The sequence below is a fragment of the Flavobacterium sp. PL12 genome (genome assembly GCF_039123485.1).
Lineage (GTDB): Bacteria > Bacteroidota > Bacteroidia > Flavobacteriales > Flavobacteriaceae > Flavobacterium > Flavobacterium weaverense.
On record NZ_JBANDI010000003.1, the window covers coordinates 1 to 57,671 of the forward strand.

General features: G+C 33.9%; 34 protein-coding genes (1 of these 34 running past the window's edge). 17 read left to right on the forward strand and 17 right to left on the reverse strand.

Going from position 1 to position 57,671, the window contains the following annotated elements; translation table 11 throughout:
* Window positions 1-229 precede the first annotated feature (229 nt).
* On the reverse strand, window positions 230-1,165 hold the full coding sequence (locus tag RCH19_RS02100; protein ID WP_343021819.1) for a transposase: 936 nt from the start codon (window positions 1,163-1,165) through the stop codon (window positions 230-232).
* Between the two features lie 37 nt (window positions 1,166-1,202).
* The gene (locus RCH19_RS02105) at window positions 1,203-1,556 is read right to left on the reverse strand and encodes a transposase family protein (RefSeq protein WP_072992690.1); all 354 of its coding nucleotides are present in this window, start codon (window positions 1,554-1,556) and stop codon (window positions 1,203-1,205) included.
* Between the two features lie 486 nt (window positions 1,557-2,042).
* Between RCH19_RS02105 and RCH19_RS02110 the strand changes: the two genes are divergently transcribed.
* From RCH19_RS02110 to RCH19_RS02135, 6 genes are all read left to right on the forward strand, one after another.
* Entirely contained in the window at window positions 2,043-3,149 is a 1,107-nt protein-coding gene (locus tag RCH19_RS02110; protein ID WP_343021820.1) for a transporter substrate-binding domain-containing protein, read from the forward strand.
* A gap of 310 nt (window positions 3,150-3,459) precedes the next feature.
* Window positions 3,460-3,975 carry a DUF4402 domain-containing protein gene (locus RCH19_RS02115; protein ID WP_343021821.1) on the forward strand — a complete coding sequence of 172 codons (516 nt, stop codon included), beginning with the start codon at window positions 3,460-3,462 and terminating at the stop codon, window positions 3,973-3,975.
* Window positions 3,976-4,070: 95 nt separating this feature from the next.
* Window positions 4,071-4,922, forward strand: coding sequence for a molecular chaperone (locus RCH19_RS02120; protein ID WP_343021822.1), 852 nt, complete (start codon window positions 4,071-4,073; stop codon window positions 4,920-4,922).
* Window positions 4,923-4,975: 53 nt separating this feature from the next.
* Window positions 4,976-5,506, forward strand: a complete 531-nt coding sequence (locus RCH19_RS02125) for a DUF4402 domain-containing protein (protein ID WP_343021823.1) — start codon at window positions 4,976-4,978, stop codon at window positions 5,504-5,506.
* On the forward strand, window positions 5,506-8,823 hold the full coding sequence (locus tag RCH19_RS02130; RefSeq protein ID WP_343021824.1) for a carboxypeptidase-like regulatory domain-containing protein: 3,318 nt from the start codon (window positions 5,506-5,508) through the stop codon (window positions 8,821-8,823). The genes RCH19_RS02125 and RCH19_RS02130 overlap by 1 nt, the downstream gene beginning before the upstream one ends.
* 65 nt (window positions 8,824-8,888) lie before the next feature.
* Window positions 8,889-27,482, forward strand: a complete 18,594-nt coding sequence (locus tag RCH19_RS02135; RefSeq protein ID WP_343021825.1) for a LamG-like jellyroll fold domain-containing protein — start codon at window positions 8,889-8,891, stop codon at window positions 27,480-27,482.
* 271 nt (window positions 27,483-27,753) lie between these two features.
* Here the strand turns inward: RCH19_RS02135 and RCH19_RS02140 are convergent, their stop codons facing one another.
* The 9 genes from RCH19_RS02140 to RCH19_RS02180 all read right to left on the reverse strand — a co-directional run bounded on the left by RCH19_RS02140 (window position 27,754) and on the right by RCH19_RS02180 (window position 40,867).
* A complete protein-coding gene (locus tag RCH19_RS02140) occupies window positions 27,754-29,289 on the reverse strand; it encodes a hypothetical protein (RefSeq protein WP_343021826.1) in 1,536 nt (511 codons plus the stop codon).
* 5 nt (window positions 29,290-29,294) lie between these two features.
* The gene (locus RCH19_RS02145) at window positions 29,295-30,851 is read right to left on the reverse strand and encodes an amidohydrolase family protein (protein ID WP_343021827.1); all 1,557 of its coding nucleotides are present in this window, start codon (window positions 30,849-30,851) and stop codon (window positions 29,295-29,297) included.
* A 440-nt stretch (window positions 30,852-31,291) separates the two neighbouring features.
* Window positions 31,292-32,650, reverse strand: coding sequence for a serine hydrolase domain-containing protein (locus tag RCH19_RS02150; protein ID WP_343021828.1), 1,359 nt, complete (start codon window positions 32,648-32,650; stop codon window positions 31,292-31,294).
* Window positions 32,643-33,683 (reverse strand): dipeptide epimerase, encoded by a 1,041-nt coding sequence (locus tag RCH19_RS02155; RefSeq protein WP_343021829.1) that lies wholly within the window; start codon window positions 33,681-33,683, stop codon window positions 32,643-32,645. The genes RCH19_RS02150 and RCH19_RS02155 overlap by 8 nt, the downstream gene beginning before the upstream one ends.
* Complete coding sequence (locus RCH19_RS02160; protein WP_343021830.1) at window positions 33,684-35,096, reverse strand: RagB/SusD family nutrient uptake outer membrane protein; 1,413 nt, start codon at window positions 35,094-35,096, stop codon at window positions 33,684-33,686. It abuts the gene before it with no gap.
* A 12-nt stretch (window positions 35,097-35,108) separates the two neighbouring features.
* Window positions 35,109-38,483, reverse strand: coding sequence for a TonB-dependent receptor (locus tag RCH19_RS02165; protein WP_343021831.1), 3,375 nt, complete (start codon window positions 38,481-38,483; stop codon window positions 35,109-35,111).
* A 97-nt stretch (window positions 38,484-38,580) separates the two neighbouring features.
* Complete coding sequence (locus RCH19_RS02170; protein WP_343021832.1) at window positions 38,581-39,558, reverse strand: FecR domain-containing protein; 978 nt, start codon at window positions 39,556-39,558, stop codon at window positions 38,581-38,583.
* Window positions 39,559-39,624: 66 nt separating this feature from the next.
* Complete coding sequence (locus RCH19_RS02175) at window positions 39,625-40,203, reverse strand: RNA polymerase sigma-70 factor (RefSeq protein WP_343021833.1); 579 nt, start codon at window positions 40,201-40,203, stop codon at window positions 39,625-39,627.
* A gap of 163 nt (window positions 40,204-40,366) precedes the next feature.
* Complete coding sequence (locus tag RCH19_RS02180; RefSeq protein ID WP_343021834.1) at window positions 40,367-40,867, reverse strand: DUF456 domain-containing protein; 501 nt, start codon at window positions 40,865-40,867, stop codon at window positions 40,367-40,369.
* A gap of 19 nt (window positions 40,868-40,886) precedes the next feature.
* Between RCH19_RS02180 and RCH19_RS02185 the strand changes: the two genes are divergently transcribed.
* Window positions 40,887-41,300 carry a hypothetical protein gene (locus tag RCH19_RS02185; protein WP_343021835.1) on the forward strand — a complete coding sequence of 138 codons (414 nt, stop codon included), beginning with the start codon at window positions 40,887-40,889 and terminating at the stop codon, window positions 41,298-41,300.
* Window positions 41,301-41,343: 43 nt separating this feature from the next.
* Window positions 41,344-41,823 (forward strand): hypothetical protein, encoded by a 480-nt coding sequence (locus RCH19_RS02190; protein ID WP_343021836.1) that lies wholly within the window; start codon window positions 41,344-41,346, stop codon window positions 41,821-41,823.
* A 195-nt stretch (window positions 41,824-42,018) separates the two neighbouring features.
* On the opposite strand, the gene RCH19_RS02195 is transcribed toward RCH19_RS02190, so the two are convergent.
* The gene (locus RCH19_RS02195; protein WP_343021837.1) at window positions 42,019-43,119 is read right to left on the reverse strand and encodes a glycosyltransferase; all 1,101 of its coding nucleotides are present in this window, start codon (window positions 43,117-43,119) and stop codon (window positions 42,019-42,021) included.
* The gene (locus RCH19_RS02200) at window positions 43,116-44,096 is read right to left on the reverse strand and encodes a hypothetical protein (protein WP_343021838.1); all 981 of its coding nucleotides are present in this window, start codon (window positions 44,094-44,096) and stop codon (window positions 43,116-43,118) included. The genes RCH19_RS02195 and RCH19_RS02200 overlap by 4 nt, the downstream gene beginning before the upstream one ends.
* Before the next feature lie 164 nt (window positions 44,097-44,260).
* Between RCH19_RS02200 and ruvC the strand changes: the two genes are divergently transcribed.
* The 8 genes from ruvC (at window position 44,261) to RCH19_RS02240 (ending at window position 51,140) form a co-directional block, all read left to right on the forward strand.
* Window positions 44,261-44,815: a crossover junction endodeoxyribonuclease RuvC gene (gene ruvC, locus RCH19_RS02205; RefSeq protein ID WP_121923845.1), complete on the forward strand. Its 555-nt coding sequence runs from the start codon at window positions 44,261-44,263 to the stop codon at window positions 44,813-44,815.
* A 79-nt stretch (window positions 44,816-44,894) separates the two neighbouring features.
* A complete protein-coding gene (gene hemW / locus RCH19_RS02210) occupies window positions 44,895-46,022 on the forward strand; it encodes a radical SAM family heme chaperone HemW (RefSeq protein WP_343021839.1) in 1,128 nt (375 codons plus the stop codon).
* A 34-nt stretch (window positions 46,023-46,056) separates the two neighbouring features.
* Window positions 46,057-46,341, forward strand: coding sequence for a GIY-YIG nuclease family protein (locus RCH19_RS02215; protein WP_343021840.1), 285 nt, complete (start codon window positions 46,057-46,059; stop codon window positions 46,339-46,341).
* Window positions 46,342-46,381: 40 nt separating this feature from the next.
* On the forward strand, window positions 46,382-47,146 hold the full coding sequence (locus RCH19_RS02220; protein WP_343021841.1) for a cyclase family protein: 765 nt from the start codon (window positions 46,382-46,384) through the stop codon (window positions 47,144-47,146).
* On the forward strand, window positions 47,143-47,550 hold the full coding sequence (locus RCH19_RS02225; protein ID WP_343021842.1) for a GNAT family N-acetyltransferase: 408 nt from the start codon (window positions 47,143-47,145) through the stop codon (window positions 47,548-47,550). The genes RCH19_RS02220 and RCH19_RS02225 overlap by 4 nt, the downstream gene beginning before the upstream one ends.
* Window positions 47,547-47,912 carry an MmcQ/YjbR family DNA-binding protein gene (locus tag RCH19_RS02230; RefSeq protein ID WP_343021843.1) on the forward strand — a complete coding sequence of 122 codons (366 nt, stop codon included), beginning with the start codon at window positions 47,547-47,549 and terminating at the stop codon, window positions 47,910-47,912. Before RCH19_RS02225 ends, RCH19_RS02230 begins: the two co-directional genes overlap by 4 nt.
* 71 nt (window positions 47,913-47,983) lie before the next feature.
* Window positions 47,984-48,715, forward strand: coding sequence for a PH domain-containing protein (locus RCH19_RS02235; protein ID WP_343021844.1), 732 nt, complete (start codon window positions 47,984-47,986; stop codon window positions 48,713-48,715).
* Between the two features lie 124 nt (window positions 48,716-48,839).
* Window positions 48,840-51,140: an aminotransferase class III-fold pyridoxal phosphate-dependent enzyme gene (locus tag RCH19_RS02240; protein ID WP_343021845.1), complete on the forward strand. Its 2,301-nt coding sequence runs from the start codon at window positions 48,840-48,842 to the stop codon at window positions 51,138-51,140.
* Window positions 51,141-51,193: 53 nt separating this feature from the next.
* On the opposite strand, the gene RCH19_RS02245 is transcribed toward RCH19_RS02240, so the two are convergent.
* The 3 genes from RCH19_RS02245 to RCH19_RS02255 form a co-directional block, all read right to left on the reverse strand.
* Window positions 51,194-52,294, reverse strand: a complete 1,101-nt coding sequence (locus tag RCH19_RS02245) for a DUF4407 domain-containing protein (RefSeq protein WP_343021846.1) — start codon at window positions 52,292-52,294, stop codon at window positions 51,194-51,196.
* A gap of 223 nt (window positions 52,295-52,517) precedes the next feature.
* On the reverse strand, window positions 52,518-54,119 hold the full coding sequence (pckA, locus tag RCH19_RS02250) for a phosphoenolpyruvate carboxykinase (ATP) (RefSeq protein ID WP_343021847.1): 1,602 nt from the start codon (window positions 54,117-54,119) through the stop codon (window positions 52,518-52,520).
* Window positions 54,120-54,199: 80 nt separating this feature from the next.
* Entirely contained in the window at window positions 54,200-54,586 is a 387-nt protein-coding gene (locus RCH19_RS02255; protein WP_343021848.1) for a DUF423 domain-containing protein, read from the reverse strand.
* Window positions 54,587-54,787: 201 nt separating this feature from the next.
* Between RCH19_RS02255 and RCH19_RS02260 the strand changes: the two genes are divergently transcribed.
* On the forward strand, window positions 54,788-56,158 hold the full coding sequence (locus RCH19_RS02260; RefSeq protein ID WP_343021849.1) for a saccharopine dehydrogenase C-terminal domain-containing protein: 1,371 nt from the start codon (window positions 54,788-54,790) through the stop codon (window positions 56,156-56,158).
* 60 nt (window positions 56,159-56,218) lie between these two features.
* On the opposite strand, the gene RCH19_RS02265 is transcribed toward RCH19_RS02260, so the two are convergent.
* Window positions 56,219-57,671 carry the 3' portion of a M56 family metallopeptidase gene (locus tag RCH19_RS02265; RefSeq protein WP_343021850.1) on the reverse strand. Its footprint extends 77 nt past the window's final position, so the window shows 1,453 of its 1,530 coding nt (coding positions 78-1,530); its start codon lies beyond the right edge, outside the window; it ends in the stop codon at window positions 56,219-56,221.

Sequence of the window (57,671 nt, forward strand, 5' to 3'; positions counted from 1 at the left end):
CCTTCCCGAACAGAGTAGTTAAGCCCGCCTGCGCAGATGGTACTGCAGTTATGTGGGAGAGTATGTCGTCGCCTTTCTTTAAAAACCCTATTCATGTATTTGGATAGGGTTTTTTGTTTTATAAAAAGCTGGGAGTTTATATTGTACCAATCCTTTTCATTATATTTAATTAAAACGGATCAAGAACAAAGCCTGGGGAGGAATTGGGATCAAGAACAAACCTTGGGGATTAAGCAAATAACTTAGTTAATCTAAATAGGAAGAATTCAACTTTTCTGACTCCTCTAAATTGATTTCTGAAGGCTTTTATTTTTGCATTAAAGGATTCCGCTGAAGCATTTGTACTTCTTTTATCAAAATAGTTTAAGATAGAATCATAGTTTATTTTTACAGTATTCATAATGGTGTTAAAACTTTTAATCCCAAAGTTCTCTACATCATTATACCAATGCGCTAATTTTGTAATAGCAACAGTTTTATCTGTATTGTTGTTGTAAATGTTTCGCAATTTTTGACTTAAATAATAAACAGTTTTAATTTCCGGATATTCTTCAAATAAGATTGTGGCTCTTTCTTTTTGGCTATCGCTCCATTTATTAGGACTTTTATACAATAGAAATCTACTTCTTGTTAGTAATTGCTTGGCAGTATCTCCATTTGAAAATTCTCTAGAAATAAATGGCGTTTTATTAAGTTTAGATTTAGTTACAGCTGAATTTTCTTGATCTAAAGCATCCCATTTTAATCTGATTCTGACTTCTTGTACAGCTTCTAATGCTAGTTTTTGAACATGGAATCTATCGGTTACTTGTTTTGCTTTTGGAAAGGATTTTTTAGCAATTAACTTCATACTATTGGCCATATCCAGGGTGATTTCTGTAACTTGATTGCGTTTTTTAAAATCTATTTTTTGTAAATGGATTATAACAACCTCTGCTTTAGTTCCCGCAATAATAGCAACAATAGATCCTTTCTTCCCTTTACCTGCCTTGTTGGTGACTACCGTATAAAGTTCTCCCATTGATAGGTTTACTTCGTCTATGGATAAATGGCTTCCAATGTTTTCGGGAAAAATTAGCCACTCATTAGCGTGTTCACGTTGCTCCCACGTATAAAAGTTACTAAGATTTTTTTTGTATTGTCGTTGTAGTTTTTTACCATTCACACCAAAGAATGATCCGATAGTATGACAGTCGTTTGCTTTAGTATCTATTAATTTCTTTTAAAAAATCCGCAAACTCATGAGTCATGCGGGTACCTTGTGCTACTATATTCCAATCACGCTGGATGATTTCTTGAGATTGTTTATCTGTCCAGCGTCGTCTTTTAATGTGTAAGTAAACAAGTTTTCCTCGTAGTGGAAAATCTTGAATAGTAATCTCATTTAAGAAACCTTTGGAGACAAGTTGTCTGTTATTATATTCTTTTGGAGGAGTACTTTTTTCTTCAAAGAATAGATGCATTTTCTCTTGTTCGATTTTGGTGTTGACCAAATCAAAGTGTTCCACAATTAATTCAGGAAGGATCAGTTTTAAAAGTTCTATGTAATTCTCCAAAGCTTGTTCTTTTAATCAGCTAAATTAGGAAATCTTTCATTCCTCCCCAACTTTTAGGATTGATCCAAGTTAATCCCGAAACTTGGGACGCCTAGGAAGATGATACTGCAATTATGTGGGAGAGTATGTCGTTGACTCTCTATAAAAACCCTTTTCATTTATCTGAATGGGTTTTTTAGGACTATACATTTTCAACAAAAATTAATTAAATACTTACCCAACCGAGAAGTTAATCCCGAGACTCCGGCATGACTGTGCAGATGGCAAGGCAGTTATGTGGGAGAGTATGGCGTCGCCTTTCTTTAAAAACCCTTCATTAATAAGATGAAGAGTTTTAAGCTTTGAATTACCTTGGAAGATACAGCTAATTCAATCCTTACCATTAAAATTTATTCGAAACCTTGATTCTTGTGAGTCAAGGTTTTTTGTTTTTATATAAGTTTTGTATTTTAGCAAATTACCATTTACTCACTTAATATATAAATTTTGACTATTCCTATAAAGTTCTTTATCACTTTCTTTTTACTATTTACTTCACTTCACTTCTACAGTCAAGAGACTGCGCTACTGGACGATTCTTTCTTAAAGAAGGATCTAAAAGTTGGTTACGCTGGGTCAGAACCTTTCGTTGTAAAAAATCAAAATGACTGGACTGGTATTTCGGTTGAAATATGGCATTCATTAGCTAAAGATAATGATTTGAGTTATACTGTTTTTCCTTATAACAACATATCCAAAGCAATTGATGATCTACAAAAAGGGAAATTAGACGTACTAGTCGGTCCTGTGAGTATTACTTCTGAAAGAGCAGAACTGATTGACTTTTCTCAACCCTATTTTCAGTCTAGTTTATCTATTCTATCGCGAGTTGGTGCTCCAACCATTTTTGACCGAATTGCTCCATTGTTAACCATAGATCTTTTATATGCTTTATTCATCTTTTTATTTATTTTAGGATGTGTTGGAACATTGCTGTGGTTAGCGGAGCGTAATGCATCACCCGACCAGTTTCCACATGAACCTGTAAAGGGAATTGCGAATGGAATGTGGTGTGCAATTGTTACTATGTCTACTACTGGTTATGGCGATATTGCACCTGTAACTCTAATGGGTAGGATTGTTGCAGGTTCTTGGATGATTATCTCTATCTTATTTGCTACAACAATGGTTGCGGGAATAGCAAGTTCTTTAACTCTATCTGGTTTAGATAAAACTGTTATTTCTTCAGCTGAACAATTTCAAAATCGAAAAATAGCTGTTCTTAAAGATTCGCCTAGCGTTGATTTCGTGAAAGATTATAGTGGTATGGTAATTTTAATAGATAAATTGGAGCAAGGGTATAAATTACTTAGAGATAAAGAAGTTGCGGCAGTGGTTTTTGATAGACCACAAATTAAGTACTTTTTGGATAAAAATCCTGACGATAGCTTAATTTTATCCGATACTGAATATCATAAGCAAGGTTATGGATTCGCATTTCCTTTAAAGTCTAATCTCACTTCTATGCTTAATGTTGATTTACTAAGGTTTAAAGAAGAAGGTACGCTAAAATTGATTGAAAGTAATTGGTTGGGAACTGCGAAGAATAAGTAATTTTCCTAGTCGTAATCTTATTTGCCTGCTATGTGAGCGTTTAGTTATTTAATGTATTTTTGGCGTTATGGATAAACAATTAGTATTATTTTATGTATTTATTATAGAGTTCGAAATTCCAAAAAAAAATATTATTATAGTTTTTTACTTATTTTTATTATCTTAAAGCATCTAAAACATGTAGTTTGACGGATATATCTTCTAATTATTTTTTTTTATCAATTTCTTGTATTTTTCAACTTATATTTGTTTCGTTATTATAGTAATAACTCTATCCCCATTGAAATTTATAAATTTTTAACTTACTGAAATGAAAAAAATTACACTTTTAGCGATATTAATTATCGCGGCATTGTCAAGCAATGCAAATGCTCAAACCGTGGTTAGCCCAGTAGCAACTGCAACTGCTACTATTATCACACCTCTTACCATTTCTAAACTGGTCGATATGAATTTTGGTGATATTTCGACAAATGGTACGAACGGAACTGTTATTTTAAGTAATGCAAATGTGAGATCTGCAACAGGTGGAGCCTCGTTTTCGGCTGCAACTCCTGGAACAATTACTTCTGCAAAATTTGTTGTTACTGGTAATACTGGTTATGCTTATTCTATTAGTATACCAACCGCTATAACGCTTACACACACAAATACGACAAGTGTAATGCAAGTAACAAATATTGGTAATAGTGTAGGTGCTACTGGAACGCTTACGGGAGGTACACAAGATATCTCTGTAGGTGGTACATTAAATTTAGTGGGAGCTCAATTAGAAGGAGTATATACTAATACAACTGACTTGAAAGTTACTGTTAACTATAATTAAAAAGTCACATAGTAAGATTTAACCCAAATACTGCAACGCGCTGTGTATTTGGGTTTTTCTGGTCTTATACAATCAATTTCTAAATGATAATTGGAATGAATACAGAAATTAAGTTTCCCTCTTTATTTACGTATCTCTTTCGATACACGATTTTATTTTATTTTTTTATCTCTTTTGGCAGTACATTAGTAGCTCAAGGAAACTTAGTAATACATCCTAAACGTATTGTATTCGATGGAAAGAAGAAGATAGAGAAGTTAATACTTTCAAATACTGGAAAAGATAGTGCAGTGTATAATATTTCGTTTATTGAATATAAGATGAATGAAAAGGGAGAATTACAATCTATACAAGAGGAAGAAGCAGGTTTGCAGTTTGCTTCACCCTATGTGCGCCTTTATCCTCGTATCGTAAAATTGGGACCAAATGAATCGCAAATGCTTAAAGTGCAAATGTATAATACAGATACTATTGCAGATGGGGAATATCGATCCCACCTCTATTTTAGAGCTGAGCAGGAAAATAGTGCATTAGGGAAAGCAACTAAAGCAAAAGAGTCTGCGCTTTCTGTTAAACTTGAGGCTGTTTTTGGTATTTCTATAGCTTGCTTAATTCGAAAAGGAGAAAACAATACTTCTTTATCTATTTCTGATATTTCTTATTCGAAAAGTAAAAATCAGGAAAATTTCCTATTTTGCAAATTAACTAGAACTGGCAATATGTCTGCTTACGGGGATTTTACGGTTAGTTACACAGCACCAAATAGCAAGGTGTATGAAGTAGGAAATGTTAAAGGTATCGGACTTTATCTTCCAGGTAATCTTCGTAATATGAATATTAAATTAAATGTACCAACTAATGTGAACTTCACAGGAGGGTCATTTAAAGTTGTATTTACCGAAAACGAAAGTAAAAAAATTCTTGCACAAGGTGATTTAAACTTATAAATCCATTTCTCGTTAGGTTTTTTGTTTTACGTTTCAGTAAACTAGAATGAATAATGATACAGATAAAGAGTAATATAAACCGACTTCCACATATGCTATTATTAGCAATGTCTTTTCTTTTTATAACTATTTCAAATGCACAGCCCGGGTTACCGCAACGAGAAATCACAGTTGTTCCTACACAACCTATGGATTTTGGTACATTCTATGTCACTGGTGCTGGATCTATAAAAGTAGACTTTCAAGGAATTGTTAGTACAACTGGTGGAGTAATTTCTGTTAATAGCAGCTCTGTAACCCCTGCGATTTTCGAAATTAAGCTTTGTCAAGGTAGGACCGTTACATTAAGTAATATCTACTCTGTTAATATTAATGGAAGTAATGGTGGTCAGCTAGAATTAATAATTGGTGAAGCGAAGAGAGATGGATTAGGTGAAGTATTGACAAATGGTAGTTCGTTTGCAGTTGATACAAACTGTACTTTTACAACAATACTTCGAGCTGGAGGTACCCTTATTGTGCCGGCTAATGCTGTACAAGGAGTTTATACTGGAATTTTTCCTATGACTTTTACCCAGCAATAATGACATCAACAAAAATAAATACTTTCAAAATTCTATCAGGACGACGTGCAAAAAAAATGTGTACGACGCTGTTTTTGTTGTTTAGTTTCATGATTTTCTCTATTGGTCAAGCTGCAGAAGTTCCTATAAATAAAATTATAAAATTAGATCCCATAGTTTCAACAGATGAAATTCCAGTAGAGATTTTTATCAAAGGGTATGGGAAGATAGAGTCGGACGTTCTTATTACTGATCGAAACAGAGTTTATATCGATGTAAATGATTTCTTAAATAAATTAGGAATTTTATGTGTTAGAACTGATGATAAATTTACAGGTTTTATAGAAAACGAAAATCGGCAGTACACGATTGACTTTAAAGAAAAGCAAATCACTATTGATGAAAATCTAATACGCTCACCTAACGGATTTACTAAAGAGTCCGGTACAATATTTGTAGAATCGACCGTACTAAATGAAGCGTTTGGTTTTAATATGTTATTTAATTACCGCTCTTTATCGATTGTAATGGATGCTGATTTTGAGCTACCGTTAGTAAAAAAGGCTAGATTAGAAAAAATTAGACAAAATGTGTCGTCATTACAGTCACAAAATGAAATAAAATCAGATACTATTATCGGTAGAAACTACCATTTGATAAATGGTTTGGCGGTAGATTGGGCAGTTAATTTGAGTCAAATAGCTGGGCAAAAGTCATTTAATAATTACGCACTTGGTTTAGGTACGGAGTTGTTATACGGTGATGTCAAAGTAGGTTTCGCGTATTATGATAAAGTAAAGTTTGATCGTAGACAATTGTACTACAATTGGCGATGGGTTGATAATGATAGCAAGTTTATAAAGCAAGCACAAGCAGGAAAGATTCCAGTCCAAAGTATTTCATTTTTAGGAGCGCCTTTAGTTGGAGCAACTTTTACTAATTCACCTAATACCATTAGAAAGGCAAAAGGATCTTATATTATTAGAGATTATACTGAGCCTAACTGGACGGTAGAGCTTTATTTAAACGATGTGCTTGTGAATTATACTACATCTGATGCTTCTGGATTGTATGTTTTTGAGGTCCCAATCATATATGGTTACACGACATTAAAACTTAAATTTTATGGACTATTAGGAGAAGAGCGTGTAGAAGAGCGTACCATGAACACTCCATATACTTTTATGCCTAAAAATGTTATGGAATACAACGTAACGGGTGGCGTATTAGAAGATGATAGAGGGAGTCAATTTAGTCGAGGAGAAGTTAATTATGGTATAACTAGATCCCTAACTGTTGGTGGTGGTGTCGAGTATTTGTCATCGCTAGTTGATAATCCAGCTATTCCGTTTGCTAATGTTTCGTTTCAACCATTTACTAAAATGGTTCTTAAAATGAAATATGCAAATGGTGTTAGCTATGGCGGTTTGTTAAATTATTATTTTGGACAAAGTACATTTTTAGAGGTTGATTATATTAATTATGTCGAAGGTCAGAAAGCCACTTTGAATATAACTAACGAAGAGCTTAAGGTACAATTGACATTGCCATTTAAAGGTTCGAAAATTTCAGGTAGTACACAGTTTAATTTTATGCAATATGGCTACGACACTTTCAATTTCAATCAGTTTAATGCTGTTTTTTCTGGTCACTATAAAAATTATTCTTCCAATGTTTCATTATCATCTAACTGGATTACCGATAAAGATCCATATATAAGCACAATATTTGTTTTTTCACATCGCTTGCGAAATGGATTAACAATTAGGCCCTCGCTTCAATACAATGTGAGTGATTCTAATATGATACGTTTTCGAGCCGATCTTGAAAAGCGTTTGGCGAAAATGTATTTTTCTGCCTCATATGAACGCAATGTACAGTTTTCAACAGATAATTTATTTTTTAATTTTAAATATGATCTACCTTACGCGCGTACTAATATATCAGCGACCTATGCAAATAACAATATAAATTTTGCTCAAGGGGTACAAGGTAGTTTAGCCTTTGGAGGCGATAATGGTTATATAAATAAAGGAAATAATTCAGCTCTTGGTAAGGGAGGTATTTTATTATATCCATTTTTAGATCTTAATCAAAACGGAAAACGTGATGATGGAGAAAAAATAGTTTTACTAAGTAAAGTAAAAGTATCTGGAGCTAAGGCAATTATCAGTGCAAAAGATTCTATTGTAAGAATTTCCGATTTGAATGCCTTTGTAAAATATAATATAGGATTTTCAGATGCAGAATTGGAAAATATTTCATGGAGATTTAGAAATCATAGGTACCAAGTTTTAGTAGATCCAAATCAGTACAAGAAAGTAGAAGTACCTATTGTAGTTATGGGCGAATTAGGCGGTACAGTTTTTTTGAATACAGCAAATCAGTCAAAAGGTTTAGGTCGAATTTCTATACAGATATTCAATTCAGGCGGGAAGAAAGTTGCCGAAGTATTAAGTGAATCAGATGGCTATTTTAATTATTTAGGACTGAAACCTGGAAAGTATACCGTTCTTGCAGATGCCAGACAATTAGAAAATTTAGAATATCAATCTAGTCCTTTATCACACGAAGTTACCATAGAAGTATCTGAAGACGGAACGGTTCTAGAGGGATTGAATTTTCATATTACAGCTAAGGATTCAAGCGAAAAAGCTGCTTTGGCTACAGCGAAAATTGCTATTAAAGCACCAATTGTAAATTTATTAAATAATAAAACTGCCGAACCTTTTGCGCACATAATTGATGCTGAAAAAGTTTTTTACACTATAAAAGTTGGTGTGTATAAAGATCACAACCTGCCTAAAAAATTAGAAAATCTTGACACTGTTTTTTATGAAGATTTATCAAGTAGTAGCGTGCAGTACTTTTATGGGATTTTTGATTCGAAAGAAAGAGCTGTTATTGCAAAAAACGTCTTAACTTTCAGAGGTATTCTAGGAACTTCAATCGTCAAGTATCAAAATGGAAAAATAGTTGACCAATCTGCATCAATTGATGAAAAAGCAAACAAGGATGAAAAAGATGTTATTACCAAGTTAGCAAAAATTAGCAGCAAAAAAAATACCTCTTTCGAAAGAATTTTTGATAATAAAGAAGATTTTTTTAGCGTGCAGATAGGAGCTTTTAAAAATTATGTGCCTTCGAGCCGCCTTGAGGTGTTTCGACCGATATATTATGAATTAACAGAGGATGATCTAATTAGGTATACTTCAGGAAAATTTAAAACATTTAACGAGGCAAAAAAAATGAAATTTAAAATAACTACGAAAGGGATCAAAGATGCTTTTATTGTAAAGTATAAAGAGGGTGTTAGGTATAGCTTGCCTAGAAACTAATACTTACTTTATATGATATGATGCTTATTTTAAAATGATTTTCAATTCCCAAATAATTAAAGATTTTGAAAACAAAAGTACTTTACTTTCTAACCTTATTTTTCAGTCATTATATTTTAGTGGCTCAAATCTTGCCGTCTCAAAATATAGTGTGTCAAAATGAAGTAATAAATTATAGTTATGTCACCTCTTACGATACTTATAAATGGACGGTTACAGGAGGTACTCCTTCTACTACCACCTCTTCAACGATAAATGTAACATGGGGATCTGGTAATAGAGGATCGTTATCCTTTGAAGGATTTATCGGTGGTGTTTCACAAGGTGTCATTTCGAAGAAAATTTACATTGATCAGAAATCAGTTTTTACTCCTACACCAAATCCAACGATTATTGCAGGTCAAAGCATTAGCATTGGACTAAATTTTGCTAATAAATCCATTAAGTTAAATGGAACATCTGACTATGTAGGGGTTTCCAACTCTAATTTAATCAATCTTGGTACCACAGAGTATCGTACGGTTATGTTGTGGTTTAAAGCTAATGATGTGACTACACGTCAGGTCTTGTATAATGAAGGTGGTGCTAGTAATGGGCTGTCGATGTACATTCAAGGGGGAAAAGTATATTGCTTGCCTTGGGAAAGTGGTGTGTCTTGGAATGCACCTAATGCTACTATAGTTGCGGGACAATGGTACAATATTGCGTTTGTATTTGATCAGAGCGCAACAGATGGCTATCATTTTAAAGGCTATTTGAACGGTACGCTTATTGGGGCATACAATGAAGGAACAAAAGCAAAAGACGGACTAAATGCACATTCTGGACCTGTAGCTATAGGATCAAATTCTAAGATTCGTTTTGTTGATAATTCTACGAGCACTAATAATTATTTTAACGGTAGTATAGATGGTTTTAAACTTTGGAACAGATCATTGTTACAATCTGAAATTGTTATCGAAAAAGATCACGTACTCAACGCTCCTGTAGTAGATGCTGATTTAGACGTATATATCAACTTTGATAATTCAGTTCAAGATCTCGCTAGTACAGCTAGTGCTGAAAATGGCGTGCTTTATGGTAACCCAACGTATGATGATGACGTTCCATTAAACCCAATAATTGTATGGAGTCCCGGAGGTGCAAGCACTTCCACAATTTCTGTCAATCCTACAACCAATACAAGTTATACCTACACGCTTACCGAAAAATTGTCTAATGTTTGCTCGCAAACGGGAAGTATAGATGTTTTTGTAACTATTCCCAATGACAAAGATGGTGATGGCGTGAGTGACCTGTACGATTTGGATGCAGATAATGATGGAATATTAAACGCAATTGAAAATAATTGTGTGCCGAGTTCAGGGTTTGATGCCTATTGGCCTCTAGATAATACCAGCAATGATTTGTCTGGAAATAATTATGGTGCACAATCAGGAAGCACCGTTTCTTTTTCTACAGATAGTAAAAAGGGGACTCATTCTGCGTCGTTCAATGGGACGTCTAATTACTTGCAATACAGTAATGGAACTTTTTTAAACCAAGCAATTACTAATTTCTCCTATTCTATTTGGGTAAAACCAAGTTCACTTATCGGAATTCAAACCATTTTTGAGGAGGGCGATACTGTTAATGGTGTAGCGGTTCGATTAAATGGATCCACATTAGAAGCAGCAGTTCGGAAATCAAGTGTTCAGGTAAATACGGCAACTTTTACTTATCCTGCTGATGGTTTATGGCATCATGTCGCGCTCACATATAGCAACGGAAATGTGATTTTTTATCTCGATGGAGTAGCTTCTTCAACCTTGGCAACTGGTTTTGGAGAATTGGCAGCACATTCTGATGTACAGCACATCGGTTATTCAAATGGAGACGCTTTTGGTGCTTCTTCAGCAAATTATTATGGAGGATTAATAGATGATATAATTCATTATCCTTCAGTTTTGTCAGCTAGTGATATTAGTAAAATTGTCTTAGGTTGTGACAATGACAATGACGGAATACCAAACTATTTAGATACTGATAGTGATAATGATGGTTGCTCTGATGCTAATGAAGCTTATGGTGCCTTGGTTGATACGAATGGTGATGGAACTTATGGTGGAATTACTGGCTCACCGCAGGTTGATGCTTCGGGTAAAGTATTAGCTGCAAATTATGCAACTCCTCTGGCTACGTCTGGGGCTAAAAGCACTTATAAGCAAGGAGTTAGCGTCGACGTTACGACAGCTATTCTAAATCAGACTGCATGTGAGGGTCAAGATGTAACTTTTTCTGCTACGGCAACAGCAGCAATTTTAACTACAATCCCAGCGACAACGGCAAGTACTTCACTTAGTTATCAATGGCAAGTAAGCACCAATAATGGAAGTACTTATACTGACATAGTTGGTCAATCTGGTACAGTGGCAAGCGGAACACCGGTATCCTACACGCTTAATGGTGTCACGTCTACAATGAGCGCTAATCGTTATCGAATTAAATTTAATAATGAAGCCAATTTTTGCGGAGTAATGGCAACAGCAACTTTAGCGGTTAATCCCGTTCCTACCATCACCGAAACTACAAATGCGTCAAGTTGTGGGATAGGAAGTGTGGTTTTAAATGCGACTGCCTCGGCTGGAATAATTAATTGGTATGCTGCGTCAACTGGAGGCATTTCTATAGGAACAGGTTCGAGTTTTACAACCCCTTTTTTGTCATCGACTACATCGTACTGGGTTGAAGCTAATAATACAAGTTGTACCACAAGCACGAGGATTGAAGTTATTGCGACAATCAGTAGTGGTGTAGTAGAAGTTAAAGCAACCACAGGAACAATTTTCGGATGTTACTCAACAGTAAAAGAAGCTTTTGATAAAATTAATGATGGAACTCATAAAGGTGATATTACTATCAAATTAAGAGGGAATACGACAGAAACAGCTACAGCTACACTAAACAATTCTGGTAATGGAATTTCTTTATATTCTTCGGTATTAGTATATCCTATTGCACCAAATTTAAAAATAGAAGGAAATGTTTCAGGTCAATTAATCAATTTGAACGGTGCATACAATGTGATTTTTGATGGTCGTGTCAACCAACTTGGTGGTACAAGTTTAACTTTTTCTAACACAAATCCAAGCGGTAGTGTTATTCAATTTATTTCTGATGCCACTACAAATACAATCAGATATTGCAATCTGCAGGGAGTAACTGCAGCTTCAAGTAGTGGTCTAATTGTTTTTGGTGCGGGTATTGCTGTGGGGAACGATAATAATACTATCGAATTCTGTGACATTCGTGATGGGGCAACGACTCCTACCAATGCTATTTATTCTGCGGGTTCTTCTGTAAGTGCAGATAATAGTACGAATACTGTAAGTAACTGTACGATTTATAATTATTTTAATGCTGCAGCCTCTTCTAACGGAATTTATTTATTTTCAAATAGTTCGGCTTGGAACATTTCGAACAATAAATTTTATCAAACGAATACTCGTACCACTACGACTGCAAGTTTAACCCACCGTGCTATTAATATTCTTACTGCTTCGGGAGTAAATTATACAGTAAATAATAATGTCATTGGGTTTAGTAGTTCTACTGCAACCGGTACAAGCACTTATGAAGGACAATCTACATTATTTAGAGCTATTGAAATAAACGTTGGAACAACTGCAGTCTCAAACGTTCAAGGGAACACAATTAGCAATATTAATTTTTCTACAGCTTTAGGCACAACAACCAATGCAGGTATCTTTTCAGGTATTTCAGTGCTTGGTGGAAATGTAAATATTGGAACAACATCTGCTAATATTATTGGTGGGAATACGGGAAATAATGCAATTCAGATTTCATCTACAACCTCTTTAGGATTAATAAACGGAATATTTTCTACTTCTACAGGTGCTCTTGAAATTAAAAATAATAAAATTGGTTCAATCACTGCAAATGGCGCTGCGACTGTAGGCTACACATTCAATGGAATATACACTACAGGAGTTGGAGGTAAATATACGATCACATCCAATGTTATAGGAAGTGCCATTACAGCAAATTCTATCAATATTGGCGATAATTCTACGCTTACGCCAACTTGTACTTTTCGTGGAATATACAATGCAGCTAGTGGTATAATTGCAATAAACAGTAATACCGTTCAAAATTGTTCGGTTTATGGTACAGGATTTTCTGTATATTATGGGATATATAATACATCAGGTTCTGGAACAGTTGATATAGTTAATAATAGTATTATTTCCGGGACTAACACTGGAACACACACAAGTACAACCGTTAGTTATTTTGCTATTAGTAACACTGCTGCTGTAAATGTTCTGAACATCACAAACAATACAATTAAAGATCATAAAAGAACGAATAGTGGAGGTTATTTTACAGCAATTATTAATTCTGGAATTGTATTATCTACTATCAATATTAATGATAATAAATTAGGTGACGCTACTAGTAATTTAATGACATACACTTCAGCGAACACGCTTACAATGATTGGGATAAGTAATTCTGGAGGTGCAGCAAGTAGTGAACTTTACATTCTTAGAAATGATGTCAGAGGAATAACACACGAAGTAGTAGGCTCCAGTCCTCACACTTATATTAGTAACTCTGCAACTACATTAAAACAAGATATTAGCAACAATACTTTTACTAATCTTAATGTAAATACCACAGGAGCAATTACATTCATTTCGAATAGTGTTGCGATGCCTGCAAATGGAATTCAGAATATTGATAATAATAGCATTGTAACTGGCTTTGTAAGAAATGCAGCTGCTAGTGCGGGAGCGATAACTTTATTTACAAGTACTGCAGCTACTAATAATACGGGTGTTGTAGTTACCAATAGTAATAATAATTTTTCTAATATTACTGTAAGTGGTGCAGCTACTATTTTAGGCTGGATTAATACCGATGCTGGAACAGGTAATGTAGACAAAACTATTTACAATAATACATTTCAAAATTGGACAGGTGGTACAGGAGCAATCACCGCACTGAACGTCAATATCACTAGTGAAACAAATAAAACGTATAACAATAGCATTCAAAACATTATCAGCAATGGAATTTTATATGGAATTATATCAGCCGCTGGAAATGATAAAATTTATCTAAACACTATTAATAATTTAACTTCAACAGGCGGTCCTGCAAATACGATTGTTTCGGGAATAAATATTACGGCAGGTACACTTAAAAATATTTATCAAAATACGATTTCAAATCTTACCGGAAATAGTTTAACCACTGGGTCTGTTCGTGGGATTTTAATCTCTGCTGGAAGTACAGTAAATATTTATGAAAATAAAGTTTTTGGAATCACTGCGAATTCCAACACTACTGGTACAATATCTGGAATTTGGGTAATAGGTGGGTCATCAGTCAATATAGATCGCAATAAAATCTATGACATTTCATCATCAAGTGCTGCAGTCTCAAGTGGATTGATATATGGTATTCAAGTTTCGGGTGCTACAACTTCTTTAACGACGAATGTCACCAATAATATTATTGGTGATTTAAGAGTTAGTGTAGCTACTGGAACCGACTTGATTCGTGGTTTGGGTTTTATCTCGACAGGGACTACATCTACACACAACGTTTATTACAACACGATTTATTTAAACGCGGCTGCTTCTAGCGGTACAAACTTTGGGTCTTCAGGTATTTATCATACGGCAAGTACAACATCTACAACAGCTGCATTAAATCTTCGAAATAATATTATAATCAATGTTTCTACACCCAAAGGAATAGGAACCACTGTTGCCTTTAGACGTAGTGCAGGTACGGCGAGTGCATTGAATAATTATGCTATCACCTCAAAAAACAATTTGTTTTATGCAGGAAATCCTGGAACAACTAATTTAGTTTACAGTGACGGTACGAGCACTGCGCAAAACTTTACGCAATATAAAAGCGGAATTTTTACTGCAGGAACTATCGCACCACGTGATCAAGTATCCGTTACTGAAAATATAAATTTTATTAGCACAGCGGGCTCTAATGCCAATTTCTTGAAAGTAAGCACAACTATTCCTACTCAAATAGAAAGTGGAGCAGTTAACATTGCTGATTATGAAGTAGATTACTTAGGAGTTGTTCGTCAAGGAAATCCAGGGTATGCTGGTGCAAGTACCTCCGCACCAGATATGGGAGCTTATGAAAATGATTATGTGGCTATTGATGCTTCTCCTCCTTCGATAACCTATACCGCTTTGACCAACAATAGCTGTTTGAGCAACAAAACAATATCGGCGATCATCACTGATGCAACTGGTGTAAATGTTACGACGGGTACACGCCCTAGAATTTATTTTAAGAAGTCGACAAATAGCAATACGCTAGCAACTACAAATGACAACACCGCAAATGGCTGGAAATATATTGAATCAACGAGTACTTCAAGTCCATTTAGTTTTTCAATTAATTACAATTTAATTTTTGGTGGTGTTACTACTGGTGATGTTGTTCAGTATTTTATTACAGCCCAAGACATTTCTACACCAACGCCCTATGTTGGGATCAATACGGGTGTTTACGCTAATGCGCCTGCAAGTGTGGCTTTGACTTCAAACGCGTTTCCTATTGGTGGTACCATCAACAGCTTTGCAATTTTGGCTGGATTAAATGGAACCGTAACCGTAGGTACGGGCGGAACTTATCCTACTCTTACGGGTATCGGCGGTTTGTTTGCCGAATTAAATACTAAAGGTCTTTCAGGTAATTTAGCCGCCAATATAATAAGCGATATTGTAGAACCTGGGACTACTTCATTGAGTCAACTAAATTATGGTTGTGCCGATTTTAATACATTGACAATATCTCCAAGTGGAGGTGCTGCTAGAACACTATCTGGAACGGTCGCTGGTGGAGCATTACTTAATTTTAATGGTGCCGATTATGTGGTAATCGACGGCTTAAAAACCGGTGGAAACTCATTGACTATTTCAAATGCTAGTACTGCCAATACCGCAGGTACAAGTACGATTCGTTTCATAAATGATGCGACCAATAATACGGTACGAAATTGTACTGTCGAAGGAGCTTCAACTTTAGTGTCTTCTGGTACGGTATTATTCTCTACCGGCGCATCTATAGGTAATGTTTACAATTCAATTGTAGGTAATACGATCAAATCGGTTGGGACTAATTTACCAACTAATGCGATCTATTCTTCAGGTAGTTCCCTCTTGATTGACAATAGTAAAATTATCATTAGCAATAATAATATTCAGGATTATTACAATATTACATTAGCTTCAAACGGAATTTTTGTTGCAGCAAATAGCTCAGCTTGGACCATTTCGGGAAATAAACTTTTTCAAACGGCTACCAGAACTGCTGAAATAGGAAATATTTACCGAGGAATTTATATTACAACTCCCTCGGGAGTAGATTATTCGATAATAAATAATACAATAGGGTATGCCTCTGCAACAGCTACAGGAACAACCGCTTATAATGGAGTATCTAATAATCGCTTTTTTGGAATAGAGATGAATGTTGGAACACAATCGTCATCAAGTCTTCAAGGAAATAAAATTGCAGGAATTAATTTGTCCAATACTGTTAGCAGGGCGATTACTGCAGCTCCTGGAATTTTCACTGGAATATTGGTGTTAGGTGGGAACCTAGATATTGGCACTACTACAGGTAATACAATTGGTGAGACAACAGGAAATGGATCAATAACGGTAAGTTCTAGTATTGCGGGCAATTATCTTTCAGGTATTTATTGCACGTCAACAAGTACGGTTAATATAAAAAATAATACGATTGGTTCAATTAATACAACGGGAGCTGCAAATGTAGGTTACGTTTTTCACGGGATAAATACCGCTGGTGGTGGACAATTTACAGTAGCAGATAATACAATTGGAAGTACGAGTACGGCAAATTCAATCGCAATAGGTACTTTAGGAGTAACTACATCAGGAGTTTGTACTTTGAATGGAATATATAATTTAGCCACTGGGGGAATCACTATTAACGGTAATACCATTCAAAATGTTAGTTCGTATGGTACTGGTGCCTCTGTTTTAAATGGTATTTTAAATAGCGGAGCATCTGCACTAGTATCAATTGCTAATAACTCTATAATTGCAGCGACAAATACTGGTACAGGAGTACTAGGAGGCATATCAAATACTGCTATTGCTACAACGCTAGCAATCACTGGAAACAAAATTAGAAATTTCACCAAGTCTGTAGCGACTGGAACCGTTACAGCAATTTCAAATGGTGGAGCAGTTTTGTCTCAAATCACTATTGAAAACAATCAATTAGGAAATGCTGCGGGTGGCTTAGTGACTTATGTTGTGGCTAATTCAAGTACTTTAACAGGAATAAGCAATAGTGGTGGATCTGCAAACTGTGCTTTGTCGATTCAAAACAATGATATAACAGGAATTACTTATGCAGTTGCGGGAACAAATTTTAATACGTACCTATCTAACTCGGCTACTACTTTATCTCAAACAATTAGTGGTAACACCTTTACAGCATTAAATGTAAATACAATAGGAACGATTACGTTTATAGCTAACAGTGTGATAATGCCTGTAAACGGAATCCAAAACGTGAACAACAACAGTATTGTAACTTCATTTACACGCGCTGCAGCAAGTGGAATATTGACTTTGTTTACTAGTACAGCAGCCACCAATAATAGCAATGTGGTTGTAAATAATAACAATAATAATTTTTCTAATATCACTATAAATGGAATAGCTACGATATCGGGTTGGGTAAACACGGATGCTGGTACAGGATTAGTAAACAAAACAATATCTGGAAATATCTTTGAAAATTGGAATGGAGGAACGGGCACAATTACGGCATTGAACGTTAATGTTAACAGTACTGCCAACGCAACTACAAGTAATATTATTCGAAATATTAATAGTTTAGGTTCAATCTATGGAATAGCAACCGGAGCAGGGAATGACAAAATTTATTCTAACACTATTAATTCCTTGGTTTCTGCAGGGCCCACTATTTCAATAGTAAATGGTATTGCTGTAAATAATGGAACAGCAAAAAACATTTATCAAAATACTATTTACGGTCTTGAAGCTAATAACATAACTACTGGAAATGTCAGCGGAATTGGAGTTAATGGAGGTTCTAGTACTGCAATTTATCAAAATAAAATTTATGACATTATATCATCGTCAACAAGTCTTTCATCTGGAACGGTAAATGGTATACTTGTATCGGGAAAAATAGCCGATCAAGTTACAACGATTTATAACAATCGAATTGGAGCTATAATGGCACCATTAGCAAATGTGCCGGATAACGTGCGAGCAATTAGTATTACAAATACAGGTCCACGATCGATAACCAATGTGTATTTTAATAGTATTTATTTAAATGCTAACTCAACCGGAGCAAATTTTGGTACTTCTGGAATTTTTCATGCAGCAAGTACTAATGCAAGTACTGGTTCATTAAATATGAGAAACAATATTATTGTAAATCTTTCATCCGCTAACGGTAGCGGACTTACCGTTGCTTTTAGACAAAGTTCGGGCGCCTCCTTAGCTCTCAATAATTACAGCTTATTATCTAATAATAATTTATTTTATGCTGGGATTCCAAGCTTTACTAATTTAATTTATTCGAATGGGACCAATTCACCTAAAGACATAACAGATTATAAGTCAGGCCTTTATACGGCGGGTACAATGGCTCCTAGAGATCGATTTTCGGTATCTGAAAATCCACAGTTTATAAGTACAACAGGATCTAGTGCTGACTTTTTAAAAATACTTAACAATGATATTACATTTATCGAAAGCGGAGGGGTTAATATTGCTGGAATCACTACCGATTTTGAAGATCAGATCAGAGCCGGTAATACTGGATATGCAGTTCAAAATAATGGCGCTGGCTCTGCACCAGATATAGGAGCCGATGAATTTGATGGGAAATTGCCAAACGTAATAGTCTCAAATTCTAATACGTTAAGTAATGGAAGTTTTAGTAAAGTTTCGGGAGCTTTTGCCGCGATTAATAGTCATGACCAAGCAGGTAAAGATGTAATCGTGACAATTATTGGAAGTACTATTGAAGATGCTACCGCCACACTTAATCAAGGGGCTTGGACTTCGTTAAAAATGTATCCAACAAAAGCGGGAATTTATGTTTCTGGAGATATTGCAGGAGCACCAATGCTTCATTTAAATGGAGCCGATAATGTAACAATTGATGGACGTGTGAACCAGATGGGATCATTAAAAAGTATGAGCATCGTAAATACTAGCACTTCAAACAGTAGTGGTACAGCGACTATTCGATTGAGTAATTCAGCGGAATCCAATAGCTTAAAATATTTAAATGTGAGCGGTTCTTCAAATAGTGCTACAAACGGACTTATTGAATTTGCTACTTCAGCTAGCGGTAATGGTAATGACAATAATATTTTAGAATATAATTCGATCACCAATGCTACTGGAAATAGACCTATAAATGCAATTCATTCTCTTGGAACGGTAGGCAGAGAAAATAGTTCCAATGTAATACGATACAATTCTATCTTCGATTTTATAAATAGTAATAGTTCTTCAAATGGAATCAATTTGAGCTCAAACTCATCAGATTGGACTATTTCTAATAACAGTTTTTATGAAACGAATAACATGGTTCCAGCAACTGGTCCTCATGTTTATACCGCAATCCTTATTGATGATGTGAACGGAAATAATTTCTTGATTTCAGGAAATTATATAGGAGGAAAAGCAGCCTTAAATGGCGGTGGAGCATGGACGGTTAATGCAAATACTGCTCATAGTTTTAGAGGTATGTATTTAAATGTTGGATCTATCACTCCAAGTTCAATTCAGTTGAATTCAATTCAAAATTTTAATTATACAACTTCAAGTGTAACACCATGGCGAGGTATAGAAGTAAACGCTGGGACTGTCAATATTGGTACGGTAACAGGAAATATACTTGGTGCAGCGACAGGAACGGGATCTATTACCTTGACCACAAATACTACTGCAGACTCGTATGGAATATACATTGGTAGCGCCAATACTGTTTCTATTTCAAAAAATAATATTGGTTCTATTTCATTATACGGTAGCAGTACCGCTGCAGCACACAATTTTGCTGGAATTTATAAAAAAGAGGGAGTCGCAGGTACAATAAATATTACTCAAAATGTTATAGGAAGTACCTCCACACCAAATAGTATTGCATCAATTTCTACAGCTAGCACTGCAACACTAGGTCAAAATTTGATTGGGGTTTATTTAAAATCTCTAGGAACTCATAATTTGACTAGTAATTCAATTTTGAATTTAAGCAATGCCTATACCGGTGTGCAAGCATCTACAACGGCGGGAGTTTACACGACTGCGGGGACATCAACTTTAGTAAAAAATAGTATTCACGATTTGATGAGCACTGCATTAGGTACAAGTGCTGCAACGGTAAGTGGGGTCGAAATGATAGGAAGTACTTCTGTAAATACCGTGACGGAGACCGTGATTTACAACTTATCAAATACTAATTCTAGTCTAGCAGGGTACATCACGGGTATTTCGTTTACCGGGAGTACAGGAACAAATTTAGTGAATCGAAATTTTATTAGAAATCTATCCGTTAATGCTAGTTCAACTAATGCAAATATTTATGGCATTCGAATTGGCCAAGGGACAGCTACGTTTGCGAACAATATTGTAACTTTAGGAGGGAACACATCCACAGCAATTTACGGAATTTATAGTGACGGAACGAGCGGTAATAACTCTAGTCTTTATTTTAATACGGTATATATTAATGGATCTTTAGGTATCGGAATTACAAATAAATCGTTTGCTTATTACGAAGCAGCCGGGAACGCAATAAAAGATATTAGAAACAATATTTTTTCTAATTTTAGAACGACTTCTTCAGGAGCAAGTGCGCATTATGCTGCTTTTCTAAACTATGGAGGATCAGGCAATTTGACCTTGGATTACAATATTTATTGGGCATCAGGTACAGGTGGAGTGATTGGAAACTATAATGGAAGCAATGTAGTTTCGTTGCCAATTGTAAGCGGTCAAGATGAAAACAGTAACAATAGCAACCCAGGTTTTTCTAATGCAGGAGGATTAACAGCTGCTGATTATAAAGTAAATACTTCTACTATTGGAACAACAGGAACAGGTGTCGCTCTTGATTATGCTCAAACAGCCCGTGGGATTCCGCCAAATATTGGAGCTTGGGAATTCAATACTAACAGTTGGTTAGGAACAGTTAGTACTAATTTTAATACCGCTGGTAACTGGTCTGCGGGTTCCGTTCCATTAGAAGAAGCATCAATTGTTTTTGCTGCTTCTCCTCTTAGAGATTGTGTTTTAGATCAAAACCGAATAGTAGGTAGTCTGGTAAATGGACAATCTACTTATAAATTTATAGTAAATGGTAAACAATTAACGCTTCGTGGTGATTTGTACCTAACTAATGGAGGACAACTAGATGCTACTGTCCAAGGATCGACTGTGATTTTTGAGAGCGATGAGCTCCAAACGATCTCTGATGGAGGATTTGTTTTGAATACTATTCCTAATCTTACCATTAACAATGAAACGGGGGTGACCTCTAATAGTGATCTTACAGTTACAGGAATTCTAAATCTATTAAGTGCCAATCCATCAGAATCAAAAGGAAGTCTAGAAACTGGTACAAAAATCATTACAATGGGTGAAGATGCTATCACTATAGGTGATGGTGACTTAACAGGTATCGTTCAAAGAAACAGTCTTTCATATAATAAAGACTATACTTTTAATGATAAAAATATGGTAATATATTTTGAAAACACTGGAACGTTACCAACTTCTATGAGTGTTAAATTATCGATTGGAAGCACTACCTCTTGGAAAACAAGTGGTGTAAAGAGGATATATTCCATTATTCAAACTGGAGCCGTTGGTACGAGTCCAACTGCGGCAACAATTAAAGCGGGGTATTTAGATTCAGAGCTCAATAATAATGATGAAAGTAAGTTGGTCTTTTTCTCATATCGAAATCCTCCAGGTATTTTATTTGAACACGGTCGTGCCAGTATCAATACAACTGAAAATTGGGTTAAGTTGTCCAATATTAATATGGCATTCTTTCCATCTACCTTCGGAGCATTAGAGCTTGTACTTAGTTCAAATGAAATTGAAACACTAACTTGGAACGGGTCCGTTAGCACTTCTTGGACTACCGTTAATAATTGGACACCTAATGGAGCACCATCAGATTTTGTGAATATCATAATTCCAGACGCCTCGACAACAGCTTACGACCCTACTGTGCCTATTGCAACCACAATTAAAACTATAAAATTAAAAAGTGGTAGTACGTTAAATGCTGTTGCGAATGCTCAAATGACGTTAATAGACGGTGCTAATGTTTGGTTTAATGAAGGTGGCATTTTTAATCCAAATACAAGTACAGTTATCTTCAAAAATGATTCGGCAGATATTTCTGGAGCGACTAGTTTTTATAATGTTACAGTAGATATCGACGCTACTTTATTGATGAATAACGAAAGTATTATGCGAATAGCCGGTGCCATGAATAATAATGGAGTTTGGCGAACGGCTTGGGATGGAAATTTAACTACCGTTGAGTACAATGGAGCCAACCAAAATGTTGTTATCCCGGATGCTGCGACGAATCGCTATTCGAGTTTAACTTTAAGCGGAAGCGGTATAAAAACATTACCTGCGACAAACTTATCTATTTTAGGGAATTTAACTTTGGCGGGGACTGTAAGTGTTACTACTCCTTCCAGTATGGTAATAGTAGGTAATTTGTCATTGGGTGCAAATACTAGCTTTGATGCTGGTGCTAATTCCCATTCAGTTGGAGGAAACTTTATCCATAATGGCGCATTGAATACCGCAGCGAGTACATTTGTATTGAATGGCTTGACGGCAGTACAAAATATATCAGGTACAGCGACCAATACAGAATTTAACAACTTAGTGGTTTTGAATAGCTATGGGGTTACAGCGACTAAAGACATAACTGTCAATGGTACTTTAGATCTACAAAGTGATAATGCAACGGATTATTTTGGTAGTTTAGACATGGGAATTAACACGTTGTTGTTAACTGCTGATGCAATAAATACTGGTGGGGGAGATGTAACGGGAATTGTAAAACGCGCTCATACCTTTGTAACAAATCAACCTTATACTTTTGGTAATAGTAAGACCTTGATTATTTTTGGTGCAGCTGGAACAAAGCCATCAGAAGTAAGTGTGAAAACTAAAATTGGTAATGCCCCTACTTGGAAAGCTTCTGCTGTTAAAAGAGTATATGATTTAGCACAAATAGGCGCAAGTGGTAACTTCGCTACTATACAGTTAAATTATTTGGATTCAGAACTAAATGGTGCAGATGAATCACAATTAGTGTTTTTTGGCGCCATAGGATTGCCAAAACCAACTTTAGTTGAGTATGGATACAATTCTAAAGACGAATCTAATAATAGTATTGATTTAAAGAACGTAAGTATTGCAGCAAGACCTTCCACTTTTGGTCAAACGGAAATTGCTTTGTCAGCAACAGAAAATCCAATTATCACTTGGAATGGTTCCCAATCTACTGCTTGGAATAATCCTTTTAACTGGACTCCAAATAGTTATCCAAATAAGTTCACTAGAATGATAATACCAAACGCGACTACAACAATTTACGATCCGTTATTACCTCCATTGGCTGAATCTCATCAATTGATTATTCAAAATGCAGGTATTTTGAATGCTGGACCAGAATCAGAATTTTATTTATACAATGGAAGTGGTGAAATAGTATGGCAAAATACAGGTGGCACATTTAATGCAGGCACGAGTGCTGTTGTTTTCACCGATATTGATTTGAAAATCAGTGGTAATACTAATTTCTATAATGTAATAGTTAATTCTAACGCGAGCTTGATTCCACAGGTAAATAGTACTATGGGTATTGCAGGAACACTAACGAACAACGGTGTTCTAGATGCTACGTCATTTTTAAACACAATAAATTATAATGGTGCTACACAAAATGTAGTTTATCCAAACGGCGTGCTTGCGGGCTATTATAATTTGAGTTTAAGCGGAACAGATGTCAAAACAATGCCAAGCGAAGAAATTAATATTGTAGGCGATTTAAACCTCTCTGGAATGGCTACTGTTACTGCGAATAATATATTAGACATAGGAGGAGCATTATCAATAGGTTCTGGATCCAATTTTTATACAGGTGCATTTGATCATGAAATAGCAGGAAACTTTATTAATAATGGATCTTTTACGGCTGTTACTGGAACTACAATTTTGTTAAATGGAATTTTTGCACAAACTATTTCGGGTACTGATTTGACAACTTTTAATAATTTATCAATTAATAATATTGCAGGCGTAAATAGTACTACTAATTTATTATTAGAGGGCAATTTAAATTTAATCATAGGAAATCCAACTGCAGTTAAAGGTGCTTTAAACATGAGTGGATCTGCTACCTTAAATATGGGCCCATTTGCGGCGACTACAGGTATGGGCGACGTTTCAGGAATTGTACGTCGAGAACATATATTCAACAACAGACAGGATTATGATTTTGGAAACCCATATACCACAATCAATTTTCTAGATGTTGCAGGAAATACCAAGCCAACTTGGGTGAGTAGCAAAATTGTACTTGGTTCTGCTCCTTCATGGAGATCGAGCGCCATAAAAAGATATTATAGCTTTGCTCAATCTGGTGGGAACGATAGAATGGTTGTAAAACTACATTACTTAGACAGTGAATTACACGGTACAGAAACAGATGAAAAGCAGCTCGTATTCTGGGATGGTTATGACCCAAACTTAGCTGTAAATAATTTTGTAAAATCTTTTCCACGTAATCAAAACGGAAATGATGCTACAAATAATTACACGCAGTTAACAGGGCCTGCTATCAATTTCTTGGCGCCTTCAACATCTTTTGATGTGAAACAATGGAGTTTAGGTTATACTAATGTTAACGTTCATACGTGGACTGGTAACGGGTCGGCCTCGTATGATGGAGATTGGAGTTTACCAGGAAATTGGAATGGTGGTGTGCCAAATCCAGATAATGCGGTTTTAATTCCCAATCCATCAGGCTTGCCGTCAGATAATAATGGCGACTTAGCGCCATACCGCAATTTACTACCGTTGACTGCTCCTGCTTTTATAAAAACATTAGAGATCGCTTCAGGAGCTACTCTTGTGGCAGGTAATTACGATATCACTGTTGCAGGAAATGCAAATGCTTGGCTTAATAATGGAGGATTTACTGCAGGTAACGCTACAGTATATTTTTCTGGAGCTGCAGCAACGATTTCAGGTACTACTAATTTTAATAATTTAATTATAAATTCAGGTGGAACACTTATATCTCAAAGTGGAGCCATTACTAGAATAGCGAGTGCACTTACAAATAATGGTTTTCTTAATGCAACCACTTTTCCTAATACCATCGAGTATAATGGTGTAAATCAAATGATAATAAATCCAGTGGGAGGCACTAGTGGATATCATAATTTAATTTTTAGTAATAGTGGTAACAAAATTATGTTACCAACATCAGGTAGCGCACCGCTAAAAATAAATGGAGATTTCACTATTTCTGGAGCAGCTGGTGCAACGGCGGTAAATCCACTAGCTATCAAAGGCAATTTTATTATTGATCCTACGGCCGGATTTACAACAGGAGCGTTTACACATCAGGTAGGTGGTAATTTTACCAGTAACGGAAGTTTTACTGCATCAACCGGCAGTACATTAGAAATGAACGGAATCGCTTCCCAAATTATTGGTGGTACAGCAACGCCATTATTACTGAAGAATTTAACCGTTTCTAATACGGGAGGAACTGTGTCAACATTAAGAGATTTAACATGTGTAGGTAATTTTACTAATTCTGGTGCGCTCAATATGAATAGTAATATCCTATCAATAAGTAATGCGATTTCAAACACAGGAACATTGATTACGGCTGTTCCAGTATCAAAAAGTTTAACTCCATTTCCATCTGATAAAGACTGGGGAGGAACTGTCGTATACAATGTAGATGCTGCTCAAAATGCTGTATCTGGAAATTATAATAATCTGACTGTTAATAATGGAATAGGTGTAACGGTTATGAATGCTTCGAATCTTAATGTTGCGGGAACATTATTAATCAATAGCGGAAAAAAACTTTTTATTGATCCAGCAAATACGCTTACTGTCACAGGATCTATTAATAATAACGGTGGAACAGCAGGTCTTGTTTTAAAATCCAGCTCTGCGGGTACTGCTTCATTAAATCATAATTCTGATAATGTACCGGCAACTATGCAAAGATATATTAGTGGCAATAAAGAAGATTGGCACTTTCTTTCAGCTCCAGTTTCTGATCAAGTGTTAGCAGGTACAACATGGCTGCCAACCGGAACTTACGGTAATGGAACTGGTTATGATTTATATATTTGGAACGAGCCTACACCTTGCTGGACTTATATTTTAAATAATACGATTGCACCCACTTGGACATCAATACATGCTAGTTTAAGTTTTGTAAAAGGAAGAGGATATCTCTATTCTACTCAAGCATTAAATCCAACTAAAGAATTTATAGGTTTATTGAACAATGGCAATATAAGCTATCCCATTACCAATACTGCTACTAGTCTTGATCCAACGGTTCGCGGTTTTAATTTGGTTGGAAATCCTTACCCATCTTCTATGGATTGGAAATCAACTTTAGGTTGGTCACGATCTGATTTAGTAGAATCAGGTGGAGGTTATGATATGTGGATTTGGAATCCAGCTTCTAATAATTACGGAGTTTACAATTCCTTAAGCTCTGCAGGAACGAATGGTGTTACGCAATACATTGCGCCAACTCAAGGTTATTTTGTGCGAGCGGCTACAAGTGGAAATATTGGTACTTCAAATGCAGTAAGGAACAATAATGGAGCGAATAGCTGGATGCGATTAAAAAAGACCATATCAGAAAACTTAATTGTTAGATTTTCGTCAAACGAAACATACGGTTATGATGAAGTTTTACTTCAATTTGGTTATCCAAAAAATGAACCAGGAGCGTTTAAGTTGTTTAGTAGAAATGACGAGGCACCATCTGCATATTTTACTGATTTGAATAACGATTTATCCGTTAGATATTTAACAAGCACAACAGAAAACAAAAGTGTTCCAATAAACTTCAAAGCAGGAAAAGATGGCAATTATTCTTTAAGCATTGGTGTTGATAGCGCAGATTTTGGGATTCTGTTTTTAGAAGATAAAAAAACAAAAAAGATAATAGATTTAAAAGCTAATCCAAAATACGAATTTAAAGCAACGTTAAAAGACGTAGAAGACCGATTTATCATTCACTTTGCTCCTGTTGAACAAGAGACTGAGGATTTAGCAGCAAAGATTTATTATAAAGATAAAAAAGTTTGTATTGATTTAACTTTGATTGAAGGTGTCACTGATGTGAAAATTTTCGACTTGTTAGGCAAACTATTAATTAATAAAAAAGTAGGTGGAAGTAGCATTCATCAATTTGATGTAAATCCAAAATATGCAGTTTATATTGTGAAATTGACTAATAAAAAGAAAATTTTTACAAGGAAAGTTTTAGTTGACTAAAAAGGAGATAAATTTTAATAATTAAAATTTATCTCCCTTTGGTTTTTTGTTATTAATTTTTGATGAAATACTATTTTGTTTTGGCTAGTTGAATTTTTAATACTTTCTCGAAATTATTTTTTTCGTTCGTTACAAAAACTTTTGTCGAACTACAATTGACCTAAGCACAAATGTTTAATTTTTAGTAAATAGTTGTAGTAATTTCCAAAGTTATATTACAAAAATTCAGATGCCTGTATTTCAGTGTCGACGCATATTCTGGACCAATTCTTTAAATTTTATTTTTCTCTTTTAAAAATTTTACTTTTTCGTTCGACTCATTAAAACTTTTCATCAGTTGGAATACATGAGGCGTTTGATTTTCTAATCGTGTTAAAATATCATTAGAAATATTAGCTCTGCTAAAAGGCACTATTTTTACATATTCTTGGATTTCACCTGAATCTCTGCCATATTTATAGTGATATGAAAAACGTTGTTCTGCATCGATTTTAGTATTTTTATTTTCTTTATTTGGTACACTAATGTAAAACTCACTGTTCTTCAGGTCACCGTTTGGATTAAATAATGATTTTTGATTTAGATAATCATATAATTCTCTAGCGGTATTTACTGCTGGATCAACTAATTTGATGTCCTCAATCATAAAGTCTCGGTATAAATAAATGGTATCATTACTCTTATAATTATACAATTCATTCAACACTTTCGTTATTTCATTAATTAAATAGGGATAATGTGTACAACCTAAAATAATAGATTTCAATTTATTTTTCGTTTTTGATTTTCTAATATTTTCCAGTAGAGTTACTAGGTGGTAGCGCACATAATTTTCAGGATCATTAATTTGTAAAATCGAACAATCATCTGCATTTTTAGTATCACAGAGCATTTTGCTATCATCATAATTGAAATTGTAAATGTCGAAAAGTGCTTTTTCAATTCTGACGTCACCATCTAACGCTGGTCCTTTGTACTCTTGTCGCGGTTTTTTAAGATTTTTAACGAAGTAATCTGCTTCCTCATCTACTGCTTCTGCAATTCCTACACCTCCTTGAGAAAAAACTTCAATCTTACCTAAAAATCCTAATTCATCTTTGAATTTTAAAATAGTGTTTTCATACCCTTTCGAATAAACGGTTCCAGCTGTTGCTAAAACACCAATTATTGCGTCTTCATCCTTTTTCAAAGTTTCTAATACGCCACGAACACCTGCATCAATAACACCTATAATTTTAATTTTTGAATTAGCTTTTTTTAGGAATGCTTCTATTTCCTCTTTGCCATAAGCGGTTGCTGTGTTGCACGCAATCACTATTACTTTTACTGGTTTTTTATCAGTATTAAAAGAAGAATCATCATAGTCAGCGTAATATTTATTTCCTAATAAAAACTGAGCGTCCTTAATAATATGTTCTTTTAATAAGTCGTCTTTGTTTTCTAATGCATAATTTCCGTAAGGCATATTCGCCTGATCGGCTAGATAAATAAAACTTTCTTTATTGAAGTCTAAAATTCCATCGCTACCTGATTCATGATTGGTGTTATGGTTTTGATCATAATTTATAATAGCTTTTAAAACGGTTAAGCCTCCAGTGCCAGAATCGAAAACACCAATAGAAAGACTTTTATCATTAGAAGGATAGTTAACGAAATCAATGTGATAGAAGCTTTTAGTATCATTTATGATTGTGCTGACGATGTCTCCTTTGCGAGCTGTTTCTTTAGAAGTACTCTGTAATTTTATATTTTGTGAGTAAGTTGTAGCTACAAAAACTAAGAGCAGAGACAGAATTGAATTTTTCATTTTTTTTACTTTTTTAAAATTATACCTGGTAAAACGTTTGTTGCTTTTCCTTTTTCTATTGTAATTACACCGTTAATAATACTATATTCCAAACCTTCAGCGAGCTGAAAGGCATCCTCGTAATCAGCTTTGTCTTTAAAGGTTTCGGGATTGAAAATAATGATATCAGCAAAATAGCCTTCTTTTAATGTTCCTCTATTTGTGATTTTCAGTAAATCAGCAGTTCTTGAGGTACTTGCTTTTATAAATTGATTTATTTGAATTTTATTTTCTTCTTTCACATACTTATTATATTTCCGAGGAAAGGTTCCATATTTTCTTGGATGTCCTGAACCTCCATCTGATCCCGTCACCACCCAATCTTGCTTCATGAAATTTGAAATGTCATCATCTATCATATTAAACGAGGCAACTTTTGCTTGCGTTTTTTTTAAAATAGCAAATACTGACTCCGCTGGAGAACTGTTTAAAATTTTTGAGATTTCCAACAAGTTTTTTCCAGCGATTGTATTGTCATCAGAGTTTATGATTAACAACTTTTCTGGTCCTCCTCTGCGGGCTATATTGATTTTTATTTCTTGAAGAATGCGCTGTTTTAATCTTGGATTATTATATCGAATAAACATAGAATCTAAACCGCCGCTTTCTACCCATCGAGGTACGACGGCTGCTTTCAGACTAGTGGCTGATGCATCGTAGGGATATTGGTTTGCGGTGACATTAATTCCCTCTTTTCGCGCTGCACTAATAATTCCTATTATAGAATCGCTTTGGTGCCAAGCATCCACGCCCAAGCATTTAATATGTGAGATGTGAATGGGTAATTTAGCTTGTCTACCTACTTCTATGGCCTCTTGGATAGCAGGGATTAAGCCCACTGAATACGAACTTTCATCTCTTAAGTGTGTGTCGTAGATTCCATTATTTAAAGCAGTTGTATTTGCTAGCGCGATAACTTCCGCTGTATCTGCATAACTGCCAGGTGCGTAGAATAGACCCGTAGAAAGTCCAAAAGCGCCTGAGTCCATCTCTTGCTGAACAAGCGCTTGCATTTTTGAAATTTCTGCAGTAGTGGCTTTTCTGTCACTGTTGCCGATAACTTCATTCCTAATTGTCCCGTGACCAACAAGTAAAACTACGTTAGTACCAATTCCTTGTTGTTCATATAAATTTTTATATTTTAATATAGGATAATAGCTAGAGCCATCATTGCCTATAACTACAGTTGTAAGTCCCTGAAATAGAAATGGTTTATTATGTGATGTTTCAGGATTGCTTAAATCTGCATCAGCATGGGTATGTGGATCTATAAAACCCGGTGAAACGAGCAATCCAGTTGCATCAATCGTTTTAAAAGCTTTTATTATTACTTTTTTTTCATCACCTATGTAAAGAATCTTATCTCCTTTTATTGCAATTGATTTTTGACTAGATGCATTGTCAATTCCATTGTATACGGTTCCGTTTTTTATAAGAATATCGGCATTGATTTCTTTTTTCAACGATTTACAACCGATAAAAATCAATATAAATACTGCATATAGTATTGTTATTTTTTTCATTAAATTTAGTTTTACTTTAATACTTCGGGAGGTTTTTGAGCTAGGAATTAGCATTTATTTCTTATGAATTTTAAATTACATTGACTGATAGATTATTAAATGTCAACTGTTTATTTTTTATGAAATTCTAATAATACTTTTTCAGATTTTGGTATTGTTAAATAGCAGCACTACTATCTCAAATTAGATAGTTGATTTTTATTACAATAAGTTTGACGGTGAATAGAATCTAACTAAATCTACAGTTTTTACTACGTATTTATTGTTTTAGTAATTATTCGCTACTTAGAAATGCAGTTAAATGAAAGTTGTCCAACTTAAAAAGTCGTGACAACGAACATGACATATCTCGGTGGTATTACTATTTTGTATTTTAACCTTTTACAGTAGAGTTAAGTAAATTTGCCTTTAAAGTATAAAAACGTAAATTCCCAATTAAGTTAAGATTTGTTACTAGATCGAATTAGATTAATTATTGATTTAACCATAGCAGTTTTATTTGCTTCCCCAATCTTATTATATTCTTTTTGAAGTATTTCCAAGTTTGAAATATCCCAATAGATGTCTCTATTTTCAGCGTACCATTTTGGAATCATACTTAAATCTAATTGACAAGCTGAATTTTTGAATAATTCACTTGCTTTTACTTTAGGTAGTTGAAGCGGTTTTCCTTTTAGAAAGTCATTTACTGCAATACGAATTTCTTTGTTGTATGCTGTATTGTGGGTGTTGTTGACAATAATAACAAAATCTTTGGTTGTAAGATAACGAGTTATAGATGTTAAGTTTCCCGCCCAACTTCCAGTGTGAAACACGTTTTTCCCTCTAATAGTATCGTTTGAAATATGCCAGCCATAACCATAATCAGATGAATCTATTGTTGGTGGATGTATGCTAAATGCGACTTCTTTTGAAGAAGCATTTAAAATCGAATCATCATATAAAAACGCATCCCACTTTATTAAATCATCTATACTTGACGATAGTCGTCCTGATCCTAAGCGTCCGCTTAGAAAACGATAGTAGTCATTATTTGGTAAAGTTTCTGGGATTACATTTTTACATTCGGATAAGCTAAACATGTATCCAGGAGCGTAATTATTTTTATCCCAAATGCTATCTCGACCAATAAAATAAGTGCTTTTCATTTGCATTGGCTGAAATACTTTTTTAGTTAAATATTTCTCTAAAGTAGAGCCGCTAGCTGCGTTTACTATCTCTGCAAGCATAATATATCCTGAGTTCGAGTAATGATACTTTTCACCTACGGGACTTAAGAGCTTTGGTTTTTCAGTTTTAAAGTAATTTAAAATGTCTTTGTTGTAAGCAATCACGGAAGGATTCCAGTTTTTTCTAAAATAAGGCTCGTAATCTGCAATGCCGGATGTGTGAGATAGTAATTGGGAAATGGTTATCTCGTGATATGGAAAGTCTTCACCAAGGTATTTATAAGCAAAATCAGTTACATTTAATTTGTTTTCCTGCTGTAGCAAAAGTATTGCTGTGGAAGTAAACTGCTTTGACACGGAAGCAATTTCAAGAGAAGTTGATGTTAAAAATGGGCTTTGCATTTTCAAGTTGGCCACTCCATATCCTTTTTTAAATATTAGTTTGCCTTTTCTTTTTACAGCGACTGCTCCGTTGAACATTTTCGCTTTGTATAATTTTGAGAAATAGGTGTCTAAACTATCATTTTGTATTTCTGCAGCTATTTCCGAATTCTTATTATTTTGAACAGTACAGTTGCTAATTGACAGTAATAAAAGTATAAGAGTTGCAGCTTGATATATTTTATTCATAATTTTCAATTTTGTTCCAATCGGGATTTATAAGACCGATTCCGTTAGTATCATTGAGATGAATGTGTCCATTGATTATTTGATGCGCTTGAAAAGGGTCATTTGTTACGCCTAAATTCCCATCCAAGTCTATCCAATCTGCCATAGCTCCTAAATGACTTGCTGCTGCTATAGCGCAAGAAGTTTCAGACATACAACCCAGCATTATTTTTAAATTTAATGATTTGGCTAAATTCGCCATTGCAAAAGCCTCTTGTAATCCTGCTGATTTCATTAACTTGATATTAATACCATGATAAAAATTACTAGCAGTTTTTACATCTTCTAATTTTTGGATTCCTTCATCTCCTATCAATGGTAATGTGCTGTGTGCTGCTAACCATTCCATGTCATTAAATGCCATTTTTGGCATCGGTTGTTCAATGAAAACAGCGCCTTCCTGTTTTAACCATTCAATTTTATCCCGAGCCTCTTCTTTGTTTGTCCAGCCTTGATTAGCATCTATGAACAAGGGTTTATCAGAAACACTCCGCACTGCATTGATAATTTCAGCGTCGTTGTCTCCACCAAGTTTAATTTTAAGAAAATGAAACTCAGCAGCTTCTAATACTCTTTGCCTAATAATTTCGGCACTATCTATTCCAATAGTTTTGCTAGTTTTTAGCTCCTTTTTAGGTAGATTAAAATACTCATATAGAGGCATATTTTTCATTTTCCCTATCAGATCATGAAGGGCAATGTCAATAGCGGCTTTAATCGCTGGATTTCCTTCTGCATGCAGATTTAAAGCATTGTTAATTGCTCTAATTTCTAAAGGAGAAGAGAAGGGACTAAAATCAAATGTGTTTATGAAGTGCGTCGCACTAACTATACTTTCTCCATATAAGGGAGGCATTGAAGCCTCCCCATATCCTTCAAAACAATCGTATTTTAGTTTTATTAGTAGAATAGGAGTGTTCGTTCTCGCACCTACAGCAATTCTAAAAACGTGTTTTTTATGTAATAAATACGGTTTAATTTCTATGGAAATCATCTAGTAACCGCTGTTTTGAGGTTTAATTGATGGATTTGAATTGAGTTCTTTCAATGGAATTGGTAGAATAAATTTATCGTTAGGATAACTTATTGAAACACTTTTTTCAGATTGAATAATTTTTACGTCTTTTTTGTTTCTGTTTAAATCAAATAGACGATGTCCTTCAAAAGCGAGTTCTTTTCTACGTTCTTCGAGAATTCTATTCAATAAAGCTGCTCCTGTTTCTGTAGCATTTGCTGCTGCAGGATTTGCTCTTTTTGCGATTACATTCAAATCATTTTGCGCTAGTACATCCTCTCCTTTTTTGGCGTAAGCCTCAGCTCGAATTAAGTATTGCTCCGCTAAACGTAATATTTTAATATTATCATCGCTCAATGTTCCATTTGGAAACTTATTTACAAATAATGCATTTTTTTCTGCACTTGGCTTAGGACCCGCTGTGATTGCTGATCTTCTAACATCTTGAACGCTATAAAGTGCGTAAAGCTCTGAGCTAACTAATGCATCTGCATATCCTTTAACATTAAAAAAGTGCCCTAAACTATTACTACCTTCATTGTCTGCAATTGTATTTACAACTTCAAATAATGTTTCATTATTGAATTTAATGTTCCATAATGTAGCATAATCTTTGTTAGCTATTAAGCCGTAGCCACCTGTGTCAATAACTTCAGAGCTGTATTTAATAGCATTAATAGTATCATCTTGATAGATTGCTACTCTTGCCATTAATGCTTTTGCTGCGCCAATTGAAAAGCTTCCTTTTCCTTTTGCAGTTTGCATTAATCCTAAAGCAGTAATTAAGTCATTTTTAATTTGTTCGTAGACTTCTTTTACTGAATTTCTCTTTGGCGAAGTTTGAACCGTATTGACTGCTGTAATTATTGGCACAGCAATATGGCTTGCATCTTGCGTAAAGTTATACGGTTGTGCAAATGCTCTAACTAAATCAAAATGTGCTAAAGCTCTTAAGGCGTAAGCTTCGCCAACTAATTGATTGATAGTTTTTTGTTGGTCAGCAGTAGTAGTTTGTACTAATTTACCTCCTTCAATGGCACGAGTAGCATTAACAATTACTTGATATCCTTTTTCCCATAATCCTTGAGCTTCTCCGTTCCTTTCTGAAACAACGAAGTTTTCGTATTCTAAATATCGGCCGGTATTTCTAGAACTCAAGTATAGATTATCAGCCATTAATTCCGGAATGATGTACATGGTTCGACCATAATAATCATTGCTTTGCAATTTGCTATATGTGCCGTTTAATGCTGTCTGTAAAGTTACAAGATCTATGACTGCGCTCTCTGCAGCAACACTTTGCTCTGGATCAATATCTAAGAATGATTCGCTACATGAGGCAGTGAGCGTCATGATTGCAAGAATAACTATATGTTTAAATTTTAAAATCATGTTTTTTTAGTTTTAGAATGAAAAATCAACTCCCATTAAAAATTGTTTCGAGATTGGTATTCTTAGATTTGCGGTTCCATTGATTCCAACTTCTGGATCTATTTCTAAGTCTTTGTCTTTAACCCAAGTCAGCATATTCGTCCCTTTTAGATAAAAACGTACGTTACTTACTTTTAATTTTTCAGTTAAAGTAGACGGTAATTGATAAGCAAGTGTAATATCCCTCAGCCTTAAATAGGTTCCATCATACAAGAAACGAGTAGAATGTTGATTTGCTAAACCTGATTGTGTATTACCCCAAACCATTTTTGGAACGTCAGTGACATCTCCCGGTTTTTGCCATCTATTTTCGTAAATATGACGTGTTAAATTTCCTCTGTCATTTAATTTGGCACTACCATCACTACTTAAATATCTTCCCCATGTGTCGTAAACTTTATTACCTGAGTTTAAGAATAACATAAATGATAGACTCACGTTTTTATAACTAAAAGTATTTGTAAAACCCGAATAAAATTTAGGTAAAGCACTTCCCTGTTGGTATGGTGCAGCTTTACTATAATCGCTAGTTGTTGTTGTCTTTGATTCATTTGTATACCAAAGTGCGTTTCCATTTTGTGGATCTGCACCTGCGTATCCTGGCATATAAAACATGTAAAAATCACTTCCCACTTCGCGGATATAGTTATCTTCGATGATTGGCTCGTTATTTTGCAATTTTAAAATCTTATTTGTGTTTGTGGTGATATTAAAATCTGATCTCCATGAAAAACCGTCCGTGTTGTCAAATATATTAGCTGATAAAGCAAGTTCAATTCCACTGTTTTTCATCTCTCCCACATTGTCTAAATAACTAGTAATACCATTAGTGGCAGAAATTGGTACTTTAAATAAAAGGTCAGTAGTAGTTCTAGTATAGTATTCGAAAGTTCCAGATAATCTATTGAATAATCCAAAATCTACACCGATGTTGAAAGGCTTGTTTTTTTCCCAAGTTAAGGATGGATTGGATTGCTGGCTGTAAGAATATCCAGGTTTTCCATTGTAATCATCGCCAGTACTATAAAGTCCTCTAGAAGCAAAATCGCCTATTTCTTGGTTTCCGTTGATACCATAACTTGATCGCAACTTTAGCTTATTGACAAAAGTTAAGTCCTCCATAAATGTTTCTTTGTCAATATTCCAACCCGCTCCTATCGAACCAAAATTAGCATACCTTACATCAGACCCAAAACGGGAAGAGCCATCTCTTCTTCCAGTAACGTTTAAAAAATATTTATTATTCAAACCGTAACTAACATTGAAAAACAAGGAAGCGAGCGATGAAGCGGTCTTTGCACTTGATGCATCTCTATAGACAGATGCATTATCTAAAGATGTTAATCCTGGAGCACCATAATTACTAGCATAAGCAAATACGGAACTGCTAGAAATTTTCTGTGCCTCTTGACCCAACAAAAATTTAAAATTATTAGATTCGTTTAGGTCTAAATTATACTTTAGTAAATTAGTTACGTTCCAATTCAGAACTATGTTATCTGAAGCTCTTCCGCGTCCTCCATCATTTCTACCTTCTCCAAAATAAGGATTATCATACTGAAATTCATCAGCGATGTTAAAGTCAACATTTCCTTTAGTTTCAAATGAAAGGTCTTTATTGAAATCATAATTAAGTCCTATGTTTCCTAAGATTCCATATAGATTTGATTTTCTAATGTTATCTTTTGCAATTCCCACAGGATTATAAGTCAATAAGATGCTAGTATTGTAATTTCCGTCCGCATTATAAACTGGTTGCCATGGCACTTCTCTAGTCATCGCTCTCACTGGATTATTTGCGTTACCTGCTTCATCAATAGTATTTAAAACTTGGTTACTTGCAGCTACACCAAAGTTCATCGATAATTTATCAGTTGCTTTGTGATTGATGTTTACTTTAGCATTCAATTTTTTATAGTCTACGCCAATAATTACTGCTTGCTGATCATAAATTCCTAAAGAAGAGTAAAACGTCGTTTTATCACTACCGCCGCTAGCACTTAATCCATATTGTCTGTATTCTCCTGTTCTTCCTATTACATCTTGCCAATTAGTATTTACATTTTCATCAACTTGATCATAAATATATTTTTGAGCGACTTCAGGGCTATCGCCAATATTGATTCGGCTCTCAATCATTAATTCTAAATGTTCTGGAGTATTAAGTAACCTATTTCTTTTTGAAAGTATCATTTCGCTCACTCCATATTGTGTGTTGAAATCAAATTTCGTTTTTCCAGATTTTCCTTTTTTAGTTGTAATAAGTACAACTCCATTTGCTCCTCTAGATCCATAAATAGAAGTTGCTGAAGCATCTTTGAGAACTGTTATTGTTTCAATGTCTTTAGGATTTATTCCTGCAATCGTATTAGAACTAGTTGCAATTGTTGATATGTTTCCTGAAACTACAGGAATTCCATCCACAACATACAAAGGATCTGAATTAGCGTTAATAGAACCCACACCTCTAATACGAATACTTTGTGCAGATCCGGGTTGTCCACTAGCGGATGACATTTGTACTCCCGCTACATTGCCTTGTAAACTTTCTTGAAAAGATGCTACTGGTGTTTCTTGAATTTTAGAAACATCAACATTAACAGCTGCTCCTGTAAAAGAACTTTTGCTTTGCTTGTTATACGCTACAACAATAACTTCATTTAATGCGCTAATATCATCTTGCATGATAATCTTAAAACTGGTATTTTGTTTTGTAACTTTCCTTGTCTCTGTTTTAAGGCTAATGAAGCTTATTTCAATGATATCATCATAATTAGCTTTCAAACTAAAGTTTCCATCAAAATCAGTTACTGTTCCTATAGTGGTGTTTTTGATAATTACATTAATACCCGGTAGAGGTAAACCTGATGCATCTACTACAGTACCTTTTACATCTATTTTTTCTTGTAAAAGCGAATTACTTTCGAGCGTTTTATCGTTTTTTAATAATAAATTCTTGAAAGTTGGCTCCGTATTTCCTTTAAAAAGGATCACCTTTTTATTCATTAGCTCATAAGAAATACCTGTTCCTTTAAATGTCTTGTCTAATACACTATTAATTTTATTAGAGGAAGCCTTAACGGTAATAAGTGTATTTTCATCTACTAAAGTGTTATTGTAAAAAAATGTAAATTCAGATTGGCCTTCGATATTTGAGATTATCTCTTTTAAAGTCGCTTTATTATAATCGATTGCGATTTTTTGACCATACGTAGGTAAGCTTGTAGCAGAGATTTTAAAAATAGTAAGGGCAACTAACACAGAATATATTTTCATTATTCTAATAAATTTATCTAAAGAAGCCGAACTGCTTCTAGTAGAGTTCTTTTTAATTCGGTTTTTTTTCATAATTTTAACGTTGGGTTTTTGGTTAGTATTTTGTTTAGAGACGGTATTCAGCTTTAAAGCCTTGTAAATTAAGAGAGTGTTAGCGCACTCTCTTTTTTTATTTTGATTTAATCAGTAATGTTTTGTCATTTTCAGTGTAAATGCAATTTAAATTAGACGAAACTTCTAGCACTTTAATAATATCTTGGATTGAGTTTGTCTTTTCAATTTTTCCTGAAAAAGAGTAGCCTTTAAAATTATCAGATTTGATAACTACTTTAATATCAAACCAGCGTTCGATGTTCAAAGCAAATTCATCTAGTGGTGTTTTGTCGAAAATTAATTGTCCTGATTTCCACGCAATATTGTTTTCAATATTGACTTGCGTGACAGCTAGTTCATTTTCTTTTTTAGAAAAGGTAGCTTTCTGCTTAGGACTTAAAGTAATCAGTGCCTTGTCTTCCTTTTGATTATATAATTCTACTTTTCCAGTAACTAGCGTTGTTTCTACACTTTTTTCAGAAGAATAGGATTTAATATTGAAGCTTGTTCCTAAAACCTTTACTCGTATTCCCGAAGCAGTTTCAACAATAAATGGTTTATTTTTATTTTTTACAACGTCGAAGAATGCTTCTCCATATAACTTCAACCTTCTTTCCTTGGAATTGTAATTATCATCAAGAACGATTTTACTTTCAGCATTTAGCCAAATGACTGTTCCGTCCGCAAGAGTAACAGTTTTTTGCTCTTTAACAGATGAACTATAAACAACTTTTGCTGTTTCAGGAGTTGCTTCTTTAAAGTTGAAATAAATATAAGTGGATAGTAAAAATGGTACTATTAAGATAGACGCGATTTTAAGGAAGTAACGAAAAGATTTTTTTCTTGTTTTTCTCTTTTTAACAAAGTCGGTATAATTTTCTGCGGTAGAAGTACTTTCAGAAATAGAATCTAATGTATCAATGACGTGCTTAGCTTTGGTTTTACTGTATAAAGCTAGATTATCAGGAGTAGCATTTACCCAAGAAATTACTTCTTGGTCAAACTGAGCATCACCTTTTCTCTCAATAAACTTTATTAAATCAGCTACTGTCATAGTATGTTTTTATACTAAGACGATTCATTTTTAGGTTTCCCCTACGTGAAGATGATTTTTTTTATTTTATAAAAAAAGTGCGGTGTATTCTTTTAATTCTAATCGTAAAAACTTCAGCGCTTTTGTGATTTGATTTTCAACTGTTTTTGTAGAAATTTCTAATTCCTCTGCAATCTCTTTGTGGTTCATGCCTTGAAATCTACTTTTAATAAATATGCGTTTGCATGCTTCAGGAAGTTTGTCAACGGAAGCGTTTATTTTTTGCAACAATTCATTTTCAATATATTGACTGCTCGGCTCATCCATCAAAGCTAAATCATTAATTGTTTTTCTTTCATTTTCGCAATGTTGGCTGTAGTTTGCTTTTACTTTTTGATGTTTAAAATAATCGAGACACGAGTTTTTAACCATTTTAAATAAGTAGGCATGTAAATTAATTTCAATGTCTAATTTTTCACGTTTTTTCCAAAGTTTAAAAAACACATTCTGTACGATTTCCTTAGCCTCCTCATCGTTTTCAATATAGCTATTGGCAAAGTGCGATAATTTTTGAAAATATAAATGGTACAGCGTTTCGAAAGCAGAGTTTTGACCCTGCTTCAATTGATGAATAAAAAAAGAGGTATTTATAGTATCTTTATTCAACTGTTAATTTTTATAGTGAAATAATGTTTTCTCTTTATAATAAATTATAAAAAAGTTAAAAGCCAAAGTTATTTATATATTTGAAAATTGAGTCATTAATCATAAATAAATAAACTTTACTTGTTTTCTGCCTTTCAAAATAGTATTATTTCGAAAATTACATTTAAAAAAGCTCTCCCTTATATTGCCACGCAATCCAAACAAATAATCCTAAAAACATAACACAAATTACAAATTTCATAAAGCTTGACGCTAAGAAACCAACAAATGAACCAGCAGCTGCTTTCATAGCTCTTTTATGATCTTTATAGTCGAATAAAAGTTCTCCAATTAAAGCTCCAACAAAAGGACCGATAAGAAATCCAAAAGGTATTGGCGCTATAATTCCGATTACTAATCCAATATTTGTTCCCCAAATCCCATACGAGCTTCCACCAAATTTCTTGGTTCCTTTCGCCGGAATAACAAAATCTAAAATAGAGATAACCACCGTTATCGCTAAAGTAATTCCTAATATCCAATAATTTATCGGCACAGCATTCGTAAAGTATAGCAAGAGTAGACCAATCCAACTGATACTTGGGCCAGGCAAAACTGGCATAAAACTACCAATGATACCAACTATCATACATAAAAATCCGAGCGTTAAAAGTAAAATATCCATATGATTATTTTTAGTAATTTTGGAAACAGTAAAAATCACTATGATGCGTTATTTTAAAAAAGTATTTTTTTATTCAGTAGCTATTTCTTTATCATCTATGGGACATAATGTTTATGCACAAGAAATTAATAAAAATAGTGCTGACGCCGACATAAAAGAACGAATTTACGAGGCGAATAAAGTAAAAGTACTAAATTATTCTTTTAAAGATTTTGACGCTCTGTTTTTTGAATTTTCTGATAAAAAAGCTAGCAAATCTATAATTCTATCCAAAGAAGAATTTTATAATTATACCATTAAAATCGGTATTTTTTCAGATCGATTAGCCGCATTATATCCTGAAGAAAAAGATATTGCACAGCAAAATAAAGAAAAGTGGTTTGCTGAATCCTACGAACAATATTTGCTTTCTAAAGAAACTCAAAAAAAATAATTGTATTTTTATACAATATTAGTTCAATTGAAAAACAAAAACCTTGAAGCACTATTACTTTATTTTAATCATTTTTCTTTTTAATTCCTGTCAGTTTTTCGAAAAGCAAGTGCCTTCGGAAAAGGAACTGCTACAAAAAGAATTGAAATCCATTAATTGGAAGGAAGTAGATGAATATCCTTCACTTTCTGATTGTGATAAAATTGAAAACAAAGCGCAGCGCCAACAATGTTTTTTTGATGTGTTAACGCAGCTTATTCAGGAAAAATTAAGTGTCGATACCTTATCAATGCTCTACCCGAAATTAGACACAATTGAAGTAAAAGTCACTATTTTCCCTAATGCCACAATGCAGTTTGAACCTCAATTTCCTAAAGATTCTGTGGCTTATGATCGAATCAAGATTGACAGTATATTAAAAGTTCGTTTAGTGGATTTCCCTAAAGTAAATCCAGCTATTAAGCGAGGAATTCCAGTAAAAACACAGTTTATTCTTCCTGTTATTATCAAAGTCGAGAAATAAAAATATCAGTATTACAATTTGAATTAGGAGCTATTTCCTGGTGTCCGCTGTATTTTTTATTCTGTCCCAAAGCTCAGGGACTTCATAAAAAGATGCCGCTACCATCAGGGCTAGAGTATAGTGAATGGACTTACTTCCTTCTTAATTTAAAATTTTCGCGAAAAATGTTTCTTAAGGCGTCAAAAAAAGTACAAACTAAAATCGTCGTCCTTTCCACTCGTATTTTCCTAACAATGAGTAAAGAGCTACGCTAACGCTAAAAAAAGGATATAATAAACTGCTTAGAAGAAGAAATCTTATTTTATCGGTCGTCAAAAAAGAATTTGATTGACGAATTAAAATACTATCAATAGCAAACTTTAAAGAAGCTAGGAGCAGTACAGTAATCCATGAAAAAAGACCTAAAGTGGTGAGTCCTATTGCTATTACAAGACTTAAATTTCCTATAAACACTATGAGGCCAAGCACTTTCCCAAATCTACTTTGATAGGAACTCGTCTTTGATGCCCAGCGCACTCTTTGATGAAATAAGGATTTCCAATGGTCTAATGCTTTTGTAGTGACAATTGTTTCTTTCGACTTGAGATAATATACTTTTTCAGGAGAATGTTTAATTGCTTTTTGTAATAAGAAAACATCATCACCGCTTGCAATTTTATCATTTCCTTCAAAGCCATTTAACTCTGTAAAAAAGCTTTTTTTATAAGCAAAATTAGCTCCATTGCACATAAATCCTTTCCCAATTCCGAAACTTCCAATAGTTGCTCCTTGTAAACTCGCCAAATCTAACTGTTGGAAATGATGAAGGAAGGAATTATCAATAGCATAAGTGACTGCACCAGCAATCATGCAAACTTTATGTAATTGAATGTAGTGATCTAGCGTTAACAACCAGTTTTTATACACCACACCGTCTGCATCTGTTGTGATTACCCATTCTGAGTTTACATATTTCATGGCAGTAGTAATTGCGTCCTTTTTTGGTGAGTTAGAAGATCTCTCGTTTTTTATTTCGCGAATTTTAAAGTTTGTATGCTTAACTTTATAAATTTCCTCAGATTCGTCATCAACAAGCAAGACTTCAAATAAATTGATAGGATAATTTAATTTTGAAAAACTATTAAGTAAATGAGGTAAATTATCTTCCTCATTACGAAAGGGCACAATTATCGTAAAATGTGTTATTGGCTTTAATTCATTCGAACTAATAGCAGATACTTTAGAAAATCCATAGATTAAGATTCCAATGGTAAAAACATAAATTAGTAATAATGATATTAAAATGAAGCTGATCATTCTTTTAGACTTGGTTCACTGTCTACCAATAAAGTTTTGTTTGAAGGACTCTTAAAATTTAAAACATAATAACTCCCAATAATTACTGGCAAGACTATATTTAAAAACCACATCAAAGTTGAAATAAAAACAACAATCCACTCATTTACTCCTAAAATCCCGAAGAAATAGACCGCGACACTTCCCTTAACAGCAAAATCTAAAAACTGAAAAGTAGGTAAGGACGAACCAAGAAAGTAGACGCTTGTTATCGATGACATAAGAACTAAATAAGGTAAGTCGATATCAAAAGCAAGGAATAAAAAATAATATTGATGAGAAAAAACAAGGTATCGACAAATTGCCAGAAAAATGTTATTTTGATGTATTGCTTTCGGAATCTCATTAATTTTATGAATCAAAATTTCAATAGAATATCCTTTTATTGTTAATTTTTTAATTGAAAATAATAAACCGAAAGTTAGAATTAAAGTTCCAAAAAGAATAACTACAGTTTTAGTTGTAATAATATTGTAATTAGCATTGAAATATAATAATCCAAAAATTCCAAAAAGTACTGTCAGTACCATTTGAATTCCATTACATATTAAATTCAAAAATAGAATTTTCTTAGCCTCTGATTTTTTATAAAAAAGCGCTTTGCCAGCATATTCTCCTACTCCGTTTGGAGTAAATAATCCAGCAGTTAATGCAGCAAGGACTTGTTTTGTAGCTTCAGCTTTGGAAATTTTATGAATAAAAGAAACTAGATTCTGCCACTTTAAAATCTCAAAAAATCTATTTAAAACGCTCAGTAACAATATAAAACTAATTCCAGCTACAGATTGATTTTTTTTAAATAAAACCATAAACTCCTCCCAATTTAACTTGTCATTGTTGGCTAATTGATTGTAAATAAAATAGAATGCGCCACTCACAATCAAAAGTTTGATTATAAGAACTAGGAATTGCTTAGTTTTGTGTGAAATTGAAATCATGAGTGCAAAGAAAAGCAAAATTCTTAGTGTGAATGCTATATCTTCAACATTTAGAGAATCATAATAATGGTGAGCTAAACTTTGTAGTTAACTTCCATAATATCTCCACAATAAATAAAAATAATGTCTAGAGGCTATCAAGCTAATAAGACCTTTACAATAAAATGGCTAACGAAAGAATCATATTAGGAATTGATCCCGGAACAACAATTATGGGTTTTGGATTGATAAAAATTGTCAATAAAAAGATGGAATTCATGCAGCTTAATGAATTACAGCTGAATAAAATGGACGATCATTACATGAAATTGAAACGCATTTTTGAACGTACTATCGAACTTATAGATACGCATCACCCTGACGAAATTGCTATAGAAGCACCTTTTTTTGGAAAAAATGTACAGTCTATGTTGAAGTTAGGTCGTGCGCAAGGAGTTGCTATGGCAGCAGGTTTGTCAAGAGATATTCCTATTACTGAATACGAGCCTAAGAAAATCAAAATGGCAATTACTGGAAATGGAAATGCTAGTAAGGAGCAAGTTGCTAAAATGTTGCAGCAGCTTTTAGGACTGAAGGAATTGCCAAAAAACCTAGATTCCACTGATGGCTTAGCTGCTGCAGTTTGTCACTTTTTTAATTCTGGAAAAGTGGTTGGTGAAAAAAGCTATACAGGTTGGGATGCTTTTGTAAAAAATAACGAATCTAGAGTGAAAAAATAATGTGATAATTAGTAAATGGGTCAATCAGATAATTGTAAAATTATCCCATTTTCTAATTTCCAAATTATATAATTTTAAAATGTCCGGAATCTACATTCACATTCCTTTTTGTAAGCAAGCTTGTCATTATTGCGATTTTCACTTTTCGACTTCGATGAAGAAGAAAGAAGAGATTGTTTTGGCTTTAGCCAAAGAAATTCAAATGCGCAAAAGTGAATCAGAAGATGAAATTGTTGAAACTATTTATTTCGGTGGTGGAACGCCAAGCGTGCTAACTTCAGAAGAAATAAATTTCCTAATTGATGCCGTTTATCAAAACTACACCGTTACCGAAAATCCTGAAATTACTCTTGAAGCCAATCCAGATGATTTGTCTCAAGAACGAATTTTAGAATTAGCGAAAAGTAAAATTAACCGACTCAGTATTGGGATTCAATCTTTTTATGAAGAAGATTTAAAAATGATGAATCGCGCACATAATTCGGTGGAAGCCAAAAAATGTTTAGAATACGCAACAAACTATTTCGATAATATTTCAGTTGACTTAATATACGGCATTCCGGGAATGAGTAATGAAAAATGGAAACAGAATATCGAAACAGCTATTTCTTTTGGCATCCCGCATATCTCTAGTTATGCTTTAACGGTGGAGCCAAGAACAGCTTTAAATAAATTAATTCAAACCGGAAAAATTGCGCCACCCAGTGATGACGTAGCGCAAGAACACTTTTCTATTTTAGTGGAAGTATTAAAATCGAAAGGATTTATCCATTACGAATTATCTAATTTTGCGAAAGAGAATTATTTTTCCAAAAATAATTCAGCCTATTGGTTAGGTAAAAAATACATTGGTATAGGTCCTTCAGCACACAGTTATGATGGGGTTTCTAGAAGTTGGAACGTAGCTAATAATCCTATTTATTTGAAATCTATTCAAGAGGATAAAATACCAAACGAAATTGAAATTTTATCGCTAGCCGATCGTTATAATGAATATATAATGACTGGTTTGCGCACTATCTGGGGAGTTTCCTTAAATCGAGTTGAAAAAGAATTTGGAGCTGATTATTTGAAATATTTGCATAAGCAAGCCATGAAATTCCTGGATGATGAATTGCTTATTATCGAAAATGCCGTCTTGAAGACTACAAAAAAAGGAAAGTTCTTAACCGACGGGATTGCGTCAGACTTATTTATCCTGAACTAGTTTCAGGATCTTTGCATTTAAAACGTTGATTTTTATGAAAAAGGGATATACTTATATTTTGACTAATAAAAATCACAGCGTTTTATATGTTGGAGCAACTAGAAATCTTAAAAATAGAATGGATTCTCCTAAAAATGGTACTGGAGCAGTGTTTACTAAAAAATATAATGCGACAATTTTAATATATTTTGAAGAATTTGATGATATCACAGATGCTTTTCAAAGAGAAAAACAGTTAAAAAATTGGCATAAAGATTGGAAATGGAATTTATCAAAGTTTTTAAACCCAGAATCGAGAGATTTATATTTAGATTTGTAATTGCGTCTCAAGGCGAGATGCTGAAATAAATTCAGCATAAATGATAGCAAGAATCAATAATTTCGAAGTCGATTTATCAAAACCAATTGACATCTCTATTCCACTAACGAATACAGATGAAAATCCTATTGCTTGGTATATCGATAAGCCGGAAATAAATCCAGTATTCGTAGATGATTGGGTAGGAAGTGTTGAAAAAGGGGCTTCTACAAATTTTAATAATATTAAATTTAATCCTCACGGTCACGGAACGCATACGGAATGTCTTGGACATATAACAAGAGATTTTTATAGCATCAATCAATGCTTGAAAAAGTTCTTTTTTTTAGCTGAATTGGTTAGTATTCAACCAGAATTGATGGGAGAAGATTTAGTGATTTCTGAGGATCAAATCGTAAATGCTTTAGATGGAAAAAGTCCAGAAGCGATTATCATAAGGACATTGCCAAATACTACAGATAAGTTATCTAGAAAATATTCTAATACAAATCCACCTTATCTTAGTGAAGATGCTTCAGTTTTTATTCGAGAAAGCGGAATAAAACATCTTTTAATTGATCTACCAAGCGTTGATAAAGAGCATGACGAAGGAAAGTTATTAGCGCACAAAGCTTTTTGGAATGTTAAGGATGTTACTAATTTGAATTCAGATGCGAGGTTAGAAGCTACAATTACTGAAATGATATTTATTGCATATGAAATCAGTGATGGAAGCTATTTACTTAATTTGCAAATTGCTTCTTTTGAAAACGACGCTAGTCCAAGTAAACCAATTCTATATGATATTTTAAAAATTGAAATATGAATAATATAACTGTATCTACTGATAAAAGTAAGTTAGATGTGAATTTTATTCAGCACTTTCTAAAAGATATTTATTGGGCTGCAGGTCGAACAATTCAAGAGGTGCAAACTTCAATTGATAACTCTTTTTGTTTTGGAGTTTATCTTGATGACAAGCAAATCGGTTTTGCGAGAGTAATTACTGATTACGTGGTTTTTGCTTATTTAATGGACGTTTTTATAATCGAAGAACATCGAGGTAAGGGCTATTCCACTATTTTGATCGATACTATGATGAAGGAACCACAGCTTCAGAAAATTAAAATATGGCGATTGGCTACTAAAGATGCTCATTTTTTATATAAAAAATTTGGCTTCAATGAATTGGCACACCCAGAAAAATTAATGGAAAAAGTTATCAAATGAATTTAGAAAACTTTTATGAGTATTGCCTTTCTAAAAAAGGAGCTACTGAGCATTTTCCATTCGACGATGACACCTTAGTTTTTAAAATTGGCGGAAAGGTATTTTCGCTATCCTCTTTGAAAGGATGGGAATTGCAAGAGCCTTCGGTTAATTTAAAATGCGATCCAGATCGTGCTGTTGAACTACGAGCTGAGTTCGACGATATTAAGCCAGGATTTCACATGAGTAAAGTGCATTGGAATACTGTTAATATAAACAAAGCAGTTTCAGATGTCATCATCAAAAAATTAATTGATCATTCCTATGATTTGGTTTTCAAAAGTTTAACAAAGAAATTGCAAATAGAGATTTACGAATTATAAAATTAGGTATTACTTTTGTAGAGTATTTACAAATAAAAATAAAAAGCAACTGAAATTAATTCAGCATCGATATGAAGGAACAATTTAAAAAGTTTTTAAACGAAGAGCAAGATCCAAAAGCGATTGAAAAGATTGCTTCAAAATTAAGTGATTTGTTAATGAAGAATGAAGAAATAGGATATATTGCCGTACAAAAAAAGCCAGCAATAACTGTCTTGCCAGATGGAATAGTGATGACAAATAAGAGAATAATCATTTGTCAGCCTAAAAATCTCGGTTTGTCGATGGATTTTACTGATTATACTTGGGATCAAATTGACGGTACTTTTGTCAAAGAAAATATTCTAGGTTCTGAATTTTCTTTTTCGACTAAAACGGACATGTCAGTATCGATTGATTATATTCCGAAAATTCAAGCGAGGAAAATTTTTACTTACGCTAAAGAACAATTGGACATTTTAAAAAATGGCGTTGCTCCAGAAGTCATTATTATGGATGAAATACTTCCTGAAGATAGTTTTGAAGAAGTTGAGATTATCGAAGAAGCAGAAATCATTGAAGAAATGGACACGGAAGAAGTGACTAACTTCGCTGAGATAATGCCCGTTACTCCTCCAGTGTTTAATATGAATAAGGAAGATTTTACTCCTCAAGTTGAAGTTGCAAAAGAACATGGTTTAAGTGGTTTGTCTCAAGATGAACTTTTTGAGAAATTACAGAATTATAAAAAACTTTTAGATAATGGGCTGATCATGCAAGGAGAGTATGATGCCTTCAAAAAGGATATTTTGAGCTATATGTAATCAAAAATAAATTAAATTTGAGCAGTCTTTCGAGGCTGCTTTTTTTTGCCCATATAACAAATTCTCTTTTGCGATTACTTTAATTAGATTGCATTCAAAACTAGAATAATAAACCGCACCTATTATGAAATTTACCGAATCATTTATAATTTCTTTAATAGCAGAACATTACAATTTAGATGTAAGTTGTAGGATTTTAAACGGATATGATGAACTGAACTTTTTGCTAACTGATTCATCGGGGAAAAAATATATTTTCAAAATTGCCACTGAAGAACATAACCCCTATTTTCTCGATGCTCAAGTTCAAATGATAAATCTTCTTTCAAAAAGTGCTTTATCTAAAAAATTTCAGCATTATATCCCAGCAAACAGCAGTGTTGATATCGGCAAAATTATATTTGATGGAAGTACTTACTATTTTAGATTACTCAGCTATTTAGAAGGCGATTTTTGGGTAAACCAAAAAGAAAAAACGCTCGCTCTATCCTACAATTTAGGATCGTTTTTAGGCGAAATGGATTTAATATTAAAGGATTTCAAACATTCAGCGGCAAACCGTCACTATGATTGGGATGTCAAAAATACACTTGACGTTAGAAAAAACCTTAATTACATAAAATCACATGAAAACAGGCGTTTAGTTGCTTATTTTTTGATGCAATTTGAAACTGAGGTGCAACCTCATATTTCGTCGTTGCGAAATGCAGTAATTCATAACGATGCTAATGACTATAATGTTTTAGTCGAAGGTGACCAAATCACAGGTTTGATTGATTTTGGCGATATGGTTTGTACGTCATTGATAAATAATTTGGCAATTGCGTGTACCTATGCAATGTTAGACAGTGAAAAACCGCTGGAGGTTGCTGCTGAAATTGTAAAAGGCTATCACAGTAAAATGGTTATAACTGAATTAGAAGTTTCTCTATTATATTATTTAATTGCGGGTAGGTTGTGTATTAGTTTATGTCAGTCAGCTTTTAATTATTCAAACGACAGTTCAAACGAGCATCATTTTTTAACAGAAAAACCAGCTTGGCAGTTAATGCATCAGCTTATTAAAATAAACCCATTAAAAGCGCACAATGAATTTAGGCTTGCTTGCGGATTTTCTGCTGTGATAAATCAAAATGAGAATCACGAAACTATTTTAAAGGAGAGAAAACAATATCTTGGCAATAATCTCAGTATTAGTTATCATAATAAAGTAAAAATCGATAAAGGAGCGCTTCAATACCTTTATGACGATCAAGGAAATACTTTTCTAGATTGTGTAAATAACGTTAGTCATGTCGGTCATTGCCATCCTGCGGTTGTGCAAGCAATGCAAAAACAAATTGCTACACTTAACACTAATACGCGCTATTTAAACGATAAAATTGTTGAATATGCAAAGCGGTTGACAGCAACATTACCTCAGGAATTGACGGTTTGTTATTTCACCAATTCTGGTAGTGAAGCAAATGATTTAGCAATAAGAATGAGTCGTCATTTCACCAAACAAAAGGATGTCATCGTTCTGGATCATGCGTATCATGGAACATCAACTACCGCAATTGAAATGAGTCCGTACAAATTTGATGGGAAAGGTGGTTTTGGAAAAATGCCGTACATCCATAAAGCACAAAATCCTGATATGTATCGCGGTGCATTCAAATACGGAGACAATCAAGCAGGTGAAAAGTACGCTCAAGATGTTGATCGTATTATTCAATCTTTAGAAATAGAATCTAAAAAACCAGCGGCTTTCATTTGCGAAACTTTGCTAGGTGTAGGAGGTCAAATAGCATTGCCACCAAATTATCTAAAACAAGTTTATACCAAAGTGAGAAAGGCTGGCGGAATTTGCATAGCTGATGAAGTGCAAGTTGGATTTGGTAGAGTGGGTACAAAATTTTGGGGTTTCGAACTGCAGGATGTCGTTCCAGATATTGTTGTTTTAGGTAAGCCAATAGGAAACGGACATCCTTTGGCAGCCGTAATCACGACTAAAAAAATTGCCGATGCTTTTAATAACGGTATGGAATATTTCAACACCTTTGGTGGAAACCCAGTTTCGATGGCAACGGGCTTAGCGGTTTTAAATGTAATTGAGGAAGAGGAATTACAGAAAAATGCGTTAGAAGTTGGAAATTATTTGCTACGCCGATTAGCATCATTAAAACCAAAATACAATATGATTGGTGATGTTCGTGGAAACGGATTATTCGTGGGAGTAGAACTTGTAAAAGATAGAATAACAATGAAACCTGCTGTTCCTGAAATTAATCATATAGTTGAAAGAATGAAAGATCGAGGTTTCTTAATGAGTACAGATGGACCATTATACAATGTCCTTAAAATAAAACCGCCCATTATTTTCAGTAAAGAAAATGCAGATGCTTTTGTTGATAATTTAGATCAAGTATTCGCGGAATTATAAATCACTGATAGCATAATAAAGTAAAAGGCAGTCTGATTAGACTGCCTTTTACTTTATAAAGTTCTTTTTTGCTTTTCTACAAAATTGTTAGCTTGTAATTCCAGTAGTTCTGTCGCTTTTTTTCGCTGTAAATCGTATAGATTTTTGTCGTCAGCAATATCGGCATATACTTTATCGTGCATCGCAGCACTTGTTTTTACTAATAAAGCACGTTGGTATTTATCTTGGTCTAAAGTTGCTTTTAAAGCCGTTTCTAAATCCTCAAGTTTAAAATCATATTCTCCTTTAGGCGATAATAATTTAGCGATTATAGGAGAGGTCTCAATAGCTAAAAATAACAGCATTATAAAAAACGAAGGCAACCAAGGTAATTTGTCCAACGCATTTATTCGAGCCATTAAACCATCAAAACCATCAATGATAGGTTGTGCTTCGCTCACTTTCTTTTCTAAATCTTGTTGAAGTATTTTAGTTTTACTTTCTTTTTCAGCAATCTTAGCTAAGTTTGTTTTTCTAATTGTTTCTAACTCCGCTGAAGCCAAATTATGCTTAGCTATTTTTTCCTTAAAAACGGGTCCTTTGCCCAATTTTTTAGTTCCAGCGGTTCCTTCTGCTTCAGTGATGTAGGTTTCGTAAAGTACATTAACTTCTTTCTCCTTTTTATTTATATCTGATTTTAGACTATCGATTTCAGCTTTGTTTTTGTCTAAATCACCTTTGAAATAATTGGCAACTTCCTTTTTATTATTCAAAGCCATTGTATTTTTCTCTTTCAAGAGAACTGTATTAATTTCCTTTTCGAAAATTTTAATTTCCAGTGGTTTCGAAATTACTATTGCAATAATAACTGCCAAAATAATTCGCGGAGTTGCTTGAAGAAATTCACTGCTGAATTTGTCTCTTTTTCGAATAGTAGAAACAATAAATCGATCTAAATTAAAGATTAGTAAACTCCAAACTAATCCAAAGAGTAAGGCAGGATAAATATTGTCAAAAACAGTGAACAATGCATAAGCACTGGCAATAAAAGCCATTACAGCAGTAAAGAAAACGGTGGCGCCAATACCTACGTATTTGGTTTGTTCGCCTTCGGAGCAGCCTTCAAGTAAGTCTTTATCGGCCCCTGAACAGAGAATGAAAAATTGTTTTAACATGATTGATTTGTTTGATTTTTGATTGTTAACCTTTTTTTTTAGGCTTAAATGATGATTACAAATTTAACGCCAAAAAATAAAATATGTTGTAAATAGTTGATATGTTTTTAATTAGCTAATTTTTTGAGCAAAAAAAGCCGTTCTTGCGAACGGCTTTCTGTTATTCCTGAATTAATAATATTGTAATTATGATTGTGTTCTAATAGTGAATTTAGGATTTAAATTATGCTACTGGAGCACCAGCCATAATTTCAGCATTAGCAAACTCTTCAAATTTAGCGAAGTTAGTTCTAAACATCTGACCTAATTCGTTAGACTTAGTATCATATAATTTTTCGTCTTCCCACGTGTTTCTTGGATTTAGAATCTCAGAAGGAACATTAGGACAAGATTGCGGAATTGCAATTCCAAACACTTTATGATTCACATATTCAACATCTTCTAATTCGCCGTTTAAAGCAGCAGTAATCATTGCACGTGTATATTTTAGTTTCATTCTGCTACCTGTTCCGTAAGGTCCACCAGTCCAACCAGTGTTTATTAACCATACTTTTACGTTAGCATCTTTGATCTTTTTACTTAACATTTCCGCATATCTTGTAGGGTGTAATGGCATAAATGGTGCACCAAAACAAGCTGAGAAATTAGGTTGTGGTTCTGTAATTCCAGCTTCAGTTCCAGCAACTTTTGCAGTGTAACCTGATATGAAGTGGTAAGCAGCTTGCCCTGGAGTCAATCTTGAGATTGGAGGCAAAATTCCGTATGCATCAGCAGTTAGGAAAAATATATTTTTTGGATTGTGTCCAATAGAACCTGGTTGAATATTATCGATATGATATATTGGATAACTTACACGCGTGTTCTGCGTGATAGAAATATCTTCGTAATCAACTTCATTAGTTTCTTTGTTGATAATTACGTTTTCAAGAATTGCTCCTTTTTTGATCGCTCTAAAAATATCTGGTTCATTCTCTTCTGAAAGGTTGATTACTTTTGCGTAACATCCGCCTTCAAAATTAAATACAGTATTTTCATTAGTCCAACCGTGTTCATCATCTCCAATTAATTTTCTATTTGGATCTGCAGAAAGAGTTGTTTTTCCAGTTCCTGATAATCCGAAGAAAATCGCTGTATCATCTTTTTCTCCTACATTAGAACTACAATGCATTGGTAAAGTGTTCTTATCAACTGGAAGGATAAAGTTTAAAGCAGAAAAAATTCCTTTTTTCATTTCTCCTGTGTAACCTGTTCCACCTATTAAAGCAATCTTTTTTGTGAAATCTAAAATTGCAAAATTGCTTTGACGCGTTCCGTCAACAGCAGGATCTGCCATAAATGTAGGAACACATAATAAAGTCCATTCTGCTGTGAAGTTTTCAAGCTCTTTAGCTTCAGGTCTTAAAAACATGTTGAAACAAAATAAATTTGCCCAAGGAGTTTCTGTAACTACGCGAACATTTAATCGGTAATTAGGATCAGCACATACATATGAATCTCTAACGTAAACTTCTTTGTTAGATAAATAAGCAGTAACTTTTTTATATAGAGCATCAAATGCTTTAGGTTCAAAAGGAATGTTAACTTTTCCCCACCAAACTTGTTTCTCCGTAATACTATCTTTTACAATAAATCGATCTTGAGGAGAGCGGCCAGTGTACTCACCAGTGTTAATTGCTAAGGCGCCACTAGAAGTTTCAATTCCTTGCTTTAGTGCAATTGTTTTTTCGTGTAATTCGTTGGCTGATAATTGGTAATGAATCTTTGCGTTTTCAATTCCCATGTCTTCTAGCGAAATCGATTGCGTAAACGGTGTGTTATTATTCATAAAATTATGTGTTGTGTGGTTTAATTTATCGACTGCAAAAGTAGAAATTATATTTCAGATATGTTTTGATTATCTAAGTTTTATGATTTTTTGTTAAAATAATTCAATAATAAGGCTCCCCAACCAAGTATAAGTAAGAGCCCGCCTATGGGTGTGATAAAACCTATAACTTTAAAGTCAAAAGAAGTAAGGTCGTTTGTCGCTAATAAATAGATTGAGCCCGAAAATAAAAATATTCCAAAAGTGACTAGATAATAAATTGTCTTCTTAGTTTTTTGTGGTAAATCAGTCAATATTCCAATAAACAATAAAAATAGGGCATGATAAGTTTGATAGCGTACTCCGGTTTCAAAAGTTGCAAGTTGGTCTAACGTCAAAACTTTTTTTAATGCATGTGCTCCAAAAGCGCCTAAAATAATTGCAATCATTCCGAAAATTGCAGCCGTTGAAATTATCTTTTTGTCCATTTTGCTTTTTTTAATTATTTACAAATTTATCTCTTATTATATGTATTAGAAAAGAAATTATAATATTGTTTAGATAAAGTTCTTTTAAAATAAATGCAATTTTCCAACGTATTGATTACTATAAACGCATTAACAATTTTTATCCCTACAATTTGTTATGAATACAACATTTTCGTATGTTTGTGTTATAAATGTAAAAAAATGAGAACAATACTTATCATTGGGGCAGGAAGATCAGCTTCATCGTTGATTCAATATTTATTGAATAAATCTGAAAAAGAGAACTTGCATCTTATTATTGGAGATTTATCTTTGGCTTTAGCCGAAAAGAAAACTAATAATCATCCTAATGCTACTCCAATTGCTCTTGATATCTTTGATCAAAGTCAGAGACAAAAAGCGATTCAAAGCGCCAGTATTGTGGTTTCTATGTTACCAGCTCATTTACATATTGAAGTTGCACGTGATTGCATTATATTTAAAAAGAGTTTAGTAACTGCATCATACATCAGCGATGCAATGCAAGAATTAGATGCTGCTGCCAAAGAGAATAATCTTATTTTCATGAACGAAATTGGACTTGATCCCGGAGTAGATCATATGAGTGCGATGAAAGTTATTGATGAGATAAAGGACAAGGGAGGGAAAATGATACTTTTCGAATCTTTTTGTGGTGGTCTTGTTGCTCCAGAATCTGATAATAACCTTTGGAATTACAAATTCACTTGGGCGCCTAGAAATGTAGTTTTGGCTGGTCAAGGCGGTGCAGCTAAATTTATTCAAGAGGGAACCTATAAGTATATACCGTATTGCAACTTATTCCGTAGAACTGAATTTTTAGATGTGGAAGGTTACGGTCGATTTGAAGGATACTCTAATAGAGATTCACTAAAATATCGTTCTGTATATGGTTTAGATGATGTGCTGACATTATATAGAGGAACGATTCGAAAAGTTGGTTTTTCAAAAGCATGGAATATGTTTGTGCAATTAGGCATGACAGATGATAGCTATGTAATGGAGAATTCTGAAAACATGAGCTATAGAGAATTTGTAAATTCTTTTCTTCCTTATCATCCTACGGACTCTGTAGAGATAAAAACACGCTTAATCTTAAAGATTGATCAAGATGATATCATGTGGGATAAATTATTAGAACTTGACCTTTTCAATAATAAAAAAATCGTTGGCCTTAAGAATGCTACCCCAGCTCAAATGTTAGAAAAAATATTGAGCGATAGTTGGACATTACAACCTGACGAAAAAGATATGATTGTTATGTATCACAAATTTGGCTACGAATTTGAAGGATCTAAAAAGCAAATAGATTCCAAAATGGTTTGTATAGGAGAAGATCAAACTTATACGGCAATGGCTAAAACAGTTGGTTTACCAGTCGCAATGGCAACTTTATTGATACTAAATGGGAAGATTACAACTCCGGGAGTTCAACTTCCAATTAGAAAAGAGGTGTATTTGCCTATTTTAAAAGAATTAGAAGAATACGGTGTTGTATTTAAGGAACAAGTAATGTCTTACTTGGGCTATAATCCTGATAAAAACTTTAATTAGTTATTTTTTTTAGATTTTTTTTTGTGGTAAATCCGCTTCGAGAGAAGCGGATTTCTTTTTTTATTGACCAGATTTAATTGTTAGGGGTAAGCTATACATAACGCGAACATTATCATTATTTATTTTACCTGGAGTCCATTTAGGAGATAGTTTCATCACCCTTATTGCTTCTTCACCAGTTCCGTAGCCACAGTCTCTTATGTTTCTGATATCCGTAATGCTACCATCTTTTTCGACAATAAACGTTAAGTATACTCTTCCTTTCACTTTAGCATCTTGCATTTCTTTTGAAATCGTATAATTCTTTCCTACAAATTTGTAGAATTCTTCAATGCCTCCGGGATAATCTGGTTTTTCCGTGATTCCTGCCGAATTATGGATCAAATCTTGATCCTGACTATTACGCGCTTCTTTAGGTGGAGGTGGCGGAGGCATGTCCTGTTTAGAAACTTTCTTTCTATCACTCATTTTAGGTCCGTCGGAGGTCATGTCGATATAAATAGTTTCCGACTTGTTTTTTTGAACTTGCTTCTCTTTTTTATCAGTGGATCTGATTGCTGGCGGAGGTGGAGGCGGGATGCTGTTTTTCTCTTTATCGGTAAGTTCGTTGTATTTCTTTTGTGCTGTTATTTTTTTATTAGCATCGCGAAAAATAAACACAGTATTTTTCCAAACTTCATCTGAGCTTTTACTTTGCTTTGTAGATTCCTTAGTCGTCTTTTCCTTTTTTTCTTGGGCTACGACTTTTGTACATAATGAGAAAAATAACGCTGTTAAAACTGGGATTAGCATTCCTTTTTTTAATACTGCTCTTGCTGTTGATGTTGTGGTTGTCATCATAATTAATCTTTTTTTAGTTACAGAATAGTTTAAATTACTGGCCAAGTAATAGGTTTCGTTCGCGTTTGCCTTTGAAATCAATAAATTTTGGTAAAACGGAACGTTATTATATGATTTTACGACTTTCTCATCTGCTAGAAATTCGTGGTTGAGTTGTATGGCTTTTTTGTAAAAAATAAAAATGGGGTTAAACCAAAATAAAACTTTCAAACTCTCAATGAATAGGATGTCGAATGTATGTTTTTGGGTAACATGAATTAATTCATGTGTGAATAATTCGGCTTCAATTTTTCTATTGTGATAATCTGTTTTATTGATGAAAATGGTGTTTAGGAAAGTGTAAGGAAGCGTTTCTTCTTGAACTAAAATTAACTGTCCGTTTTTATAATCAATAGGTGAAGTTGATTTTGCTTTTGAAAGCAATTTTACAATGTTTCTTATAAAGCGAATCAGCAATAGTGAAGTAATCAAGCCATATGAACTATAGAGCGCTAGTAACCAATAGTTAATTGAATCGGCGATAATTGCAGTAGCTTCTCCTTCTATTTTAATTGTGTTTTGAGTAATAATAGGATTCGTAATTTCTCGAATGATTTCGATGGTTATAAATGGAATTATCAACGAAAAGACTAGTGCAAACAATAAGTAAAACCTATTGAACTGGTGCATTTTT

Coding starts and splice junctions, on each gene's coding strand:
- RCH19_RS02145 (WP_343021827.1), bottom strand. CDS start 30,851: ATGAAAAAAATAACAATACTATATGCAGTATTTATATTGATTTTTATC.
- RCH19_RS02155 (WP_343021829.1), bottom strand. CDS start 33,683: ATGATTTCCATAGAAATTAAACCGTATTTATTACATAAAAAACACGTT.
- RCH19_RS02180 (WP_343021834.1), bottom strand. CDS start 40,867: ATGGATATTTTACTTTTAACGCTCGGATTTTTATGTATGATAGTTGGT.
- RCH19_RS02165 (WP_343021831.1), bottom strand. CDS start 38,483: ATGAAAAAAAACCGAATTAAAAAGAACTCTACTAGAAGCAGTTCGGCT.
- hemW (WP_343021839.1), top strand. CDS start 44,895: ATGTCCGGAATCTACATTCACATTCCTTTTTGTAAGCAAGCTTGTCAT.
- RCH19_RS02230 (WP_343021843.1), top strand. CDS start 47,547: ATGAATTTAGAAAACTTTTATGAGTATTGCCTTTCTAAAAAAGGAGCT.
- RCH19_RS02235 (WP_343021844.1), top strand. CDS start 47,984: ATGAAGGAACAATTTAAAAAGTTTTTAAACGAAGAGCAAGATCCAAAA.
- RCH19_RS02160 (WP_343021830.1), bottom strand. CDS start 35,096: ATGATTTTAAAATTTAAACATATAGTTATTCTTGCAATCATGACGCTC.
- RCH19_RS02240 (WP_343021845.1), top strand. CDS start 48,840: ATGAAATTTACCGAATCATTTATAATTTCTTTAATAGCAGAACATTAC.
- RCH19_RS02125 (WP_343021823.1), top strand. CDS start 4,976: ATGATACAGATAAAGAGTAATATAAACCGACTTCCACATATGCTATTA.
- RCH19_RS02195 (WP_343021837.1), bottom strand. CDS start 43,119: ATGATCAGCTTCATTTTAATATCATTATTACTAATTTATGTTTTTACC.
- RCH19_RS02115 (WP_343021821.1), top strand. CDS start 3,460: ATGAAAAAAATTACACTTTTAGCGATATTAATTATCGCGGCATTGTCA.
- RCH19_RS02140 (WP_343021826.1), bottom strand. CDS start 29,289: ATGAAAAATTCAATTCTGTCTCTGCTCTTAGTTTTTGTAGCTACAACT.
- pckA (WP_343021847.1), bottom strand. CDS start 54,119: ATGAATAATAACACACCGTTTACGCAATCGATTTCGCTAGAAGACATG.
- RCH19_RS02130 (WP_343021824.1), top strand. CDS start 5,506: ATGACATCAACAAAAATAAATACTTTCAAAATTCTATCAGGACGACGT.
- RCH19_RS02200 (WP_343021838.1), bottom strand. CDS start 44,096: ATGATTTCAATTTCACACAAAACTAAGCAATTCCTAGTTCTTATAATC.
- RCH19_RS02260 (WP_343021849.1), top strand. CDS start 54,788: ATGAGAACAATACTTATCATTGGGGCAGGAAGATCAGCTTCATCGTTG.
- RCH19_RS02220 (WP_343021841.1), top strand. CDS start 46,382: ATGATAGCAAGAATCAATAATTTCGAAGTCGATTTATCAAAACCAATT.
- RCH19_RS02170 (WP_343021832.1), bottom strand. CDS start 39,558: ATGACAGTAGCTGATTTAATAAAGTTTATTGAGAGAAAAGGTGATGCT.
- ruvC (WP_121923845.1), top strand. CDS start 44,261: ATGGCTAACGAAAGAATCATATTAGGAATTGATCCCGGAACAACAATT.
- RCH19_RS02150 (WP_343021828.1), bottom strand. CDS start 32,650: ATGAATAAAATATATCAAGCTGCAACTCTTATACTTTTATTACTGTCA.
- RCH19_RS02255 (WP_343021848.1), bottom strand. CDS start 54,586: ATGGACAAAAAGATAATTTCAACGGCTGCAATTTTCGGAATGATTGCA.
- RCH19_RS02225 (WP_343021842.1), top strand. CDS start 47,143: ATGAATAATATAACTGTATCTACTGATAAAAGTAAGTTAGATGTGAAT.
- RCH19_RS02215 (WP_343021840.1), top strand. CDS start 46,057: ATGAAAAAGGGATATACTTATATTTTGACTAATAAAAATCACAGCGTT.
- RCH19_RS02120 (WP_343021822.1), top strand. CDS start 4,071: ATGAATACAGAAATTAAGTTTCCCTCTTTATTTACGTATCTCTTTCGA.
- RCH19_RS02245 (WP_343021846.1), bottom strand. CDS start 52,294: ATGTTAAAACAATTTTTCATTCTCTGTTCAGGGGCCGATAAAGACTTA.